This window comes from Streptomyces sp. HmicA12, assembly GCF_000373565.1.
Lineage (GTDB): Bacteria > Actinomycetota > Actinomycetes > Streptomycetales > Streptomycetaceae > Streptomyces.
The window spans coordinates 286,992-344,662 of record NZ_KB891851.1 but is presented as its reverse complement, the minus strand read 5'-3'; the positions used below and the strand labels follow the sequence as shown (position 1 = coordinate 344,662).

Annotated in this window: 46 protein-coding genes (2 of these 46 cut by a window edge); 22 read left to right on the top strand and 24 right to left on the bottom strand. The window is 72.1% G+C overall.

Features of this window, described 5'->3' with window-relative positions; all coding sequences use genetic code 11:
• Nucleotides 1-2,849, bottom strand: partial view of a hypothetical protein gene (locus tag B072_RS0140525; protein ID WP_158689299.1) — the 5' portion only. The gene continues 166 nt to the left of window position 1, outside the view; the window shows 2,849 of its 3,015 coding nt (coding positions 1-2,849); its start codon is at nt 2,847-2,849; its stop codon lies beyond the left edge, outside the window.
• A gap of 142 nt (nt 2,850-2,991) precedes the next feature.
• Entirely contained in the window at nt 2,992-3,750 is a 759-nt protein-coding gene (locus B072_RS0140520; RefSeq protein ID WP_051127406.1) for a dimethylmenaquinone methyltransferase, read from the bottom strand.
• A gap of 212 nt (nt 3,751-3,962) precedes the next feature.
• Here B072_RS0140520 and B072_RS0140515 point away from each other — a divergent pair, with 212 nt between their 5' ends.
• The 5 genes from B072_RS0140515 to B072_RS0140495 all read left to right on the top strand — a co-directional run bounded on the left by B072_RS0140515 (nt 3,963) and on the right by B072_RS0140495 (nt 10,683).
• Complete coding sequence (locus tag B072_RS0140515; RefSeq protein ID WP_018535727.1) at nt 3,963-5,252, top strand: alpha-L-fucosidase; 1,290 nt, start codon at nt 3,963-3,965, stop codon at nt 5,250-5,252.
• A gap of 368 nt (nt 5,253-5,620) precedes the next feature.
• Nucleotides 5,621-6,829, top strand: coding sequence for an ABC transporter substrate-binding protein (locus B072_RS0140510; protein ID WP_158689298.1), 1,209 nt, complete (start codon nt 5,621-5,623; stop codon nt 6,827-6,829).
• The gene (locus B072_RS0140505) at nt 6,811-7,737 is read left to right on the top strand and encodes a carbohydrate ABC transporter permease (protein ID WP_234019023.1); all 927 of its coding nucleotides are present in this window, start codon (nt 6,811-6,813) and stop codon (nt 7,735-7,737) included. The genes B072_RS0140510 and B072_RS0140505 overlap by 19 nt, the downstream gene beginning before the upstream one ends.
• Before the next feature lie 10 nt (nt 7,738-7,747).
• Complete coding sequence (locus B072_RS0140500; RefSeq protein ID WP_018535724.1) at nt 7,748-8,680, top strand: carbohydrate ABC transporter permease; 933 nt, start codon at nt 7,748-7,750, stop codon at nt 8,678-8,680.
• Between the two features lie 29 nt (nt 8,681-8,709).
• Nucleotides 8,710-10,683, top strand: coding sequence for a right-handed parallel beta-helix repeat-containing protein (locus tag B072_RS0140495; protein ID WP_199791145.1), 1,974 nt, complete (start codon nt 8,710-8,712; stop codon nt 10,681-10,683).
• Nucleotides 10,684-10,746: 63 nt separating this feature from the next.
• Here B072_RS0140495 and B072_RS45145 read toward each other — a convergent pair whose 3' ends face one another.
• The 3 genes from B072_RS45145 to B072_RS45850 all read right to left on the bottom strand — a co-directional run bounded on the left by B072_RS45145 (nt 10,747) and on the right by B072_RS45850 (nt 13,512).
• On the bottom strand, nt 10,747-11,529 hold the full coding sequence (locus tag B072_RS45145; protein WP_018535722.1) for a GntR family transcriptional regulator: 783 nt from the start codon (nt 11,527-11,529) through the stop codon (nt 10,747-10,749).
• A 77-nt stretch (nt 11,530-11,606) separates the two neighbouring features.
• Nucleotides 11,607-12,593, bottom strand: a complete 987-nt coding sequence (locus B072_RS0140485) for an acetylxylan esterase (protein WP_018535721.1) — start codon at nt 12,591-12,593, stop codon at nt 11,607-11,609.
• A gap of 91 nt (nt 12,594-12,684) precedes the next feature.
• Nucleotides 12,685-13,512 (bottom strand): amidohydrolase family protein, encoded by an 828-nt coding sequence (locus B072_RS45850; RefSeq protein WP_018535720.1) that lies wholly within the window; start codon nt 13,510-13,512, stop codon nt 12,685-12,687.
• 185 nt (nt 13,513-13,697) lie between these two features.
• On the opposite strand from B072_RS45850, the gene B072_RS0140475 reads away from it, so the two are divergent.
• The gene (locus tag B072_RS0140475) at nt 13,698-15,563 is read left to right on the top strand and encodes a hypothetical protein (RefSeq protein WP_234019022.1); all 1,866 of its coding nucleotides are present in this window, start codon (nt 13,698-13,700) and stop codon (nt 15,561-15,563) included.
• Nucleotides 15,560-16,492, top strand: coding sequence for an aldo/keto reductase (locus B072_RS0140470; protein WP_018535718.1), 933 nt, complete (start codon nt 15,560-15,562; stop codon nt 16,490-16,492). Before B072_RS0140475 ends, B072_RS0140470 begins: the two co-directional genes overlap by 4 nt.
• Here the strand turns inward: B072_RS0140470 and B072_RS0140465 are convergent.
• On the bottom strand, nt 16,482-17,039 hold the full coding sequence (locus B072_RS0140465; protein WP_026246846.1) for a DoxX family protein: 558 nt from the start codon (nt 17,037-17,039) through the stop codon (nt 16,482-16,484). The two genes, B072_RS0140470 and B072_RS0140465, sit on opposite strands and share 11 nt — an antisense overlap.
• Before the next feature lie 86 nt (nt 17,040-17,125).
• Between B072_RS0140465 and B072_RS0140460 the strand changes: the two genes are divergently transcribed.
• Nucleotides 17,126-17,857, top strand: a complete 732-nt coding sequence (locus B072_RS0140460) for a DUF4097 family beta strand repeat-containing protein (protein WP_018535716.1) — start codon at nt 17,126-17,128, stop codon at nt 17,855-17,857.
• 108 nt (nt 17,858-17,965) lie between these two features.
• Nucleotides 17,966-19,081, top strand: coding sequence for a hypothetical protein (locus B072_RS0140455; RefSeq protein WP_018535715.1), 1,116 nt, complete (start codon nt 17,966-17,968; stop codon nt 19,079-19,081).
• A gap of 6 nt (nt 19,082-19,087) precedes the next feature.
• Here B072_RS0140455 and B072_RS0140450 read toward each other — a convergent pair whose 3' ends face one another.
• Nucleotides 19,088-20,314 (bottom strand): beta-ketoacyl-[acyl-carrier-protein] synthase family protein, encoded by a 1,227-nt coding sequence (locus tag B072_RS0140450; protein ID WP_018535714.1) that lies wholly within the window; start codon nt 20,312-20,314, stop codon nt 19,088-19,090.
• Nucleotides 20,311-20,577 carry an acyl carrier protein gene (locus B072_RS45135; RefSeq protein ID WP_078506747.1) on the bottom strand — a complete coding sequence of 89 codons (267 nt, stop codon included), beginning with the start codon at nt 20,575-20,577 and terminating at the stop codon, nt 20,311-20,313. The genes B072_RS0140450 and B072_RS45135 overlap by 4 nt, the downstream gene beginning before the upstream one ends.
• A gap of 70 nt (nt 20,578-20,647) precedes the next feature.
• Between B072_RS45135 and B072_RS45130 the strand changes: the two genes are divergently transcribed.
• On the top strand, nt 20,648-21,388 hold the full coding sequence (locus B072_RS45130) for a lysophospholipid acyltransferase family protein (RefSeq protein ID WP_018535712.1): 741 nt from the start codon (nt 20,648-20,650) through the stop codon (nt 21,386-21,388).
• Nucleotides 21,389-21,410: 22 nt separating this feature from the next.
• Here the strand turns inward: B072_RS45130 and B072_RS48480 are convergent, their stop codons facing one another.
• Together B072_RS48480 and B072_RS45125 are read right to left on the bottom strand one after the other, a co-directional pair.
• Complete coding sequence (locus tag B072_RS48480) at nt 21,411-22,799, bottom strand: hypothetical protein (RefSeq protein ID WP_018535711.1); 1,389 nt, start codon at nt 22,797-22,799, stop codon at nt 21,411-21,413.
• A 70-nt stretch (nt 22,800-22,869) separates the two neighbouring features.
• Complete coding sequence (locus tag B072_RS45125; RefSeq protein WP_158689297.1) at nt 22,870-24,270, bottom strand: lipase family protein; 1,401 nt, start codon at nt 24,268-24,270, stop codon at nt 22,870-22,872.
• A gap of 175 nt (nt 24,271-24,445) precedes the next feature.
• On the opposite strand from B072_RS45125, the gene B072_RS45845 reads away from it, so the two are divergent.
• Entirely contained in the window at nt 24,446-25,828 is a 1,383-nt protein-coding gene (locus tag B072_RS45845) for a hypothetical protein (protein ID WP_158689296.1), read from the top strand.
• Between the two features lie 47 nt (nt 25,829-25,875).
• The gene (locus B072_RS0140420; protein ID WP_018535709.1) at nt 25,876-26,625 is read left to right on the top strand and encodes a DUF4239 domain-containing protein; all 750 of its coding nucleotides are present in this window, start codon (nt 25,876-25,878) and stop codon (nt 26,623-26,625) included.
• A gap of 13 nt (nt 26,626-26,638) precedes the next feature.
• Here B072_RS0140420 and crcB (B072_RS0140415) read toward each other — a convergent pair whose 3' ends face one another.
• The 4 genes from crcB (B072_RS0140415) to B072_RS49730 form a co-directional block, all read right to left on the bottom strand.
• Complete coding sequence (crcB, locus tag B072_RS0140415) at nt 26,639-27,016, bottom strand: fluoride efflux transporter CrcB (RefSeq protein ID WP_018535708.1); 378 nt, start codon at nt 27,014-27,016, stop codon at nt 26,639-26,641.
• Complete coding sequence (crcB, locus tag B072_RS0140410) at nt 27,013-27,486, bottom strand: fluoride efflux transporter CrcB (RefSeq protein ID WP_026246844.1); 474 nt, start codon at nt 27,484-27,486, stop codon at nt 27,013-27,015. The genes crcB (B072_RS0140415) and crcB (B072_RS0140410) overlap by 4 nt, the downstream gene beginning before the upstream one ends.
• A 416-nt stretch (nt 27,487-27,902) precedes the next feature.
• Nucleotides 27,903-28,595 (bottom strand): TetR/AcrR family transcriptional regulator, encoded by a 693-nt coding sequence (locus B072_RS45840; RefSeq protein ID WP_018535706.1) that lies wholly within the window; start codon nt 28,593-28,595, stop codon nt 27,903-27,905.
• Nucleotides 28,596-28,757: 162 nt separating this feature from the next.
• Nucleotides 28,758-30,560: a hypothetical protein gene (locus B072_RS49730; RefSeq protein ID WP_199791144.1), complete on the bottom strand. Its 1,803-nt coding sequence runs from the start codon at nt 30,558-30,560 to the stop codon at nt 28,758-28,760.
• Nucleotides 30,561-30,772: 212 nt separating this feature from the next.
• Here B072_RS49730 and B072_RS0140395 point away from each other — a divergent pair, with 212 nt between their 5' ends.
• From B072_RS0140395 to B072_RS0140380, 4 genes are all read left to right on the top strand, one after another.
• Nucleotides 30,773-33,829, top strand: coding sequence for a glycoside hydrolase family 3 protein (locus B072_RS0140395; RefSeq protein ID WP_018535704.1), 3,057 nt, complete (start codon nt 30,773-30,775; stop codon nt 33,827-33,829).
• Between the two features lie 124 nt (nt 33,830-33,953).
• Complete coding sequence (locus B072_RS0140390) at nt 33,954-34,739, top strand: polysaccharide deacetylase family protein (RefSeq protein ID WP_018535703.1); 786 nt, start codon at nt 33,954-33,956, stop codon at nt 34,737-34,739.
• A 49-nt stretch (nt 34,740-34,788) separates the two neighbouring features.
• Nucleotides 34,789-35,223 (top strand): SRPBCC family protein, encoded by a 435-nt coding sequence (locus B072_RS0140385; protein WP_018535702.1) that lies wholly within the window; start codon nt 34,789-34,791, stop codon nt 35,221-35,223.
• Nucleotides 35,224-35,310: 87 nt separating this feature from the next.
• Nucleotides 35,311-36,354 (top strand): saccharopine dehydrogenase NADP-binding domain-containing protein, encoded by a 1,044-nt coding sequence (locus B072_RS0140380; RefSeq protein ID WP_199791143.1) that lies wholly within the window; start codon nt 35,311-35,313, stop codon nt 36,352-36,354.
• A gap of 13 nt (nt 36,355-36,367) precedes the next feature.
• Here B072_RS0140380 and B072_RS0140375 read toward each other — a convergent pair whose 3' ends face one another.
• Complete coding sequence (locus B072_RS0140375) at nt 36,368-37,603, bottom strand: glycoside hydrolase family 6 protein (RefSeq protein WP_018535700.1); 1,236 nt, start codon at nt 37,601-37,603, stop codon at nt 36,368-36,370.
• A 234-nt stretch (nt 37,604-37,837) separates the two neighbouring features.
• Here B072_RS0140375 and B072_RS48475 point away from each other — a divergent pair, with 234 nt between their 5' ends.
• Nucleotides 37,838-38,065 carry a hypothetical protein gene (locus B072_RS48475; RefSeq protein ID WP_158689295.1) on the top strand — a complete coding sequence of 76 codons (228 nt, stop codon included), beginning with the start codon at nt 37,838-37,840 and terminating at the stop codon, nt 38,063-38,065.
• A 306-nt stretch (nt 38,066-38,371) separates the two neighbouring features.
• Here B072_RS48475 and B072_RS0140365 read toward each other — a convergent pair whose 3' ends face one another.
• From B072_RS0140365 to B072_RS0140345, 5 genes are all read right to left on the bottom strand, one after another.
• Nucleotides 38,372-39,520, bottom strand: a complete 1,149-nt coding sequence (locus B072_RS0140365) for an XdhC family protein (RefSeq protein ID WP_018535698.1) — start codon at nt 39,518-39,520, stop codon at nt 38,372-38,374.
• Between the two features lie 69 nt (nt 39,521-39,589).
• Nucleotides 39,590-41,041, bottom strand: coding sequence for an NCS2 family permease (locus B072_RS0140360; RefSeq protein WP_018535697.1), 1,452 nt, complete (start codon nt 41,039-41,041; stop codon nt 39,590-39,592).
• Nucleotides 41,042-41,249: 208 nt separating this feature from the next.
• Nucleotides 41,250-43,649, bottom strand: coding sequence for a xanthine dehydrogenase family protein molybdopterin-binding subunit (locus tag B072_RS0140355; protein WP_018535696.1), 2,400 nt, complete (start codon nt 43,647-43,649; stop codon nt 41,250-41,252).
• 4 nt (nt 43,650-43,653) lie between these two features.
• Nucleotides 43,654-44,241 (bottom strand): (2Fe-2S)-binding protein, encoded by a 588-nt coding sequence (locus B072_RS0140350; RefSeq protein ID WP_018535695.1) that lies wholly within the window; start codon nt 44,239-44,241, stop codon nt 43,654-43,656.
• Entirely contained in the window at nt 44,241-45,137 is an 897-nt protein-coding gene (locus B072_RS0140345; protein ID WP_018535694.1) for an FAD binding domain-containing protein, read from the bottom strand. The genes B072_RS0140350 and B072_RS0140345 overlap by 1 nt, the downstream gene beginning before the upstream one ends.
• Before the next feature lie 333 nt (nt 45,138-45,470).
• Here B072_RS0140345 and B072_RS0140340 point away from each other — a divergent pair, with 333 nt between their 5' ends.
• Both B072_RS0140340 and B072_RS0140335 read left to right on the top strand, forming a co-directional pair.
• Nucleotides 45,471-47,150, top strand: a complete 1,680-nt coding sequence (locus B072_RS0140340) for a PucR family transcriptional regulator (protein WP_018535693.1) — start codon at nt 45,471-45,473, stop codon at nt 47,148-47,150.
• Nucleotides 47,151-47,280: 130 nt separating this feature from the next.
• Nucleotides 47,281-48,042, top strand: coding sequence for a hypothetical protein (locus B072_RS0140335; protein WP_199791142.1), 762 nt, complete (start codon nt 47,281-47,283; stop codon nt 48,040-48,042).
• 141 nt (nt 48,043-48,183) lie between these two features.
• On the opposite strand, the gene B072_RS0140330 is transcribed toward B072_RS0140335, so the two are convergent.
• The gene (locus B072_RS0140330) at nt 48,184-48,942 is read right to left on the bottom strand and encodes a GntR family transcriptional regulator (protein WP_018535691.1); all 759 of its coding nucleotides are present in this window, start codon (nt 48,940-48,942) and stop codon (nt 48,184-48,186) included.
• Nucleotides 48,943-49,082: 140 nt separating this feature from the next.
• Here B072_RS0140330 and B072_RS0140325 point away from each other — a divergent pair, with 140 nt between their 5' ends.
• Nucleotides 49,083-49,937 (top strand): (2Fe-2S)-binding protein, encoded by an 855-nt coding sequence (locus B072_RS0140325; protein ID WP_018535690.1) that lies wholly within the window; start codon nt 49,083-49,085, stop codon nt 49,935-49,937.
• Between the two features lie 186 nt (nt 49,938-50,123).
• Nucleotides 50,124-51,206, top strand: a complete 1,083-nt coding sequence (locus B072_RS0140320; RefSeq protein WP_026246840.1) for a DUF2637 domain-containing protein — start codon at nt 50,124-50,126, stop codon at nt 51,204-51,206.
• A 48-nt stretch (nt 51,207-51,254) separates the two neighbouring features.
• Here B072_RS0140320 and B072_RS0140315 read toward each other — a convergent pair whose 3' ends face one another.
• Nucleotides 51,255-51,692, bottom strand: coding sequence for an ATP-binding protein (locus B072_RS0140315; protein WP_026246839.1), 438 nt, complete (start codon nt 51,690-51,692; stop codon nt 51,255-51,257).
• A 246-nt stretch (nt 51,693-51,938) separates the two neighbouring features.
• Between B072_RS0140315 and B072_RS0140310 the strand changes: the two genes are divergently transcribed.
• Nucleotides 51,939-55,004 (top strand): alpha-mannosidase, encoded by a 3,066-nt coding sequence (locus B072_RS0140310; RefSeq protein WP_018535687.1) that lies wholly within the window; start codon nt 51,939-51,941, stop codon nt 55,002-55,004.
• 45 nt (nt 55,005-55,049) lie between these two features.
• On the opposite strand, the gene B072_RS0140305 is transcribed toward B072_RS0140310, so the two are convergent.
• Both B072_RS0140305 and B072_RS0140300 read right to left on the bottom strand, forming a co-directional pair.
• On the bottom strand, nt 55,050-56,795 hold the full coding sequence (locus B072_RS0140305; protein WP_018535686.1) for a pyruvate dehydrogenase: 1,746 nt from the start codon (nt 56,793-56,795) through the stop codon (nt 55,050-55,052).
• Between the two features lie 88 nt (nt 56,796-56,883).
• On the bottom strand, nt 56,884-57,671 hold the final stretch of the coding sequence (locus B072_RS0140300; RefSeq protein ID WP_026246838.1) for a protein phosphatase 2C domain-containing protein. 934 nt of this gene lie beyond the right edge of the window; only the last 788 of its 1,722 coding nucleotides appear in the window; its start codon lies beyond the right edge, outside the window; the stop codon is at nt 56,884-56,886.

Genomic DNA, 57,671 nt, shown 5'->3' with positions numbered 1-57,671 from the left:
TCGTTCCAGGTGCTCAACGACGTCTCCGCGCCGACCGTCCAGGCGACCGCGCCGCCCACCGCGAGCGGGACGCCCACGGCCGCCGCGACCCAGCCGGTGGCCCGCCGTCGGCGATGGCCGTGGCCGTGGCGCAGGGCCCACCAGGCCGCCGCGAACACCCACAGGAGGAGCGCCCAGGCCACGGTGACGTACGCGAATCTGCCGTACGTGGACGTCCAGAAACCGGACCAGTAGTCCCCGGGGCCGCGCACCGCCAGGACCGCGAGCAAAGGCAGGGTGCGCAGCAGCGCCGCTCCGCCGACCGCCGCCGCGAGCCGGTGGCCGGAGCGGCCCGTCGCGCAGCGCAGGACGCCCGCGAACAGCAGCCAGGCGCCGAGGGTCAGCGCCAGGTGGAGCGGGGCGAGGAACCAGGTGTGCACGGCGCGGCTCGCCACCAGGGCCACGGCGGGCAGCAGCCACACCACGGCGCGGTCGGCGCGGCCCGGCGGGTCGGGGAGCGCGTGGACCCGCCAGGGTCGCGCCGCCCCGGTCAGCAGCGCCCGTACTCCGGCGGCTCCGGGCAGGCCGCGCGCGGTCAGGGCGGTCACGGTGAGCGCCAGGAGTGCGAGCAGGAGTGCGCGTGCCCACCAGGCCATCGCCGGGTCCCGGTCGGCACGCCGCAGGCCGAGGTCGGCGGCGGTGAAGTTGTAGGCGGGGAGATCGAGTTGGTGCCCGTAGCGGTGTTCGTGGGCTGCCGCCGCCGCGCGGTAACGGCGTTCGGCCGCCCTCCAGTGGGTGGCCGCCCGCGCCGAGCCGGTGTCGAGCCAGTTCTGGTGCCAGAGGACAGTGGCCCGGTACTCACCGAGGACCGTGTACAGGTCCGTCTGGTAGGCGAGTGCCGCCGAGAACCGCTTGCGCAGGTCCGGGTCGCGCCAGGTGTCCGGTGCGGTGGAGTCCAGCAACTGCTGCTGACGGCGGGCGACTTGCAGGGCCTGGCGGCCTTCGGCGAGCGCCTCGGGCAGGTGGGTGCGGGCGGCGGCGTAGATGCTGGAGAGCGCGGCGCTGTCGCCGGTCGCGATGTCCCACTCGAAGATCCACATCATGGGCGGGGGTTCGAGGCCGAGCGCCTTGGCGGAGGTGTCGGCGTACGGGCCGATGTAGAGGCCCTTGGTGATGGCCTCGCGGGACAGGGCCAGGACGCGGGCGATGGCGGAGACGGTCGCCGGGTCGGTGGAGAACGTGCGACGGATCCATGCCGCACGCGCCGCCGCCACGTCGGTGTCGGGGTCCTGGGCGAGGCGGGCCGTCAGATGGACGTTGACGTCCCACAGCTGCCAGAAGCCGGTGCGCAGGTACAGGGAGCGCGGGCCCGCGTAGAGCGGCCCTCCGGTCTGCGTCCAGTTCCAGACGCCCTCGATGCGCGGGTTCGCCGCGAGGAACGTCTTCAGCGCCGTCTGTTCGAGCTCGCCCAGATCGTCGGGGAGCGCCCCCTGTCCCTCGAACTCGCGGCGCGACTGGAACTCCACGATGCGGCGCTGCGAGCCGCTCAACAGGGTGGGGTTCAGCGGCAGATGGGAGTAGAAGTCGCCCTGCGTGTACTTGGTCGAGACGATGAGGTGCGGGTCGTCGAACCCGCCGAGGACCGCCTTGTACGAGGCGGGGTTGGTGTGCAGGTCGCCGACCGCGCCCACCCCCACGCTCCAGGTGCGGAAGACGACGTCCCGGCCGCCGCCCGCGTCGAGCAGGGCCCGCAGCATCGCCCGTACCGACTTCACCGTGGTGACCTCGATCGCCGAGGTGTAGTCCCAGCCCGGCAGCCGGTACACGGATCCGCCCTCGCCGGTACGGATCATCACCCCGGACGCGAACGGCATCGCGTGGAACAGTTCGCGCAGTCCGGCCGCGTAGACCGACCACAGTTTCGGGTCCTCGGTGCGCAGTCCGCCGAACTCCCGCTCCAGGTAACGCCGCAGGGGCGGGGAGAGCGCGAGCATGTCGGTCTGGAAGTAGACGCGCAGGCCCGCCTCGTGCGCGTAACCCCACACCGGCGCGAACGCCTTCACCATGGCGCGGGCCCGGGCCACGTGGGCGTCGCCCGGCGGGTAGACGTCGTGTCCGTCGCCGACGCCGGAGAAGGTGACGTACTCCAGGAAGCCGGGCACCACGACGCCGTTGTAGCCGTCGGCGAGGGAGCGGCGCACGAGCGTGCGGAACTGTCCGGCGATCCCCGCCACCTTGCCGGTGTCGACCCACGGCGCCCTCGGCAGCAGCGCGGTGCCCACGACGTCGGAGTTCAGGGAGTAGTCCGTGCCGCCGGCGAACCGGTCCCGGTCCGCGTCCAGGCCCACCGCTCCGGTGTCGACCAGGCGCAGGCCGAGCTTCGGGGCGACGGTGCGGCCCCGGTCGGCGAGGACGTCCTCGCCGCCGCGGATCCGGTCGGCGAACCGGTACAGGCCCGCCGCGGCTCCCGCGGCGGACGCCGCGTCCAGGACGTAGCCCCGGCCCGCCGGGCGGGTGAGCCGGTACCGCTCGGCGGAACCGTGCCCTTTCAACGCGCCTATGCGTACGGCCAGTTCGCCCTTGGCAGCGGACCCGGTGCCGCCCGCCCGCACCGTCACCTCCGCCGCCCGGCCGCGCGCTTCGAGGGCCTCACCGACCGCCTGTGCGGCGAGCCGCAGCCGGGTTCCGGAGACTCCGGTGACCGTGCGCACGGCGGGTGCCGCGTGGACGGAGCCCGCCGCCCCGGCCGGTGCCGTACGGACACGCTCGGCCGGAACGGTCTTCGCCGAGAACGACAGGCCGAGGGCGCCGTCGAGCGCCCACGCCACCATCGCGCCGGACAGCAGCAGCACGAGCGCCGTCACGGCCACGGACACCCCTGGTCCCCGGCGTCCCGCCGGTCCCCCACGCAGCATCGCGCCATCGTAGGATCACGCGGCCACGCGGCAACAGCCCTGGCAGGCGGCGCACATGGCCGGACCTGCGCGGAGCGGTCGGGCGACCGTACGCGGATCAGTTGGCCGTACGGCTCGCCAGATACTCCGTGTACTCCGCCATCCCCTCGCCGGTGAGCGGGTAGTAGTCGGAGAGCCGCCCGCCCTCGTCGAGACGGCGGCGCGCGAACGCCTCCCGGTCCTGATGCAGCAGCGAGTCCTCGGCCAGCGGGACCGCTTTGTCCTGCGGGACGACGACGGCGCCGTCCTCGTCGGCGACGATCAGATCGCCGGGTGTCACCAGCGAACCGCCCACGCCCACCGGCACGTTGAACGCGGAGGGGAAGAGTTCCGTCTGCGACGCGTAGTGCGGGGTGACGCCCGTGCACCAGACGGGCACGCCGAGCGCGCGGATCCGGGCCGCGTCCCGCACCCGCCCGTCCACCACGATACCGGCGCCGCCGCGCAGCTTGAAGTAGCGCACGAGCATGTCGCCGAGGCAGCCGGTGAAGTGGCTGCCGTGCGCGGAGACGACGAGCACGTCGCCGGGCCGGATCGATTCGAGGACGCCCCACAGCGGGGTCTTGCGCTCGATGTCCTCCTGCTCCGCGCCGTTGAACACGTCTTCGCGCTGCGGCAGGAACTGCAGCGTCACCGCGCCGCCGGTCACCTTGACGTCCGGCTCGCGGTGCAGCGGCACCGGGCCGTCGATGAACGTCCGGGTGATGCCCATCTGATGCAGCTTCGCGCAGGCGGTGGCCGCGCTCACGTCGCGCAGCGCCTCCACCATGCGCGGGGTGGGCCGGGTGTACGCCGTGGTGTGCACCGGCGCTCGCATCGACTCGTAGCCACGGGGCACCCCCGTCGGTGGCGCTTGCTGATCCCCAATCGGGTGCATGCACGTGCCTCTCCGCGTGCTCGTCTCGCACGCAACGCCAGTGACATCATCGCCTATCGATGGTAGATAACAGCCAATCGATTAACGCTGTCAATGCTCTCTCCGCCAGTACTGTCAGCGCCGTACGTACCGTTCGCGCGTCAGGAGTCACCGTGTCCGCAGTCGTCCCCGAGCCCGCTCAACTCTCCGCCCGGACCGCCTGGTTCGAGGACGCGAGGTTCGGACTGTTCGTCCACTTCGGCCTGTACAGCATGGCGGCGCGGCACGAGTGGGTGCGCAGCCGGGAGGCCATGTCGCAGGAGGCGTACGACCGTTACCTGCACCGTTTCGACCCGGACCTCTTCGACGCCCGCCAACTGGCACGCACCGCACGCGAGTCGGGGATGCGGTACGCCGTCCTGACCACCAAGCACCACGACGGTTTCTGTCTGTTCGACTCGGCGCTGACCGCCTACACCTCGGTCCGGGCGACCGGCCGTGACCTGGTGCGCGAGTTCGTCGACGCGATGCGCGCCGAGGGCCTGCGGGTCGGCCTCTACTACTCCCTGCTCGACTGGCACCACCCCGACTTCACGGTCGACGAGCACCACCCGCTGCGCGGCACGGACGCCGAGAAGGAGCCGCGGGACATGGCGCGCTACCGCGCGTACATGGAGGGGCAGATACGGGAGCTCCTCACCGGGTACGGCGACATCGACCTGCTCTTCTTCGACTTCACGTACCCGGAGAAGGGCCCCGAGGAGTGGGGCGCCGAACAACTGCTCTCCGTCGTACGGGAACTGCAGCCGAACATCCTCGTCAACGACCGGCTCGGCATCGGGGGCGACTACATGACGCCCGAGCAGTACCAGCCCGACCGGCCGCTGGAGCGAGGCGGCGAGCGGGTGGTGTGGGAGGCCTGCCACACCCTCAACGGCTCGTGGGGCTACGACCGCGACAACCACGACTACAAGGACCCGGCGCTCCTGGTGCGCATGCTGGTGGAGTCCGTGGCCCGCGGCGGGAATCTGCTCCTGAACGTCGGCCCGACCGGGCGGGGCGCTCTCGACCCGCGTGCCCGCGCCACGCTGCGGGCCATCGCCGAGTGGAGCGGGCCGCACGCGCGGTCCGTGCACGGCGCGGGGCCGAGCGCGTTCACCGCGCCCGCGAACGCGCTGTACACACAGCGCGGCCGCCACCTGTATCTGCACCTGCTCGCCTGGCCGCTGAAGCACCTGCATCTGCCGGGGCTCGCCGGGCGGGTGCGGTACGCGCAGTTCCTGCACGACGGTTCGGAGATCCGCTTCCAGGAGCTGGACCAGGCGCCGCCGGAGCACAACAACCTGGCCCCGCAGAGCCAGCCGGCGGGAACCCTGACGCTCACCCTGCCCGTCGCCCGCCCGGACGTGCCGCTGCCGGTGATCGAGCTGGAGCTGGACGGGGACGGGGACGGGGAGGAATGAACCCGCGCCGCGAACGGCCGGGGCCGGCCTGAGTATCGGACGCGGAACACCCCGTCGAACTGGGCGCATGTGGCGCCGAGTTGACCGCCGCGCCCGGTGCCGCCCCAACGGGGCGTCACCGCGCGGCGGTTGGTTGCTGCAGGACTCTTGAACAAGCGAAGTGCCGCCCATAGCATCAGCAATCGATAGACGATAGTCGCCGAGGCGCGGGCATCGCCCTGCCGCCCCGCCTCCTCTCACTCTCAGCCCCGTCCCACCGCTGCTCCACCGGGAACCCCACGGCTGAACACCACCTATCGATTATTCACGACTACGCAACGGAGCGTGTCCCGATGAGAACAATGTGGCGCCGTGCCTGCGGAATCGCCGTGGCTCCCCTGGTGATGGCGTCGGCCGTCGCCTGTGGTGGCGGGTCCGACCAGGCCGCGGAGGGCACCACCCTCCGCGTCATCGTGAACATCACGCCGAACCTGACGGAGAAGTACTGGAACGACCTGTTCGCCACGTACGAGAAGGCGCACCCGGGCGTCACGGTCAAGCTCGAACTGACCGGCACCATCTCGGCGGACGCCAAGCTGCGGCAGGACCTGGCGGCGGGCGACCCGCCGGACGTGGCGCAGCAGATCTCGCCGACCGCCGACACCGCGCAGCTCTTCGCCGACCTGTCCGACCAGCCGTGGACGGCCAAGACGCCGCTCGCGGACCAGTACGCCATCGGCGGCAAGCGCTACGTGGTCGGGGTGGGCGAGCAGATCCAGTCCCTGGTCTTCTACAACAAGGCGGCGTTCAAGAAGGCGGGCCTGGACGCGTCGAAGATCCGCACGATGGACGAATTCACCGCCGCCATGGGCGCGTTGAAGGGCAAGGGCTACAAGCCGCTGCAGACCGCCGGGCAGTGGGTCACCGGCTCCCAGTTCTCGATGATGGCCGACGCCGGTGTGCTGACCGACGACCCCAAGTGGACGGCGAAGCGGAACGACGGCAAGGTCTCCTTCGCCGACAGCGGGTACGGGCCCTACCTCCAGACGTACAAGTCCTGGATCGACAAGGGCTACTTGGAGAAGAGCGCGCTCGGTCTGACCTACGCGGACGGCCAGACGGCGTTCCTGAACGGCAAGTCGGCGATGTACATCATGGGTTCGTTCTTCGTGCCCGCCGCGGACGCCGCGAAGAAGAGCGACGAGATCGGCGTGTTCTCCATGCCGACCGACGGGGCGTACCCGTCCGGCCAGTTCGGCAACATCTCCAACCCGTACGTCGTGGTCGACAAGTCGCCGCACAAGGCCGAGGCGATCAAGTTCGTGAAGTGGGCGACCACCGACCCCGAGGCCATCAAGAGCCAGCTCGCCTCCGACGGCAACCTGCGCGAGGGCTTCACGTACCCGATGTCGAGCCTCGGCACGTCCGTGCAGAAGGTCCTCGACAAGACGCCGTCGGTGCTCGTGAAGTCCGGGGCGAACCAGCCGATCGCCGGCTTCAGCGACGAGCTCAACAAGCAGATCCAGTCCCTGTACACGGGCGGCTCCCCCGCGGGCGTCGCCGAAGGATTGGACAAGTGGTGGAACTCGCAGCAGTAAGGACGGAGTTGAGGCCGCGGGGCCGTCGTGCGGCGCGGCTGCGGGAGGGGGCGGTCTCGTTCGCGATGATGGGCCCGGCCGTCCTCCTCTACACGGTGATGACGGTCGTCCCGGTCGGCGTCGCCGTGTACCTCAGCCTCACGGACTGGGACGGTTTCTCCACGGCCGCGTTCATCGGGCTCGACAACTACAAGCACCTCTTCGACGACCCGAGTTCGTCGGACGCCTGGTACGTGACCGCGGTGATCGCCGTGGTCGGCACCGTCCTCATGGTGGGCCTGGGTCTCGTGTACGCGCTCGCTCTCAAGGCGAAGTCGCGCTCGAACTCCTTCTTCCGGGCGGTCGCCTACTTCCCGCACGTGATCAGCGCGCTGATCCTCGGCTATCTGTGGGCGGCGATCCTCGGCACCAACGGCGCCATCAACAACACCCTCGCCAAGTTCGGCATCGAGCCGGTCGGGTTCCTCTTCGACGAGCAGTTCGCCCTGATCTCGCTGATCGCGGTCATCGTCTGGGCGGGGTTCGGATTCAACGTGGTGCTGTTCGTGGCGGCGCTGCAGACCGTGCCGGCCGAGCTCTTGGAGGCCGCCGCGATCGACGGCGCCAGCAAGCGGCAGATCAATCTGCGGGTCGTGATCCCCATGATCGCCCCCGTGGTGACCGTCGCGACGGTGCTGAACCTGGTGGGCCTCATCCGGGCCTACGACATCGTGGTCGGCCTCACCGGCGGCGGTCCCGCCGGGTCGACGCAGACCTTCACGTATCTCATTCTCGCCCGGTCCTTCGAGGGCACCAAGGTCGGTTACGCGACCGCGCAGGCGGTGTTCCTGATGGTGGTGTCCGCCGTGCTCGCCCTCTTCGTGACGGCGCTGCGCAATCGGCAGGACCAAGCGGCGACAGGTCGGTGAGGAGCCGGTGGTGGTGGTTCTAGAAGCGGACAAGGCGGCGGCGGAGGTTCGCCCCGGGCCGAAGAAGTCCGTATCGGCCCCGAGCCGCGACGACGGTCCGCGCGCGGACCGCGAGGGATCGCGCTCGCCCGTGCGCCTGGCCCTGCTCGGCGTGCTGTTCGTCGTCATGATCGTGCCGGTCTATCTGCTCGTCGTGAACGCGTTCAAGTCGCAGCAGGAGATCCTCGACAACCCGTTCTCGATCCCGCTCGGCGGGCTGACCTTCGAGCACATGTCGGCGGCGATCAACAGCCCGCAGTTCAACGTGATCGGCGGGTACGGCTTCACGCTGTTCCTCGTCGTGCTCGTCGACGTGCTGTGCATCGTGCTGGCGGGTCCGGCCGCGTACGCGATCGCGCGGAGCCTCAAGCGGCGTACGCAGCTGGTGCTCCTCTACTTCCTCGCGGGCACGTTCATCCCGGGCGCCGCCGTGATCATCCCCGTGATCTACGTGCTGCGGGAGATCGGCCTGGCGAACACGGTGACGGGTCTGGTCGCGCACGACGTGGCGTCCACGCTGCCGGTGAGCATCTTCCTGTTCGTCGGGTTCATCCGCACGATCCCGGTGGACATCGACCACGCGGCGACGATCGACGGCGCGGGCCGCTACCGCACGTTCTGGACCATCATCTTCCCGCTGATGCGCCCGGCCGTGGTGACGGTCCTGATCCTCAACTCCATAGGGATCTGGAACGACTTCGTGTCCCCGCAGATCCTGCTCAGCCCGTCCTCCGGGCACTACACGGTGACGACGGCGATCTACGCCGGCATCAGCCAGTACTCGACGGACCTGACGAAGGTGTTCCCGAACCTGCTGCTGGCCGTCGCGCCCGTCGTCATCTTCTTCATCTACATGCAGCGCCACATCATCAGCGGACTCACGGTCGGTGCCGTGAAGGGCTGACGACCGGCTTCAGCAGAAAGGATCACGGAGTGCCCAGGAGATGGAGACATCTGTCGGCGGCCGCCCTGCTCACTGCCCTGACGGTGGTCGCGGCCGGTCATCCGGCAGCGGCCCACCCCGCCACGTCCCAGGCGGGCAAGACCTACTACGTCGGTCCGTACGGCGACGACAGCGCCGCGGGGACGAACGCGACGTACCCGTTCCGGCACATCCAGAAGTGCGCGGACGTGATGGTGCCGGGCGACACGTGCGAGATCGTGTCGGGCTCGTACGAGGAGACGGTCGTCCCCGCCCGGTCCGGCACCGCCGAGCTGCCGATCACGTACAAGGCGGCGGTCGGCGCGAAGGTGACGGTGAGCGGCGCCTCGCGGCTCACCGGCTTCGACCCGGTCACCGCCGCGGACGTCACCGAGATCGCGAGGACCGATCCGTTCGCGGCCGGTTCGCAGTTCAGTGAGGCGGTGGCGGCGGGGCACATCTACAGCACGGACGTCGACCTCGGCTCGGACGTGTCCACCGTGCAGGTGTTCACCGACAGGAAGATGGACGTCGAGGCCCAATGGCCCTATCCAGGACTGGACTTGCTCGGTCCCTCGCTCCAGTACGCCGGTGCGGGCAGCGCGGACGCCACGATCGCCGACGCGGACCTGACCCGCCCGGCGGGCTACTGGGACGGCGCGCGGGCCCTCACCGGCTACTGGTACGTCTCCGCGACCGGCACGGTGAAGAGTTCGGCGGTCGGCTCGGTCACCCTCGACGTGGCCCCGCCGTGCGTCCACAAGGTCGTACCGAAGGAGACGCGGTACGCGCTGTCCGGGAAGATCGGTGAACTCGCCCACCCCGGCGAGTGGTTCTACGACCCGACGGCCAAGCGCCTGTACGTGTACGGGGACGACGACCCGGACGGCCACACGGTCGAGGCCAAGCGGCGCACCCTGGGCTTCGACCTGACGAACGCGAGCCACACCACGGTCAAGGGCATCAACCTGTTCGCCACGACCGTGGCGACCGGCGCGTCCAGTACGGGCGTCACGCTGGACGGCATCAACGGCACGTACCTGTCGCACTACACCGACATCACGCGCGGTGCGACGGACTGCGGCTCCACGGTGACGCGCGGCGTCGGTGACACCGGCATCATCCTGGACGGCACGTACAACAAGATCGTGAACAGCGATCTGTCGCTGAGCGCGGGCAACGGCATCGCGCTGCGCGGCCAGAACAACACCGCCACCGACAACGTCATCCACGACGTCGACTACATGGGCACCTACGCGGCCGGTGTCGCCGTCCAGGGCAACAGCCAGACGGTCACCCACAACACGATCTCGCGGGTCGGCCGCAGCGGCATCAACCTGCAGTGGAACACCGTGGACGGGCTCGACCCGGGCAAGGACGTCATCGCGTACAACGACATCTCCGGGTACGCGCGGCTCAGCCTCGACGTCGCCGCGGTGTACACCTGCTGCAGCGCGTACATGATGGGCTCCTCCATCGACCACAACGTGCTGCACGACCCGGCGCCGACCACGACGTCCACGACGTTCGGCATCTCCGGGGTGTACGCCGACAACGGGCAGAGCGATCTCGTCATCGCCAACAACGTCGGCTGGGGCAACCGCGAGGGCACGGTGATGCTCAACGGTCTGGGCACCGGCTCGCACGACAACGGCGTGTACAACAACACCGGTGGGATGACGCTCTTCTACGTCAAGGAGGCGGGTCAGTCCACGGGGACGCACATCGCCAACAACATCGGTCCGATCAAGGGGCTGGACGGTGCCTCGGCCGGCGGCCTGGTGGCGGACCACAACATGCTGGAGACCGTCGACCCGCGCTTCGTGGACGCGGCCGCTCACGACTACACCCTCGCGGCCGACTCCCCCGCCCGCAACGTGGGGCTCGCGGTGGCGGGCGTCAACGACGGGTCCACGGATCCGGCGCCGAGCCTGGGCGCGTATCAGTACGGGGCACCCAAGTGGACGGCGGGCGCCCGCCGTTGACCACCGGGACCACGTGAAGTGGGCCCGGTCCGGAACTCCGGACCGGGCCCACTTCCGCTGCGCTCACCTGTTCTTGGTGACGGCCTTCTTCGCGGTGGTCTTCTTCGCGGTGGCCGTCTTCTTCGCGACGGTCCGCTTGCGCGGCTGCTTCGTCTCGCGCGCGTCCGGTACGGGACCGCGGCCCGCGGCGTGGTCGGCGAACGCCGCGGCCGCCTTGTCGCCCTCGCCGGACCTCAACAGGTCCACGAGACGGCCGTGTTCATGGGCCATCGCGCACCAGTCGCCGTCGAAGAGCGGGTCGGAGATGGCCCGCAGGGTGCGCAGGCTCGGCTCGATGACCTCCCACATCCGGGCCAGGAACGGATTGCCGGCGAACTGGCTGACCAGGGTGTGGAACTCGATGTCGGCGTCCCGGAAGCCGCTGACGTCGTTCGCGTCGACCGCCTCGTGCATCCGCTCCACCAGGGCGTCGAGCTCGGCGAGCTGCTCCTCGGTGATGTGCTCGGCGGCGAGCTGCGCGGCGAGGCGCTCCAGCGGCTCGCGCACCTGGCGGGCGTACTCGGCGTCCTGGGAGGAGATCTCGATGACGAAGTGGCCGCGGCGCGGCACATGCATCAGCAGCCCCTCGCGGGCGAGCCGCTTGACGGCTTCGCGCACCGGGGCCTGGCTCACGCCGAGCCGACGGGCGATCTCCGACTCGACCACCCGGTCGTTCGGCGCGAGGTCACCCTCGACGACGGCCTGCCGGAGCAGTTCGTAGACCTGGTCGGAGATCAGGGTCTTGCGGAACCGGTCCTTGTTGGTGGCCAGTGTGGAGACGAATCCACCCGTCGCGTTAGATGCCATGAATTCCCAATTCCGCTCTGGGGCACGTCAGTTGAGCCGTTGAACCCATGATACGTGCCCATCGTCTATCGATGGAGTCACACGGAGGTTTCCCACTGCTTGGCCAGCCAGGCCAGTTTGACGACCTCGTGGTCGGGGCCGCCGCCCTCGTGGTCGTTGAAGGGGTAGACCTCGATCCGCTTCGCGCTCTGGTCGACCTGGCGCTCGGCACCGTAGTGGTTGAACGCCGCGTACACCGTGGAGGGCGGGCAGATGTGGTCCATCAGGCCGACCGAGAACAGTGTCGGCGCGTTCGCCCGGCGGGCGAGGGTGGCGCCGTCGAAGTAGGACAGGGTGCGGGCCACCGTGGCCGCGTGCTCGCGGTGCAGCTTCACGAACTTGGTGACCTCGACGTACGGGATCGCGTCGGTGATCGTGGTGGCGCGCGGGAAGTGGCACAGGAACGGCACGTCCGGCATGACCGCGACCAGGTCGGGGACGAGCCCGGCCGCGGCGAGCGCGATGCCGCCGCCCTGACTGGTGCCGGTGACGACGGCGCGGGCCGGGTCGACGGCCGGGTGCGAGCGGGCGGCGGCGACGGCGCGCACCGCGTCGGTGTACAGGCGCCGGTAGAAGTAGCGGGCCGGGTCGAGGACGCCGCGGGTGAGGAAGCCGGGCGCGGCGATGTCGCCGGTGGCCGGGTCGGGGTCGGGGGTGTCGGCGCCCTGGCCGCGGGTGTCCATGACGAAGTGGGCGTAGCCCGCGTCGGCCCACAGCCGCTTCTCGTGCGGGGCGCCGCGCCCGCTGCCGTAGCCCAGGTACTCGACGACGACGGGCAGCGGTCCGGTGCGGGTCACCGGCAGGTGGAACCAGCCGCGCACCGGGTGTCCGCCGTAGCCGGCGAAGGTGACGTCGAAGGTGTCGATGGTGGCGAGTCCGTTGTGCACGGGCTCGAAGACCGCCGATATGTCGTGCCGCTCCTGCTCCGCGAGGGTCTCCCGCCAGAACGCGTCGAAGTCGTCCGGCTCGGGCAGGTCGGGCCGGTATCTCTCCAACTCGTCCAGGGGCAGGTCGAACTGGGCCATGGGGCATCTCCGCGGAGGTCGGGGCCGGGTCGTCGGCTTCTCATCGCCTATCGATCATCGAGGGAATCGAATCAGGGGCGTTCGAACACTGTCAACAGCTCAGCCGGTACGCGCGGACGGCGTTGGTGTGCAGCACGCGCTCGCGCTCGTCGGGGGTGAGTGCGTCAAGTCCCCCGAGGGACAGGGCCAGTGAGTCGGCCCGTGAGCCGCGCGTCAGGCAGATCGGCCAGTCGGAGCCGACGAGGCAGCGGTCCGGGCCGAGGGCGTCGACCACGTGCCGCACCAGGCGCGCGACGTGCTCCGGCGCCACCCCCTGCTGCTGGGTGAGCAGTCCCGAGATCTTGACCAGCACGTTCGGGGCGGTCGCGGCCCGCTCGACGCCTCGGTACCACTCCCCCGCGTCGCCGGTGCGCAGGTTCGGCGGGTTGCCGAGGTGGTCGACGACGACGGTGAGCCCCGGGCTCCGGTCCGCGAGCTCGGCCGCGGCCGCCAACGCACCCTGGTGCAGGTTGAGTTCGAGGACCTGGCCCTCCTCGGCCAGTACGGGGACGAGGGCGCGGGCGGCCTCGGGGGTGTCCGGCAGCGACGTACCGCCGAGCCGCATCCCGTTGGGCCGCGAGTCGCCCCATTCCTTCAGCAGGCACCGCAGCCGGTCCGGGCCCTCCTCCGCGTGGACGTGCAGGTTGGCCACGTAGCCCGCGACCAGGTCCGGACGGCGAAGACGCACGTCGCGCAGGGCTCGGGTCTCCCCGGTGTCGCCGCGCGACGCCTCGACCAGGACCGCTCCGGACAGCTCCTCGACACCGGTCCCCGAGCGCTCCAAGTCGCCCTCGCCGAAAGCCCGATGGTGGGGGCTGTCCGGCCGGATCCAGCCGAACCCCTCGGCCGGGTCCCACAGATGGGCATGGCAGTCGATCACGGTCCGCTCCCGAGTATTGACACGTCGGCTCCCCGCCGGTGAGTCTAACCATCGGCTATCGATGGGCGATTGTTCAATGCGTGCGTCATCGCGTACGTGATCTCGTGACGAGGGAGCGGGTGTTCTCCATGCTCAGGCCTGAGCGGACCGGTGGCACACGGGCAGGGGGCGCGCCACTGGGGCCCTTGCTGAGCGCGCACCGGGTTCTCGGCGACGTACCCCAATGGGCGCTTCTGGAGCGGGAGTTGTTCGCCGCGCAGGAGAAGGCGTGGCGACTGTTCGCCGACCGGTACACCGAGGACGACGGTCGGCTCGTCTTCCGGGACACCCTCGGTGAGGGGCTGGACGGCCGGGACGGCGTGGACGACTTCTACGAGCCGTTCTTCAACTGGCCGACGCTGTATCTGCTGGGCGGCAGCACCGAGTTGCTGACGGCCGCACGCCGGCACTGGCGCGGGGTGACGGCCCAGCTCACCGGAATGGGCATGCTCGTGGACGGCCTGGAGCGCGGCTACGACTGGTTCCACCAGGGCGAGGGCCTGCTGCTCTTCTACGGCCTGTGCCTCGCGGACCCGGACGATCCGGAGCTGCGCGAACTCGCCCGCCGGTTCGCCGACTTCTACCTGCCCGGCGGCCCGAACTACGACCCGGAGCACCGGGTGATCCGCGCCCCGCACAACGGCGCGGCGGGCCCCCGTTTCGGGTTCAGCGACGAGGAGGCCTACTTCCCGTGGAGCCTCGCGCTGCGCCCGTACGGGCTGCCGCTCGACGGGTTCGACGGCGTCACCTCCTTCGACGACCTGGCCGCGTCGCCCGACCTGGCCCGGGAGTACGGGCGCGCGATGTGGGAGCGGATGGGCCGCGGCGACACCCTGGCCAACCTCGGGGCCACCGGCCTCGCCACCAACGCGTACCTCCTCAGCGGTGACCAGCGGTACGCGGACTGGGTCGCCGAGTACGTCGGCGGCTGGCGGGAGCGGCTCGAAGGCCGTGACGTCGTGCCCGACAACGCGGGGCTGAACGGCGAGGTGGGCGCCTATCTGGACGGCCGCTGGTACGGCGGCCACTACGGCTGGTCCTGGCCGCACGGCCTGTCCCCGGTCGGCAGCTCGGCCATCGTCGGCGCCGCCAACGCGACGCTCCTGACCGGCGACCGCGGTTATCTGGACCTGGCCCGCAACCCGCTGGACACCGTCCTGCGCCACGCCGAGCGGCGGAGCATCGACGAGATGGGCACGCTCGGCGAGCGCTGGCAGCCGCATCTGCGGGCCATGGACGCCGAGCGCACCCTGATGGTGCCGCAGCGGCACAACGACTCCGGCTGGTTCGACTTCACCGTCATGCCGGGCCAACTCCCGCTCTCCCTGTGGCACTTCAGCCGGGAGCGGCAGGACGCCGACCGCATCGAGGAGCTGCGCGCCGGGTCCGCCTGGGACTGGAGCGCCGTGCACACCCAGCGCATCAAGGACGAGGCCGGACACGAGGAGCCCTGGTACGAGTACCTGCACGGGCGCAATCCCGACTTCCCCGAGCGGATGCTGAGGAGCGCCCTCGCGAGCAGCGCCGAGCGGGTCGCCGCCATCGAGGGCGACACCGTGGACCCGGCCGTCGGCCCCGACGCCCTGGACATCCACCACTGGCAGCACCTCAACCCCGTGGTGACGGAGGCCCTGCTGCAGCTGACCACCGGCTCCCCGCAGGTCCTCTACAACGGCGGCCTCGCCCAACTCCACGTCCGCTACCACGACATGGAGGCCCGGCGCCCCGGTCTGCCGCAGGACGTCGCCGCGCTCGTCTGCGACATCCGCCCGGAGCACACGGTGGTGGAGCTGGTGAACCTCGGCGGCGCGACACGCTCCCTTCTGGTGCAGGCGGGCTCGTTCGCCGAGCACCGGATCAGCGCCGTGCGCGCGGACGACGGTGCCGAACAGGCCGTCGACGGACCGTACTTCCGCGTCGATCTGCCGGGCCGCACCCGGCTGACCCTCACCCTGACCATGACGCTGCGCGCGGGCCGCGCGGCCTGCGCGTCCCCGTGGGAGACGGCATGACGAACCGACTGCCCTTCGCCCTGCCCCGCCTCGGCATCGGCACCGCTCCGCTCGGCGGCCTCTTCGAGGAGGTCACCGAGGAGGACGCCTCGGCCACCCTCAAGGCGGCGGCCGAGGCCGGGATCACGTACTTCGACACGGCGCCCCGCTACGGCCACGGCCAGGCCGAGGAGCGCCTGGGCCGGCTCCTCGGCCCCGCCGGGGTCACCGACCTGGTGATCTCCACGAAGACGGGGTGGCTGCTGCGTCCACGGCCGGACGGCTCACCGGGCGAGGTGATCACCGACTGGACCGAGCGCGGCATCCGCGCGTCCCTGGAGTCGAGCCTGACCCGCCTGGGCCGCGACAGCGTCGACATCCTCTATCTGCACGACCCCGACGACTATCCGGACGAGATCCGCCGCACCGCGTACCCGGCGGTCCGCGGGCTCCGCGACGAGGGGCTGATCCGCGCGATCGGCTTCGGGATGAACCACAGCGAGCAACTCGCCGCTTATGTCGAGGAGTTCGAGGTCGACGTCGTCCTGATCGCGGGCCGCTTCTCGCTCCTGGACCACGAGGCACTCACCACGCTGCTGCCGCTGTGCGAAAGGACGGGCACGGCGGTGGTGGTCGGCGGTGTCTTCAACACCGGTCTGCTGGCGGATCCGTCGCCCGAGGCCATGTTCAACTACCGGCCCGTGCCGTCCGAGGCGCTGGAGCGGGCCCGAAGGTGCCGTGCCCTGTGCGCGGAGTTCGACGTGCCGCTCACGGCGGCGGCGGTCCAGTTCCCGTACCTGCACCCGGCGGTCGACTCGGTGGTCGTGGGCTGCCGTTCGGCGGCCGAGGTGACGGCGAACGCGGCGGCCGCCCGGTTCCCGGTCCCCGACGAGCTGTGGCGGCGGCTCGCCGAGGCCGGGTTCGTACCCGGGGAACTGCTCAGCCGGTGACGGACTGCGCGGTCTGCCGGGCCCGGTCCGGCAGGGCGCGTACGGCGTCGGCCGCGCCCTGCACCGTGTGCGCGGTGTCGTGACGCATCCGGGCGGCAGACTTGCGGCCGCTCTTCGCGGCGCCGCGGGCGCGGTACGCCACGGACGGCTTGCCGTGGGTGTCCGCCGCCGCGATGAGCAGGCCGCCCATGAGCGAGACGTTCTTCAGGAAGTGGGTCCGCTGCTGGGCACGCACCTCCGGGTCCTTCTCCCGCCACCAGGCGTGCCCCGCCAGGGTCGTCGGCACGAGTGTCCCGGCGAGCGCGAGCGCGGCGAAGCGCGGTGCGATCCCGGTGGCGAGCAGCAGTCCGGCACCGATGTGCACCGCGCCGTTCAGCCGGACGAGCTGCTCGGGGTCCTCCGGCAGGCGCGGCACGCGGGACGCCACGGGTACGGCCACCGGTTCGGCGGCCGGGGCCACGCGCTCGGGGGCGCGGACCGTGGAGATCCCTCCGGCGACGAAGACGGAGGCCAGCATCGGGCGCGCGTATTTCCTCAGTACAGCCATGAGGTCCGCGTGCCCAGGGCGCGGCAGATCACTCGGGGCCGATTCCGGGCAGGCATGACAACCGCATCGCGGGGCAATCGGCCCCCATGAAGGCAGCGACCGCGTGGGGCGCCCGCGCCGTGGGACTCGTGCTGATGATGTCCGCGCTCGCGGGCTGCGGCGACGCCTCCTCCGGCGCCGGCGGCGACGCACGGCAGGCGCCCACCACGTCCGGTGGCCGGCTGGTGGTCACCACGGACAACGGGCTGCGCCTGCGCCCCGCCGACGGCGACCGCGTGACCGTGGAGCGTGGCGTCGGCCTGAACTGGTCCCACCGTGACGACACCTGGGTCCTGGACCTCAGCTGCGACGGCAGCTGCCCCCGGATGCCGCGCGTCGCCGTGCCGGACGGCACCGCGGTCACCGTCGTCGCCCGCAACGCGGGGATCGACGCGGCGGGCGTCTCCGGCGCCCTGGACCTGACCACCGTCAACGGCGATGTGACGGTGGCCGACGCGGGCAGCGGCACCGCGACGGTCCGTCTGGCCACCCGCAACGGATCCGTCCGCGCGACGCGGTTGCGGGCCGGCGCGCTGGCCGCCGAGACGGTCAACGGCGACGTCGTCCTCGGCTGCGCCACCGCGCCCCGCCGGATCACCGCCGCGACGGTCAACGGCTCCGCGTCCGCCACCCTCCCGCACGACGCCCCCGCCTACCGCACCGACGCCACCACGTACAACGGCCGCTCCTCGGTCACCGTCCCCTCCGACGGGGCCGCGGCGGACCGCACCGTGCGCCTGTCCACCGTCAACGGAGACGTTCGGGCCCATCGCGGCTGACGGGCCGCGCGACCCCGCTGTCAGTGCACTGTGCAATCATGCGCCGACGATGACGGGCCGCCCTGGGGAGAGGACGGTGCCGTTCCGGATCGGCTAGGAGCGCACAGCGTGAACTCGGGTGGGGATCAGGGTGGTTCGTCCGTCTCGGACGAGGAGTGGGAGCGGTTCGTCCGCGAGTCGGCGGAAGGCGTGCGCGACGCGCCCAAGGAGCCGTCGGCACGGGCGCGGATGGTGACCCGGCGGCTGCGGGAGCAGCCCGAACCGCCCGCGGGCTGGCGGGAGCACCGGCCGCCGCGGCAGAAGCGGCGGTACCGGTACGTGATCGGCTGGCTGGCCGCGCTGGCGCTGCTGATCGTGGCGCTGCGGCCGAGCCTGGTGACGGACCTGTTCGACGGCGGCGACGGCACCGACGCCGCGCCCCTGGCCGCGGAGTCCGTCCGGCCGACCGGCCCGCCGCCGACCGATGACGCCCAAGGGCCCACCCTGGACGAGCCGTTCCGGGGTTCGCCCGCCGCGCGCTGGGCGGACGGCGCGGACGGCATCTCGGTGCCCGAGGCGAAGGCGACCGGCTGGATGAGCCGGGCGCAGGTGCGGCAGGCGCTGGGGCAGACGCGTGACTTCCTCGAGCGGTCCAGCATCGACGCCGACGTGCTGCGCGGCGAGCGGCCGCGGAAGGCGATCGCGTACATCAATCCGCACCAGGAGGACATGCGGCGCTTCCTGCGGACGGCGTTCGACCACCCCGGCAAGAAGTACGATCCGACGCTGCTGTTCAGCCGTTTCGACCCGCGTGAGGCGCGGCTGGTCGGCGACGTGGTCAAGACCCGCGGCCGGATGACGTACGAGGTGGGCGAGCGCGACGCGCTGAAGGTGAGCACCGACGTCACGTACGTGTACCCGGTGGTCGGGACGGACGAGGACGGGGCGGACGGCACCGAGGTGAAGCGCGTCATCGTGCGGCGCTCCGTGGTGGTCTCCTGGGACAACCCCGCGACGGTGGTGACGGAGCCGGGCACCTTCGGTCTCGTCTCGTTCAAGACGACCACCAGCAACGCCGGCTGCGACAACACCGGCGGCTACCTCACGCCGTACACCGACGACACCGACGGGACCGCGCAACCGCACGACGGTTCCACCGTGGACCCGTTCGACCGGAGCCGCTCGCTCGAGGAGCAACTGCGCGCGGACGGCGACAAGGGGTGCGGCACGGCGACCCGGTCCTGATCCCGGTCAGGGCCTGGCGAGCACCACCACCGCGTTGTGCCCGCCGAATCCGAACGAGGTGCTGACGGCCACCGCCGAGGAATGCGCCCGGGCCGTGCCCGTGACGGCGTCGATGTCGAGGGCCGGGTCGAGGTCGGTGAGGCCGGCGACGGGCGGTACGACGTCGTCGCGCAGGGCCAGGACCGTCAGGGCCGCCTCGATGGTGCCGGCGGCGCCGAGGGTGTGGCCGAGCGTGCCCTTGGCGGAGGTGACGGGCGGCCGGTGCGGCAGGACGCGGGCGAGCAGCCCCGCCTCCATCGCGTCGCCGCGCGGCGTGGACGTGCCGTGCGCGTTGACGTGGTCCACGTCGTACGGGGTCAGGCCGGCCTCGGCGAGAGCGGTGCGCAGCGCCCGCTCGGCCTCGCGCCCCTCGGGGTGCGGGGCGACGAGGTGGTGGGCGTCGCTGCTGCTGCCGTAGCCGACGAGATGGGCGAGGCGGGGCGCGGAGCGGGCGGCCGCGTGCTCCGCGCGTTCCAGGATCAGCGCGCCGGCGCCCTCGGAGATGACGAACCCGTCGCGGGCCCGGTCGAAGGGCCGGGACGCCGTGTCGGACAGGGCGCCGAGCTGCGCGAATCCCGTGACGATGAGCGGGGTCACGGCGGCCTCGGCGGAGCAGACCACGGCGATGTCGCACTGCCCCGACGTGAGCAGATCGCGGGCGACGCCGATGGCGGTGCCGCCGGACGCGCAGGCCGTGCCGACGGCGAAGGTGGGCCCGGTGACCCCCAGGTGCAGCGCGACGGTCGCGCACACCATGTTGGGCAGGAAGCCGGTGAGGAAGTACGGGGAGACGGAGCCGGGCCCGTCGGCGGCGAGCCGGGCGGACGCGGTGTGCTGGGACTGCATGCCGCCGGTTCCGGCACCGGCGACGACGGCGACGCGGGAGCCGTCCCACTCCGCCGGGTCGAGCTTGGCCCGGTCGAGGGCCTCCGTGACGGCGGCGAGGCCCATCCGCGCGCTCGGGTCGAGGTGGCTCACGCCCCGCTGCCGCAGCGGGAGTTCGGCCGCCCCGTCGACGCGGCAGCTCAGCGTGACGGGCAGGCCGTGCAGCGCCGGGTCGGGGGCGGCGCACGCGCGGCCCGCGCGGACGGCGGCCCAGGTGCTGTCCGCGTCCCGGCCCGCCGGGGTGACCAGACCGAGGCCGGTGACGGTGACCGGGTTCGTGGCGGTCGGCGCCCCGGGCCGGGGCGTCACCCGGCCCGCCGGGCGTCGACGCGGGAGGCGAATTCGGCGAAGCCGAGCTCCCGCAGCTCGTCCTCGGTGACGGTGACGCCGAGGTCGTCCTTCAGGGAGATCGCCATCTCGACGACCATCAGCGAGTCGACGAGCAGCTCCGTCATCCGGGCGTCGTCCCGTACGGCGGCCGGGTCGACCTCGAACTTGTCGACGAGCAGGCCGGTGATGAGTTCCGCGGTGGGCGGCACGGAGGAACCAGAGGCGGTGGCAGAGATGGTCATACTGTAAGAAACCACCCCAACGGTGTCTTTAGCCTTGCGGCCGCCCATTTTCAGCTGAAAGTGGGATTCCGTGACTGAAACACATTCGGGGTCCCTCGACGAGGCCGCCACCGACCTGGTGGACACCGCGCTCGGCTGGCTGGCCGACGACTACTTCCGCGTGGAGGTGTCGGGGATCGAGAACATCCCGGCATCGGGACCCGCCCTGCTCGTGGCCAATCACTCCGGCGCCTGGGGCTTCGACGGGTTCGTCCTGCACAAGGTCCTGCTGAGGGAGTTGCGGCGGCCGGTGCGCCTGTACGCGTCCGAGCTGATCCTGCGGCTGCCGATGCTCGCCGCGTACGCCCGCCGCCACGGCATGCTGACCGACGACCCGACGCTGGGCCGCGACCAGCTGGCGGCGGGCGAGCTGGTCGCGCTGTTCCCCGAGGGCTTCGACGGCGTCGGCAAGCCGTTCTCCGAGCGCTACCGGCTGCGGCCGTTCGGCCCCGGGTTCGCGAGCGCCGCGGTGCTGACCGGGGCGCCGGTCGTGCCGGTGTCCATCGTGGGCGCCGAGGAGACGTATCCGAAGCTCGGTGAGATCGGGGCGCTGGCCCGCCGGTTCGCGCTGCCGTACTTTCCCGTCACCACGCCGCTGCCGCTGCCCGCGAAGTGGCTCATCACGGTCGGGGAGCCGATCCCGGCACCGGCCCGCGCCCCGTCGTTCGCCGAGCGGTCCGCCGCGACGCGGCGGCTGTGCGACGAGGTGTGGTTCACGGTGCAGGGCATGGTCGACCGGGACCGGAGCCGCCGTACGACCCCGTTCTGGTGAGCCGACCGCCTCGCGGGGGTGGTCAGTTGGTGAGCCAGTCGGCCGCCTTGCGGGCGTCGCCCGCCGCGCGGGCGCACCGTTCGGCGTGGGCGAGCAGCGTCATCCGGCAGCGCTCGCCGAAGGCGTCGTGGTTGAAGCCGGGTCGCCGGGCGAACTCGGCGAGCCTGCGCGCGTGTTCGTCCAGGCGTCGCGCGGAGGCGGCGGTGAGCCCGGCGTAGTGGGCGGCGCTCTGCCCGGCCGGCGGCGCGTCCTGCACGTTCGTGTCGGCCGGCACGTGCGGGTCGGCGCCGGAGTTGGTGAGCGCGAGCCGCAGGGACGCCGCGGGAAGCACGACGGGCAGCGCGTCGGGGTCGAGGCGCGGGGCGAGCACCACGGGCACGGTGTCACGGGCCAGGGCGCGGACGAGAGCGACGGCCGCGAGGACGGCGAGTTCGGCGACGGCGCAGGACCCGGGCGCGGCGCACAGGGCCGTCACCGGGTCCGCGTCGGCGTACGGATCGGGATCGTCCAGGTCCCTCAACCAGGCGGTGGCGCACAGGATCTCGGTCCCGGCGTCGATGCTCATGCCGTCCCATCCGTCCCAGTGGAACGGCGCGTCGACCCGGTGCACGGTGGCGGCCAGCGGCGGATAGCGGCGCAGCGCGTCGGCCACCGCGTCCTTCGGGCCCTGCCCGATCGTGGTCAGCGCCAGGGCCTGCGCGGCCGTGTCGGTGAGCGCGCGGGTGAGGGTCTCCAGGGCGTGCACGACCACCGGCTCGTCGACCGGCAGGGCCGCGACGTACGGGGCGATGCGACGGCTCAACGCGGCTCCCCGCGCGTCGAGTTCGGCGTCGTCGGCGGCGCGGGCGGTGGCGTCGAGGATGTCGCCGACGAGGGTGTCGTCGGCGGCCGCGTCGCCCAGTGCGATGCGCCGGGCGATCCGGCGGGCGGCGGCGGTCCAGTCGTCCCGGCCGAGCGTGGCATCACCCTGCCGGGTCGCGAGGAGCCCGCGCGCCTCGGCGTCGACGACCTTGCGCACCCGGTCGCGCAACGCGTCGACGCTCAGGGGCAGCGGCGCGTGCGGCGCGAGGCGCACCCGGCGGCCCTCGTCGGTGAGGGCGGTGACGGCGCCGCGCGCGCCGGCCGCGTCGGCGGCGGCGACCAGGCTCGTGGCGTCGGCGGAGTCCAGCGGCATGAGGAACGTGCCGAAGGCGGTGCGCAGCCGGGTCGGCCGTCCGGACGCGGTGCGCCGCAGCTGCTCGATGATCTGCCGGGTCAGCTCGGGCCGGGTGAACGGCTTCAGCCCGAGGGCGCGCGCCGGCGCGTCGATCCAGGTGACGCGCTGGGCGGCCAGGGCCGCGCTGACGAGGGCGTTCTCCAGGGGCCAGGCGGTGGCGGGCCCGGTGGTCGTGGTCGTGTCGCTGCCGTTCATCGCCGCACTCCGTGTGTCGGTGGGTCCGTGGGTCGGTAGGCCGGTCCGTGCAACTCGCGCTGGGGGAAGGTCACTTGTCGCGCAGCAGATAGGGCTGGTTGCCGAGGATCTCGCCGTCGTAGGCCCTGATGAGCTCGTTCACCCGCTCGCGGTAGGCCGTCAGGCTGTCGCCGAGGGTGTCGGCGTAGGCCTGCGGGGCGTGCGAGAGCGGGTAGTCGTACGTCTCGTCGGTCCAGGCCAGCTCGATCCAGCTGTCGGGGATGTCGCTGGCGGACGCGGGACCGCGCCCGTCGAGTCCGGGGATGACGTCGTGCTCGTTGACGAGGCTGACGACCCGGGTCGTGGGGTCGGCGGGGCGTTTGTTGTCGATGGGCGAGCCGACGGTGACCACGTGGGTGAGCCGGTACGTCGACACGAAGTCCAGGTCGCAGGCGAGGTTGATGGCGGTGATGCCGCCGAGGCTGTGCCCGACGATCATCAGTTCCGCGCCCTCGGGCACGCCCGCGCGCAGCAGCATCTGCTTCACGGACCGGGTGTACGTGGTGTCGGTGCGCAGCACTCCGTCGAACGCGCCGACGAGGTCCTGCGGGGTGCTGTTGCTCAGCCGCCCGAAGCTGGTGCCGGGCAGCAGCACGACGTGCCGCTCGGTGCCGTCCTCGCAGGCGATGCGGCGCAGCAGGGCGAGGCCGTGGTTGCCGAGGGCGGAGATGTCGTCGATGTAGCTCACGATGTCGTTGCCGGAGCGGGCCAGTACGCGCTCCAGGAGCGGGTCGGGCTCGGCGCGCTCGGCGCGGCCCGGGCCCGGGTTGAGGTGCCGGATGAGCCCGGCGGGCAGCCCGAGGATCGGGTCGGTCGTCGGGATCCCGCCGGCCAGGGTGACCCAGGAGAAGCGGTCGTTGGTGGGGTTCTCGTCGAGGAGCCCGTTCAGCGCCAGCAGCTCCATGATGACGGGACTGATGGTGGTGAGGGTCCGGGTGACGCCGAGCAGGTCGGTCAGCTCCCGTGCGGCGCGCACCGCTTCGATCCTGCGGCCCGCGACGATCGCGTCGGTGAGCCGCTTGGCGAGCGGGCCCGCGAGGTTGGGGTGTTCGCGGGCCGCGGCCTCGATGCGCAGCGCGAAGGCGTCCACCGCCATCGCCACGGCGGCCGGCCTGCGCCGGGCCATGGCGCCCACCGAGCGGACGGTCTCGCCGACCAGGCCGCCGTTGACGGCGATGCCGAGCCCGGCCGGGTTCGACAGGGCGCGGGCCGCCGCCAGTGTGGTGCCGAGCGCCCAGCCGGGCCGCCGCACGGCCTGCAGGCCCACCCGCCAGCTGGACCAGGCGGCGGTCAGCTCCGCCCCGGTCCTGCGGGCCGCGAGCGCCGCGTCCGCGAGCAGCACGGAGGCCTCGATGAGCAGTGCTGGGTCGGTCTGTTCCGGTGCCGCGGGCGTTGTCGCCGCGATGACCGCTTCGGCTGTCCGGGCTGCCATGAAGGCCACCTCGTCCCTGTCCGTGCGTGTACGTGTCTGGGGCGCCCCGCCGCCCCCAGCAGTAGATCCGGGCCCGCGCGGCGCGGCAGGGCCAGGGCGGCCGGTCGGGTGAATCACGCACCGTATGCGCGCGCCAGGGCGGCGGCCTCACCGGGCCGCGACCAGCATCTCCGGAGTGATCATCGGACGACCGGCCCGCGCCCGCAGCGTCCCGCCACCTGCCCGGGGGGCGGATCCCGCGGCGCCCTGCCGGGCGCGCCGAACGGGCCGGGCCCTGGCGCGCGGACTTCTGGTCGGGCTGCTGCTCGGCGCGGTCTGCTGGACGGCGGTCGGTCCCGCGGGGGCCGACGGTGCGGGGACGAAAGGGCTCGCGCTGGAGGTCACCGTGAACACCCGGCCGGGGCTCGGCGCGCTGCGTCCCGGTATCCGTACCGGCGCGGCCGTCGTGAAGACGTACCGGCTGACCAACCGGAGCGGCGCCGACCTGTACGCGATCCGGGTCGTGGACCCCGCGCTGCCGGGGGCCCTGATCCGCTGCCCGGGCGGCCGCGACCGGGTGGCCCGGCTGACCGGGCTGCGTTCGGTCCGGTGCACGGCCACGGGCCGCGCCCGCCCGGGCACCTGGGTCGGCGACGCGGTGGCCGCCGGGCGGCAGCCGTATCTGCGGGCCACGGTCCGGGCACGCGCGCGTTCCGGGTACGCGGGGGTGGGCGCCGGGCTCGCCCTCGCGCAGACGGCGCGGGTGACGGGGCCCGGGCGGGCTGAGGTCCGCTACACCGTGACCAACACCGGCAACCGGCCGGTCCACCGGGTCCGGGTCGCCGATCCGGCGCTCGCCCCCGCCCGCGTCGTCTGCGCGGGCGGCGGGCCGGTCGTGGCCGGGATCGCGCCCGGGGCGACGGCCGTGTGCCGCGCCGACGTGCGGCGCGCGCCCGGCACGTACGTCGGCCGGGGCCGGGCCGACGGCACCGACGGGCTGCGCACGCTCGGCCCCGGCGGCGCGGCGGTGGCGCCCCCGCGGCTGGCGGCGCAGGCGTCGGCGCGCTTCACGCTGCCCGGGGCGCAGAGCCACACTCCGCCACCGCCCCGCTCCTCCTCCGCCGCGGTTCCGCCGGTGGGGCGCGACCGGGACCAGGCGGGTCTGTTGCCGCCCGGCGCCTTCGACGTACCGCCGGAGGTGCTGGACGTACCGCCGGGCGACCCGGGCCTTGCGCCGGGCGTCGCCGCTGTGCCGCCGGGCCCCGTCGACGTGCCTCCCGGAGCCGCGCCGGTGCCGCCCGCCGCCGCCCTGCTCGCGGCCGTACCGCCTCCGCCGGGCATCGCGGCGCCGGGTGTCGTACCGCCCGGGGCCGCCCGACCGCCCGGGGCCCGGCAGCCGCAGGCCCTGCCGGAGCCGCGACCGCAGGCCCGCCCGCGGGCGACACCGCGGCGTCCGTTGCTGAGCCGCTTCGTCCGGGAGGACCACACGCCCACCGGCCTGGGAATGCTGACCGCGCTGTTCCTCGTCCTGTTGCCCGCGGCCGTCGCGGCCGCCGTGCTCGGCTCCCGCCGACACTGACCGCCGCACCCCAGCCACCCCGCCCCCACACCTGACCGGGACCTCCGATGATCGAAAGTTTCGCCATCGTCCTCGGCGTCGCGCTGCTCGCCGCCGCGATCGTCCTGCTCAAGCACCGCTTCTGGCCGCTGGGCCCGGACGACGAACCGCGGGAGGACGTCGCCGAGTACATCTCGATGATGGTCGGCGTGCTCTACGCGCTCGTGCTCGGCCTCGCCCTGGTCTCCGTGTGGGACACCCACTCGAGCGCCGAGGACCACGTGGCGACCGAGGCCAGCGCCGCCCATCAGATCCATCTGCTCGCCGCGGGTCTGCCCGCAGCGCAGGCCGACCGGATGCGCGCGGACATCGAGACGTACGTCCGGCACGTCACCGACACGGAGTGGCCGGCGATGGTCCGGGACGCCTCGTCGGACCAGGCGGGCTGGCAGATGCTCGACCGGGTGCGCGGCACGGTGCAGGTGCCCGTCGACGCGCCGCCCGCCCAGCAGGCCACGGTGCAGGAGACGCTGGCGCAGCTGAGCACGCTGGACGAGGCGCGGCGCGGCCGGGAGTCGGACTCCGGTGAGCGGCTGTCGCCGGTGATCTGGTTCGGCCTGATCGTGGGCGGGTTCCTCACGGTGGCCTTCATGTTCATGTTCGGCGTGACGCGCAGCTTCACCCATGTCGTGATGGTGATGGGGCTGTCCGCCCTGATCACCTTCACGGTGCTGCTGATCTACCAGATGGACACTCCGTTCAGCGGCCTGTTCGCGGTCGACACGGGGCCCTTCACCCGGTACTTCCCCGGGACGTGACCGCCCCCGCGGGTCAGGCCCAGAGCGCCTGGGCGAGCGCCGCCCCGACGAACGCGGCGCCGAGCCCGGCGGCCACGCTCCCGATCACGTTGACCGCCGCGTAGAAGCGGGCGCCGGTCTCCGCGAGCCGCAGGGTCTCGTACGAGAACGTCGAGTACGTCGTCAGTGCCCCGCACAGGCCGGTGCCGAGCAGGAGTTGAAGGTGCGAGGAGGCCGCGCCCGCCGCCACGGCGCCGGTGACCAGGCCGAGGACGAGCGAGCCGACGACGTTCACCGTGAACGTGCCCCAGGGGAAGACGGAGTCGTGCCGGGCCTGGACCGTGCGGTCGGTGACGTAGCGCAGCGGGGCGCCGACCATGGCGCCCGCGATCACCAGCAGCCAGTTGCTCATCGCCGCCTCCGTTCGATGACGCGGCGGGTGAGGTGTGCCGCCGTCCAGACGGCCGCGAGGGCGGCGCACACGGTCAGGGCCAGATAGCCGAGCGCGGTGCGGGCGTGGCCGACGTCGGTGAGCGTGCGGATGTCCACCGCGTACGTGGAGAAGGTGGTGAAGCCGCCGAGGACACCCGTGCCGAAGAACGGGCGGACCAGGCGGTGGGCAGCCCACACGTCCGTGATGACGACCATGAGGACGCCCATGACGGCGCAGCCGACAACGTTCACGGCGAGGGTCGTCCAGGGGAAGGCGCCGGGCGCGGCCGGCCACAGGAGTGCGGCGCCGTAGCGTGCGCAGGCGCCGACCGCGCCACCGAGCGAGACGGCCGCGATCACCGGGCCCTGGTCCCGCCATCGGTCCGGGCGGGACGCGGCAGGGCTGGCCGCCGCGTCGGGGGTCGTGGCGTCTACGGGGTCGTTCAGCATGCGCGGGCGGGCCTTCTTCACGATCAGGGGCCGCCCGAGCCTATCCCGGCCCGCGTCCGCCCGCCGGGGCGGTCCTGGGGCGTGTGTCGCCGTCGTCCGTGTCCGTGTCGTCGGGCGGCGGCGCGGCCTTGTCGGCCTGTCGCGTTCCCTTGCGGCGGGGCGGCCTGGGCCGCCGGTCGGGGTGCCGCCAGCCCCGTCCGATGCCGCGCGCGCCGGGTCCGGCCCCGCCGGGCACCCCGCGTCCCACGCTTCCGCCGCCCCAGCGCCCCATGGCCGATCACGCCCCGTTCCCCCGTGCGAAAGCCGAGACTCTATGACCGATCGTCAAAAACCGACAAGTCGTTCGGAGTTGACCGTGGAGGGCGGTAGATGAAGCCTGCATCAACGCGCTGGGACGTCACCGTACGTAGCAGCTCTCAGGGGATCAGTTCCTCCACCGCCCGCTGCACTTCGGCCAGTTCGGCCGTACCGAGGCGCGGCCAGCCGAGCCCGTGCACCAGTGACGCGGTGACGGCCGGGCGGTTGTCGCGGGCGCGGGGGTCGCCCCACTGGAAGCGGTGGGAGAGCAGATGGGTGACCGCGTACCCGAGCACGGCCGAGCGCAGAGCGTCGACCGCGACGTCGGCGGGGAGCGACGGGTGCGCGAACTCGTGCTCTCGCACGGTGCGTTCGACGACGGAGAGGACGATCCGCGTGATCTGCCGGTCGGCCTGGAAGCGCCGCTCCAGGCGCTCCTGACGTGCGGCTCCGGCGACGGCGTCGGTCAGCGCCGTGACGCTGGACTCGAAGAGCGCGGGCCCGGTCTCGGCGTGCCGCATCGTCGCGAACGCAAGCCCGTACAGGGCGCGTACTCCGTTCCAGGGCAGATCGGCGACGGCCTGGAAGGAGCGGGACTGGAGGCGCGCGCTCTCCGTGGCCAGTTCGACGAGGAGGTCCTCGCGGCACGTGAAGTGGTTGTAGACGGTGCCCTTGGAGTAGCCGGCCTCCTGCGCGAGCCGCCCGAGGGTGAGCTGGTGCAGGCCGTCCCGGGCGATCACGTCGAGGGCGGTCCGCAGCAGGCGCCGCTCACGCTCCGCCACCTCGTAGGCCTTCCGCTGCGCGGTCCGCATGGCGTCACGTCGCCTGACGAGTGGTCAAAGTACGACCTCCTGTCGGCAGTTGAGTGGCCCGATATGATGCCGCCGGTGTTCCGTGCCGCGCACGGGGCGCCGCCCGGCACTGCCGTCCCGCGCCGGCGGCCGCTTTCGGCCGTTCTCGCGTGCGGCCCGCCGTCACAGATTCTCCCCGAGGCCGCCGCCCACCACGTAACTGCACTGCGTGTACGTGTATCCGGGCTGGATGCTGCCGCCCGCGGCACGGCTGCTCGCCGCCGCGGCCGAGCCGCCGGGCTTGTGCAGGAAGTGGTAGGAGCCGGCGGGCAGCCGCAGCGTCCTCTTCGGGTAGTTCTTGCCGCTCGCCTTGCAGGCCTTGCTGCGGCCCGCCGCCTCGCTGGGGTACGTCGTGCAGGAGGCGCAGCCGCCGATGGTGATGCGTCCGGTGACCGGTCCGGTGTAGAGGACCTCGACGGGGTCGGGACCGTCGTTGCTGATGACGAGCTCCATGCGGGAGCCGCCGGGGGCCTTCCTGGGCGGCAGGTGGGCGCCGGCCGACGGGCGTTCCTCGGCGATCTCGGCGGCGATGGCGACCTGCTGGGCGCGGTCGCGCCGCTTGTCGCTCTTGTAGGTGCCGGCGAACTTCTTCAGCGTCTGGTGCGCCTCGCCGAACTTCTTGTCCTTGAACTGGTCCATGCCGCAGGCGTACGTGCCGTCCTCCACGGCTCCCTCGACGTCGCCCCGCAGATGGGCGGGGGCGGGTGAGGGCAGCTCCCTCGCGGTGTCGCCGATGCGGCGCAGTTCGTCGGTGGCGCGGCAGGGTTCGGCGCCGTCGAGGGCGCCGGAGCGCTTGTCGACGGCGTCGCGCACGGCGGGCTCGACCTTGGCCGCCTGCTCCGACTTCGGGAACGTACGCAGGAGTTGGCCGAGCTCGCCGCCCTGTCCGTCGCCTTCGCCGGTGCCGAGCCTGCCCGTGCCGCAGGCGAGGAGAGAGGTGGCGAGGCGCCGGTCGGGCCAGCTCGCCAGGTCGCCGAGGACGTCACGGTCGATGCTCTTGGGCACGTCCCGCAGGTAGGCGAGGGGGGCGACGGCCCCGCAGTGGTCGCGCTCGGCGTACGGCGCGGCGACGGTCCTGTAGTACGCGTCGAGGCTGTCGTGCACGCGGCCCGCGGCCCGGGAGCCGGGGTGGTCCTCGGTGAGGTCGTGGTAGCGGGCGAGGGCGGTGCGGTACTCGGTCCTGGCCTGCGCGAAGTCCTTGCCGGACGCCTCCTTGACGAGGGCGTCGGTCCTGTCCAGGCGGTCGAGCAGCATCTCCTCGACGGCGTCGTCGCGCAGTGCGTCGTACCCGACCACTCCCCCGGCGGGCACGGCGAGCAGGACGACGCCGAGTACGGCGGCCACAACCGGCTTGACGCGTACGGCCGTTGCCGGGGCCCGCAGTCCGCGGCGTGCTCCGTCGGCCGCGGCGACGAGCAACAGGACCGGGTAGCCGACGACCGCCCAGCCGGGCACCCCGTCCGGGTCGGCGGGCAGCGCGACGGCCAACAGCCCGGCCGTGACGGCGAGGCACACCAGGGCGAGCCCCCAGCGCCGCAGATACGCGTAGCCGAGACCGAGCCCGGAGAGGTTGAGCACTGCGGCGGCCAGCGCGCGTACCGGATCGGCCGGGCCCGGGGGCGCCGCGGGCGGAGGCGGCGGCCCGAACACCACGGTCCGGGGCTCCCCGTAGACCGGAGGCTGCGCGGGCGGCGGTCCGTAGACCGGAGGCTGCCCGTAGGCCGGGGGCTGCCCGAAAGCCGGGGGCTGCCCGGGAGGTGGTGTCTGCGGCATCCGCGGCGGCTCGGACGGCATCCGCGGAGGCGGGCCGAACCCACCGCCGCCGTCGCTCGCCGCGCCCTCCCGCCCCGCACTGCCCGCACTGCCCGCACCGTCGGACGCGTCCCCCGGCCACCCCATCGCGGTCCCCCAACCGTCAGGTGTCACAGTCCCGATGACACGATCCGGTGCGATACGGGACCTGTCAATCGGTCATGACCCGCTGAGCGCGCCCAACTCCCTTTACGTTCCGAAGTCTTGACGCTCTCCCCCCACCCCCTTTAACTCAACTCTTGAATTTAGACGCTCGGGCACAAAGCGACGCACTAGACGCACAAGACGCACCACCAGCACCCGTATCGGGACCTCGGGAGGGAACCTTGCGTCACGTCACACCCCTGCACAGAAACGGCCGGAGAAGACGGGCCGCCCTGTTCACCGTCTCCGCGCTCGCCGCGGGACTACTGCCCCTGACCGTCGCGGGACCGGCCGCGTCCGCCGACGACCCGGACCCCGTACCGGTGGACCGCTTCGAGGGCGAGGTGCCGTTCGCCAACCAGCCCGCCGAGGGCATCTTCACCTGGGGCAGCGACGCCGACGACAACCCCAGGCTCGAACTGAAGGAGCGCGCGGACGCGCCCGAGGGCGCCAAGGTCCTCGAAGGGTCGTACGACATCAGCGGCTACGGCGGCTTCAGCCACGACTACGCCGCCGACCAGCCCGCCCACGACTGGACGGCGCACAAGGGCATCCGCTTCTGGTGGTACGGCGACGCCTCCGGCCGCGAGCTCACCTTCGAGATCAAGGACGGCGGCGCGCACGGCGAGGCGTCCGAGCTGTGGAACACCCGGTTCAAGGACGACTTCTCGGGGTGGAAGCAGATCGAGCTGCCGTTCACGCAGTTCGTGTACCGCACCGACTACCAGCCGGTCGGCGGCATCGACCAGGTCCTCGGCCTGGACAGGATGTGGGGGTACTCGGTCACGCTGCCGGTCGGCACGAAGTCACAGTTCGCCGTCGACGACGTCGAGTTGTACGGGAAGGCTGACCCGGCGCTGCGGGCCCGGGTGTCCACCGACGCCGTGGTGTACCCGGTGAAGGAGGGCGGCTCCGCGAAGGTGAAGCTGTCCGTGACGACCACGGGCAACGTGCCGGTCTCGGACCCCGTCACCGTCGCGTACGCCACCGAGGGCGGCTCGGCGACGTCCGGCAAGGACTACATCCCGGTCTCCGGCGAGGTCACCTTCCCGGCGGGCACCGCGTCCGGCGCGAGCAAGACCGTCACCGTCGCCACCACCAAGGACCGCGAGAAGGCGGAGAGCGCGGAGACGATCCCGCTGAAGCTCACGGTGACCGGCGCCAAGGCGCCCGCCGAGACGCCGCAGGTGGTTGTCGACGCGCACGGACTGCCCTATCTCGACGCCAAGCTCCCGATCAGGAAGCGGGTCGCCGACCTCGTCTCCCGGATGTCCCTGGAGGAGAAGGCCGGCCAGATGACGCAGGCCGAGCGCGGCGGTGTGGGCGCGGGCGGCGACGTCACCGCGTACGACCTGGGTTCGCTGCTCTCCGGCGGCGGCTCGACGCCGACGCCGAACACGGCCGAGGCCTGGGCGAAGATGATCGACGGCTTCCAACTGCGGGCGCAGGCCACCCGGTTCCAGATCCCGCTGATCTACGGCGTGGACGCGGTGCACGGTCACAACAACCTGACCGGCGCGACGATCATGCCGCACAACATCGGCATCGGCGCCACCCGCGACGCCGGACTCGCCGAGAAGGCGGGCGCGGTGACCGCGTCCGAGGTGCGCGCGAGCGGTGTCCCCTGGGACTTCGCGCCCTGCCTGTGCGTCTCGCGCGACGAGCGCTGGGGCCGCTCCTACGAGTCGTTCGGCGAGGACCCGGCGCTCGTGAAGAAGATGGAGACGATGATCCAGGGCTTCCAGGGCCGCGCCGACGGCGGCGACCTGGACCGCGACGACAAGGTCCTGGCCACCGCCAAGCACTTCGTCGGCGACGGCGGCACCGCCTACGGCTCGTCGACGACCGGCTCGTACACCATCGACCAGGGCGTCACGACGGTGACGAAGCAGGAGCTGGAGGCGGTGCACCTCGCGCCGTTCGGTGACGCGGTCGAGCGCGGTGTCGGCACGGTGATGCCGTCGTACTCGTCGCTCGACGTCATCGGCGACGGCGAGGGCCCGGTCAAGATGCACGCCGACGCCAAGATGATCAACGGCGAGCTGAAGGAGAAGCTCGGCTTCGAGGGCTTCGTCATCAGCGACTACAACGGCATCGACCAGATCCCGGGCGACTACAAGAGCGACGTCCGTACGTCCGTCAACGCGGGCATCGACATGGTCATGGCGCCGTACTCGTACAAGGAGTTCCGCGACGACCTGGTCGGCGAGGTCGAGGCGGGCAACGTCACCGACCGGCGGATCGACGACGCCGTGTCCCGCATCCTCACCCAGAAGTTCAAGCTGGGGCTCTTCGAGAAGCCGTACGCGGACACCTCGAACATCGACAGGATCGGCAGCGCCGCGCACCGCGCCGTCGCCCGGCAGGCCGCGGCCGAGTCGCAGGTGCTCCTGAAGAACGCCGGGAACGTGCTGCCGCTGAAGAAGTCGCAGAAGGTGTACGTCGCCGGGTCCAACGCCGACGACATCGGCAACCAGACCGGCGGCTGGACCATCACCTGGCAGGGCTCCTCCGGGAACATCACCGACGGGACGACCATCCTGCAGGCGATGAAGAAGGCCGCTCCGGGCGCGACGATCTCGTACTCGAAGGACGCCTCCGCGGCGACCGACGGCTACGACGTGGGCGTGGTCGTGGTCGGCGAGACCCCGTACGCGGAGGGCGTGGGCGATGTCGGCAACGGCAACGACCTGGAGCTGAACGCCGCCGACAAGGCCGCCGTCGACAAGGTGTGCGGCGCGATGAAGTGCGTGGTCCTCACGGTCTCCGGGCGGCCCCAGCTGATCGGCGACCGGCTCGCCGACATCGACGGCCTGGTCGCCTCCTGGCTGCCCGGCACCGAGGGCGACGGCGTCGCCGACGTGCTCTACGGCAGGAAGCCGTTCACCGGTCAGCTGCCGGTCACCTGGCCGAAGTCGGAGTCCCAGCTGCCGATCAACGTGGGCGACACCTCGTACGATCCGCAGTTCCCCTACGGCTACGGGCTCACCACGCTCACCAAGGTGCCGGCCGGCGGCGAGCACACGCTCAGGCTCCTCGCGCTCGCGGCGAAGCACGTGCACGACGCGAAGGCCGGTCAGGCACTCGTCGGCACGGCGCGGCTGATCGTCCAGGACAAGGCCGGGGCGGAGGTGTCGGCGGCGTGGACCAAACCGTTCGCGGACGCCGACCATCTCGCCCTCACCGGCGACTACGCGGGCGCCGTCGCGAAGCTGATCACCGCGTTCGGGGAGGCGTAGGACGACAGCTCAGATGAAGCCTCTTTGACAGGCAGACTGACAGTAAAACCGCAGCTCAAACAGCTATACACTCAGTGTACAGGCCATGTGTATAGTGCGCGGCATGTCTGTCGCACATGAGAAGATGACGAAAACGCGCAAGGGGTTCCGAGCGGTCGCGGCACTGGCGGCCGCCGGAGCCCTTTCGCTCGGCCTGAGTGGCTGCACGAAGTACGACACGACCAAGCCGAGCGCCGCCCGCAAGGCCTCCGCCGGCGACGCCAGGTCGGGCGCCCGCACGGTGGCCCGGTTCGGCACGGTCGACTGCCGCCGGGTCAAGTGCGTCGCCCTCACCTTCGACGCGGGCCCGAGCGAGAACAGCCCCCGGCTGCTCGACATCCTGAAGGAGAAGCAGGTCCCCGCGACCTTCTTCCTGCTCGGCAGAGGCCACATAGCGAAACACCCGGACCTCGTCAGACGGATGGCCCGCGAGGGGCACGAGCTCGCCAGCCACACCTGGGACCACCGGATCCTCACCGACATCAGTGACGCCGACATCCGCGACGAGTTCAAGCGCACGGACGACGCCGTGGAGAAGCTCACCGGCAAGCGCCCCACCCTGATGCGCCCGCCGCAGGGCCGCACGAACGACCACGTGAGCGAGCTCGCCAAGAAGGAGGGGCTCGCGCAGATCCTCTGGGACGTGACCACGAAGGACTACACGCTCCCGCCGTCGAGCACGATCGTGGACCGCGCCGTCTCGCAGACGCACCGCGACTCGATCATCCTGCTGCACGACATCTACAAGAACACCGTGCCCGCCGTGCCCGACATCATCGACCAGCTCAAGGCCAAGGGCTATGTCTTCGTGACGGTGCCGCAGCTGCTGGCACCGGGGAAGGCCGAGCCGGGCAAGATCTACAAGCCCTGAGCGGCGGGCGCGGCGGCGTCCCGGCCGGTTTCCCGCCTAGCATCGCGACATGGCAGCCCAGATCAGGATCTTTCGTGAGACGGCACTGAGTCCCGCCGAGGCGTGGCGCCGCCTCACCACGTGGGAGCGGCACGGTGACGTCGTGCCGTTGACCCGCGTCACGGTGACCACCCCGCCGCCGACGGCCGCGGGCACGGTGTTCGTGGCCCGCACCGGCGTGGGCCGGCGGCTCGGGTTCGACGACCCGATGGAGGTCGTGGCGTGGCGGCCGCCGCACCACTGCCGCCTGGAGAAGCGGGGGCGACTGGTCCGCGGCTGGGCCGAGTTCGAGGTGCACCCGCACGAGGGCGGCGGGGCGCGGGTGGAGTGGCGCGAGGAGCTGCGGGTGCGCGGGCTGCCCTCGGTGGCCGATCCACTGCTCGCGGCGGCCGGGCGGTGGATGTTCGGGCGGGCGGTCGACGGCCTGCTGCGGCACGGTGGTTGACGGAGACACGAAGGCTGTCCGGACAACTCGCCCGCAACACGGATGAGTTGTAACTTGTCCCACCCGGTCACACTCCTCCGTACGGAAGTGAGCCGCCTCATGGCCATAGCCGTCTACGGCGCCACGGGACACACCGGGCGCCTCGTCACCGCCGAACTGCTCGCCCGCGGCCAGCAGGTGATCCTCGCCGGGCGCGGCGAGGAACGCCTGCGCGCCCTGGCCGCCGAACTCGCCGCGCCCGACCGCGTCGGCGTGCTCACGGCCCCGATCGACGACGCCGCCGCGCTGCGCAGGCTCTGCGAGCAGGCCGACGCGCTGAACCACTGCGCGGGCCCCTTCACCACCACCGGTGCCCCGGTCGCCGCCGCGGCGGCCGAGGCCGGGATCCCGTACGTCGACCACGCCATCGAGCCGCACCCGGTGAAGTACCTCTTCGACGCGTTCCACGCCACCGCCGAGCGGACGGGCGCCGTGCTGATCCCGCAGATGAGCTTCTACGGCGGGCTCGGCGACCTGCTCGCCGCGGCGGCGGCCGAAGGGCTGCCCGACGTCGAGAAGGTCACCGTCGGCTATGCCGTCACGGGCTGGCGGATGACGCGGGGCGCGGTCAACACGGCGAACCTGCTGATCGGCGAGATCGACCGCATCTCGTACACGGACGGCGCCCAGCACATCGGCCCGGTGGAGATCCGCAACTCCGTCTTCCCGTTCCCGCCGCCGGTCGGCCCGCGCACCACGATCGTGCCGTTCCCGTCCGGCGAGGTCGTCACGGTACCCCGGCACGTGCCGACCCGCGCCGTGGAGGTCCAGCTCACCGCCTCGACGTTCGAGGAGGAGCAGATCTTCAGCAGCGTGGACGCGAGCCCCGAGGAGCGGGCCCGCACCCGGTTCACGGTCGCCGTCCAGGTCGTCCGCTCCTCGGGCGGCGGCCGCAACGCCCACCTGGTCGGGCACGACATCTGGCGGGCCGGGGCGCTGGCCTCGGTGGAGGCCGTGCTCCGGCTCACCGGCGGCGAGGGGCCGCGCAAGGCCGGGGTGTTCAGCCCGGCCGAGGCGTTCCCCGCCGTGCCCCTGCTCAACTCCCTCGCGGAGCAGGGGGCGTTCGAGGTCTCGCTGCCGGGGCCGAGCTGAACGCCGACCGGCTCTAGAGCAGTGGCGGGTTGGCGTACCGCACGAGCTCCAGCGCCTGTTGCGGGAACCAGTCGCCCGCCTTCGGGTCGACCGTGCCGCGCTCGGGGTCCTCGGGCCCGTCCGTGCCGCGCAGGCAGAGCCCGTCCGACTCGCCCGGCGTCTTGATCCACAGGCGCGCGTCCTGCAGCGGGTCGCCCGTGCGCAGGGTCGGGCGGGCACCGAGGCCGCGGTTCGGCGGGTTGCACCAGTCCTGCGGGTCGGTGTACTTGCCGGCGGGCGGGGTCCACGGGCCCTGCCCGTTCCGGCTGGAGTCGGTCACGAAGTGCGTCATCCGGGAGGCGGGCACATGGACGTGCTCGTCGATCCAGGCCTGCGCGTCGGCCCGCGGCCACCCCTGGTGCGGGCACGCGGCGACGTCCCCGCCCCCTTCGACGTACGCGATGCACGACGAGATCAGCTTGCCGTACCAGGAGTCGGCGTCGTCGGTGTTGTAGTTCGAGGCGTTGGTGTAGAAGCCGGAGGCGTGGGTGACGCCGCCCTTGATGAGGCGCGGCACGATCGAGTCGACGGTGTGCCAGCCCGGGTGTCCGGTGTCGAGGTAGACGCGGGTGCCGCGAAGAGGCTCCAACTCGTCGACGGCGTAGTTCACTTCGGCGTACCGCGCTGCGGTCTTCGTGCCCTCGGCGTCGTCCTGGCCGCAGTCGGCGGGCAGCAGGGCGAGCGCGTCGGGTTCGAGGATCACCAGGGCGTCGCGCGTTCCGATGCCGCGCGCCACGGCGTCGATCCACGCCTGGTACTCGGCGGTGTTCGCGGCGCCGCCCGCCGAGTAGTTGGCGCAGTCCCGGCCGGGGATGTTGTAGAGCGCGAGGACGGGGGTCGCGTCGGCGCGGGAGGCGTCCTCGACCACGTCGCGGGCGAGCCTCTCGACCTGCGCCGGGCTCTGGTCCCCGAACCACACGGCCTGCGGGGTGGCGACCATCGCCGCGATGCCGGCGGCGTCCTTGTACCGCCCGGCCCTGACCAGGTCGACCGCCTGGCGCAGGGCGTCGGGGTTGGGCTCCGGGGTGTAGAGGCGGGGGCCGCGCTGCGCCGCGGTGGTGGCGGCGCCGGTGTCGCTCGCGGTGTCGGCGGCGACGGCGGGCGCACCGGCCAGCAGCGCGGCCAGCGCGACGGACAGGGCCGCTACGGCGGTCGAGCCGCGGCGGGCCGGGCGTCCACGGCGGACAGCGCGTCTGCGGGGTTCTCGCACGGGTTCACTCCTGGGTCCTGGCGGTCACGGAAGGACGTTCGGGGGACTTGCGGGAGCGCTCCCACACGAGGGTCGTCGGCGTGCCGCGCGGCGTCAAGTACGGTGCACGAGGCGTCTGTTGCCGCTCACCACCCACACGCCACGCCCTGCGGCGACCACGGCCTCCCGGGCGGACCGGAGCGGGCCGCGTGTGCGTCGGCCGGGGCACCGGCCGGCTCGATGGGGCGTGGGCACATGACCGCGAAGGGCCGGCACGCTCTGGTGGAGGGGCCTCGGGGGCGGATCACGGCCGGAGCCACGGCCAAGGAGCGGTACGGACGGGCAGGAGACACCGAGGGCGGGCGCCGGATCACGCCGCTGATCGCGACCGACGGCTACGACGCCCCTGGGCTCAACCGGCTGCGTGCGGCGCCGCCAATCTACTGCCGCAGGACCCGGCGATCGCCCGCGACGACCACGTAGGCACGCTCCCGAACCGGCCGAAGGCGGAGATCGAGGCGGAGATCGAGGCCGCCGTCGAGGAGTCGCTCACGGACCGGTCGCCGGACGATCAGGTCCCGCTGCCCCAGCCGGCCTGTCACGCCGTCCGCGCCGCGATGGGCCGGTCGCGCGTCGGGCTCCCCCACGAGCCGCTCCTACAGAAGGTGCGGGAGCCGGCCACCCCCCGGGCGCCGCACTCGACTCGGTCGAACCCGTCCGCACCCCTCCCGGCCGCGACACCCTGGTCTCCCCCGTCAGCCGGCCGGCCTACGAACCCCCCGAGCCCCCTCAGGCCACCGACCCGATCCGTGCGGTCGCCCCCGCCTCGTGGTGGATCGGCGTGTGCGCCCCGGCCAGCGAGACCCCGCTTCCGCCCCTGCGATGCGCGACGATCTCCGAGGCGATGGACACCGCCACCTCCTCCGGCGTACGCGCCCCCAGGTCGAGCCCGATGGGTGACCGCAGCCGCGCCAACTCCATTTCGGTGACGCCGACTTCGCGCAGTCGCTCATTGCGGTCCAGGTGCGTGCGGCGCGATCCCATCGCCCCCACGTACGCGACCGGCAGCCGCAGCGCCAGGTGCAGCAGGGGTACATCGAACTTGGCGTCGTGCGTGAGCACGCACAGCACCGTGCGGCCGTCGACCTCGGTCCGCTCCAGATACTTGTGCGGCCATTCGACGACGATCTCGTCCGCGTCCGGGAAGCGCGTGGCCGTCGCGAAGACGGGCCGCGCGTCGCACACGGTGACGCGGTAGCCGAGGAACTTGCCCATGCGCACGAGCGCCGACGCGAAGTCGATCGCGCCGAACACGATCATGCGCGGGGCGGGGACCGACGACTCGACGAGCAAGGTGAGCGGCGCTCCGCAACGGGAGCCCTGCTCACCGATCTCCAGGGTGGCCGTGCGACCGGCGTCGAGATACGCGGCCGCCTCCTCCCGCACGGTGCGGTCCAGCTCCGGGTGGGCGCCGAATCCGCCCTCGTACGAGCCGTCGGGCCGGACGAGCAGCGCGCGGCCCATCAGCTCGGCGGGTCCCGACACGATCCGCGCGAGCGCCGCCGCCTTCCCCTGCGTGGCGGCGGCGAGCGCGGACCGCAGCACGTCGCGCACGGCCTCGTCCGAGGCGCGTACCGGCGTGACGAGTATGTCGATGATGCCGCCGCAGGTGAGCCCCACGGCGAACGCGTCGTCGTCGCTGTACCCGAACCGTTCGAGGACCGACTCGCCGTCCTCCAGGGCCTGTCGGCACAGTTCGTAGACGGCGCCCTCGACGCATCCGCCGGAGACCGAGCCGATCGCGGTGCCCTCGCCGTCGACGGCGAGGGCCGCGCCCGGCTGCCGGGGCGCGCTGCCGCCGACGGCCACCACGGTGGCCACGGCGAAGTCGCGTCCCTGCTCGACCCACCGGTGCAGCTCTTCGGCGATGTCCAGCATGTGTCGGTCTCCTCACGGATAGCGGATGCGTTCAAGGGCCACGTCGGGCCGTGTCCCTCACGGGTACTGCTACTTGACGCCCAGCCAGCTCTCGATCGGGTGCAGGCCGAAGTAGACGAGGAAGACGAGCGTCAGCACCCACATGAAGGCGCCGATCTCGCGGAACTTCCCCTGCGCCGCCTTGATCGCCGTGTAGGCGATGACGCCGGCCCCGACACCCGCGGTGATCGAGTACGTGAACGGCATCAGGACGACGGTCAGGAACACCGGCACCGCGACCGCCCGGTCGGACCAGTCCACGTGCCGGGCGTTCTGCATCATCATCGCGCCGATGACGACGAGCGCGGCGGCGGCCACCTGCCCCGGCACGATCTGCGCCAGCGGGGTGAAGAAGAGGCCGAGCGCGAAGAACAGGCCGGTGACGACGGAGGACAGGCCCGTGCGGGCACCCTCGCCGACGCCGGTGGCCGACTCGATGAAGACGGTCTGCCCGGAAGCGCCCGCCACACCGCCGATCGCGCCGCCCGCACCGTCGATGAACAGCGCCTTGGACAGGCCCGGCATGCGGCCCTTGTCGTCGGCGAGCTTGGCCTCGGTGCCGACGCCGATGATGGTGGCCATCGCGTCGAAGAAGCCGGCGAGCACGAGCGTGAAGACGATCATGCCGACGGTCATGCCGCCGATGGAGCCCCAGCCGCCGAACTCGACGTGACCGAAGAGGCCGAAGTCGGGCATGGAGACGGCGCTGCCGGACAGCTCGGGCGGGCTGCCGCCCCAGACCTTCGGGTTGAGGTCGAAGACCGCGTTGACGATGACGGCGAGGATCGTGCCGACGACGATGCCGATCAGGATCGCGCCCGGGATGTTGCGCGCCTGGAGCATGAAGATGAGCAGCAGGGTGACGCTGAAGAGCAGCACGGGCCAGCCGGAGAGCTGACCGCCGGTGCCGAGGGTGACCGGGTTGCCCTTGCCGACGAAGCCGGCGTTGACGAGCCCGATCAGGGCGATGAACATGCCGATGCCGATGGTGATGCCGTGCTTCAGGGCCAGCGGGATCGCGTTCATGATGATCTCGCGCAGACCGGTCACGACCAGCAGCACGATCACGATGCCGTACAGCACGCACATGCCCATGGCCTGCGGCCACGTCATGTTGGGTGCCACCTGCGTGGCGAGGACGCCGGAGACGGACAGGCCCGCGGCGAGCGCGAGCGGGACCTTGCCGACGAAGCCCATCAGCAGGGTGCACACGGCCGCGGCGAGCGCGGTGGCCGTGATCAGTCCGGCGTGGCTGAGCTTGTTCCCGTCCACGTCGGGGCCGCCGAGCAGCAGCGGGTTGAGCAGGAGGATGTAACACATCGCCATGAAGGTGGTGATGCCGCCGCGCACTTCGCGCGCGAACGTCGATCCTCGCTCCGATATGTGGAAGTAGCGGTCGAGCCAAGAGCGTCCGGCGGGCTGGCGCGTTCCCGCGCCCGCGTCCTCCGCGGCGGTCCTGGGCTCCACGGACTGCTGGGTCATGGTGCCTCGTTTCCCAAGGTTCAAAGGTGCACCCGTGAACTGCCTCGCGGAGTTCGGGATTTGGGATGGCCGCACGACCCGGGGGACGGCCCGAGACAAGTGCGCATGTGTGCTCCGGACGGTGTGGGCACGGAAGTGTGACGTTCCTGGGAGGCACACACCGTCCGGAGGGCTTGCGATGACGCGATGACGGACTCGGCGGTCGTGCTTACGCCGGAGCGGTGCCCGTCAGGTGCTCGGGCCGGACCGGGGTCCGGTTGAGCTCCAGGCCCGTCGCGTTCCGGATCGCCGCGAGGACGGCCGGGGTGGACGACAGGGTCGGTGCCTCGCCGATGCCGCGCAGCCCGTACGGGGCGTGCTCGTCGGCGAGTTCGAGCACGTCGACCGGGATGGTCGGCGTGTCGAGGATCGTGGGGAGCAGGTAGTCCGTGAAGGACGGGTTCCTGACCTTCGCGGTGACGGGATCGACGACGATCTCCTCCATCACCGCGATGCCCATGCCCTGGATGGTGCCGCCCTGGATCTGGCCGATCACGGAGAGCGGGTTGAGGGCCTTGCCGACGTCCTGGGCGCAGGCCAGCTCGATGACCTTGACCAGGCCGAGCTCGGTGTCGACCTCGACGACGGCGCGGTGGGCGGCGAACGAGTACTGGACGTGTCCGTTGCCCTGCCCGGTACGCAGGTCGAAGGCCTCGGTGGGCCGGTGGCGCCACTCCTCCTCCAGCTCGACGGCCTCGTCCTCCAGTACGTCGACCAGGTCCGCGAGGACCTCGCCGCCGTCGGTGACGACCTTGCCGCCCTCCAGGAGGAGTTCGGCGGTGGCCCACGCCGGGTGGTAGGTGCCGAGCTTGCGGCGGCCGATCTCCAGGACCTTCTCGCGCACCAGCTCGCAGGCGTTCTTGACGGCGCCGCCGGTGACGTACGTCTGACGCGACGCGGACGTCGAGCCGGCCGAGCCCACCTGGGTGTCGGCGGGGTGGATGGTCACCTGGGCGACGCCGAGCTCGGTGCGGGCGATCTGCGCGTGGACGGTGATGCCGCCCTGGCCGACCTCCGCCATCGCGGTGTGCACGGTGGCGACGGCCTCGCCGTTGATGACCTCCATGCGCACCTTGGCGGTGGAGTAGTCGTCGAAGCCCTCGGAGAAGCCGACGTTCTTGATGCCGACCGCGTAGCCGACCCCGCGGACGACGCCCTCGCCGTGCGTGGTGTTGGACAGGCCGCCCGGCAGCTGGCGCACGTCGGAGCCCTCGCTGGACTCCCACTGGCGCTCCATCGGCAGCGGCATCGCCTTGATGCGGCGCAGCAGTTCGGCGACCGGCGCCGGGGAGTCGACCGGCTGCCCGGTCGGCATGATGGTGCCCTGCTCCATGGCGTTGAGCTGCCGGAACTCGACCCGGTCCATGCCGATGCTGTCGGCGAGCTTGTCCATCTGCGCCTCGTACGCGAAGCACGCCTGGACCGCGCCGAAGCCGCGCATGGCGCCGCAGGGCGGGTTGTTGGAGTAGAGCGCGATCGCCTCGATGTCGACGTCGTCGATGACGTACGGGCCGACCGACAGGGACGAGGCGTTGCCGACCACGGCCGGGGAGGCCGAGGCGTAGGCGCCGCCGTCGAGCACGATCCGGCACTTCATGTGCGTGATCTTGCCGTCCTTGGTCACGCCGTGCTCGTAGTGGAGCTTGGCGGGGTGCCGGTGGACGTGTCCGAAGAAGGACTCGAACCGGTTGTAGACGATCTTGACGGGCTTGTTCGTGCGCAGGGCGAGCAGGCAGGCGTGGATCTGCATCGACAGGTCCTCGCGGCCGCCGAACGCGCCGCCGACGCCGGCCAGCGTCATGCGCACCTTGTCCTCGGGCAGGCCGAGCACGGGCGCGATCTGCTGGAGGTCGGAGTGCAGCCACTGGGTGGCCACGTACAGGTCGACGCCGCCGTCCTCGGACGGCACGGCGAGACCCGACTCGGGGCCGAGGAACGCCTGGTCCTGCATGCCGAAGACGTAGTCGCCCTCGACGACGAAGTCGGCGCGCTGCGCGGCCTTCTCGACGTCGCCGCGGACGATCGGCTGGCGGTGCACGATGTTCTGGTGCGGGACGTGGCCGGCGTGGTGGTCGTCGCGGCCCTCGTGGACGAGGATCGCGTCGGGCGCGGTCGCGGACGCCTCGTCCGTGATGACGGGCAGCTCGCGGTACTCGACCTTGATCTTGGCGGCGGCGCGGCGCGCGGTCTCCGGGTGGTCGGCCGCGACCAGTGCGACCGGCTCGCCGTGGTGGCGGACCTTGCCGTGCGCGAGGACCGGGGTGTCCTTGAACTCCAGGCCGTACTTCTTCACGTCGGTCGGCAGGTCGTCGTAGGTGAGGACCGCGTAGACGCCGGGGGTCGCGAGGGCCTCGCCGGTGTCGATGGAGACGATCTCGGCGTGCGCGACCGTGGAGCGCAGGATCTGGCCCCAGAGCATGTCCTCGTGCCACATGTCGGACGAGTACGCGAACTCGCCGGTGACCTTGAGGGTGCCGTCCGGGCGGAGCGTGGACTCGCCGATGCCGCCCTTGGTCTGCGCGCCCTGCGTGACGTTGAAGGGGATTCCGGTGGTGCGTGTGTCAGCCATGACCTCAGACCCCTTCAGGCGCGGACTGGCGCGCGGCCGCGAGCCGCACCGCGTCCATGATCTTCTCGTAGCCGGTGCAGCGGCACAGGTTGCCCGAGAGCGCCTCGCGGATGTCCGCGTCGGACGGGTTCGGGGTGCGCTCCAGCATCTCGTCGGCGGCGACCAGCAGACCCGGGGTGCAGAAGCCGCACTGGACCGCGCCGGCGTCGATGAACGCCTGCTGGATCGGGGCGAGTTCGGTGCCCTCGCCGGTCTGCGAGTCGGTGCCCTCGGCGGACCAGCCCTGGGCCTGCTGCAGCGTCGTACCGCAGGAGCCGCCGTCCTCGTGACCGCAGCCGCGGTTCTTGGCGAAGTCGGCGAGGCCCTCGACGGTGACGACCTCGCGGCCCTCGACCTGTCCGGCGGCGACCAGACACGAACACACCGGTACGCCGTCGAGGCGGACGGTGCAGGAACCGCACTCGCCCTGCTCGCAGGCGTTCTTGGAGCCCGGAAGCCCCATCCGCTCACGCAGCACGTACAGCAGGGACTCGCCCTCCCACACGTCGTCGGCTTCCTGCGGACGGCCGTTGACCGTGAAATTGACGCGCATTACGCGACTCCCTCCGAACGGGCGGTGCCGCGGTACGACTCCCAGGCCCAGGTGAGCGTGCGGCGGGCCATGATGCCGACCGCGTGGCGGCGGTACGAGGCGGTGCCGCGTACGTCGTCGATCGGGTTGCAGGCGGCCGAGCACAGGTCCGCGAACTGCTTGGCGACCGACGGGGTGATGATCTTGCCGTTGTCCCAGAAGCCGCCCTCGTCGAGCGCGGCGTTGAGGAACTGCTCGGCCTCCTTGGCGCGGATCGGGGTCGGCGCGGCCGAGCCGATGCCGGTGCGCACGGTCCGCGTCTCGGGGTGGACGGCGAGCCCGAAGGCGCACACGGCGATCACCATGGCGTTGCGGGTGCCGACCTTGGAGTATTGCTGCGGGCCGTCGGCCTTGGGCAGGTGCACGGCGCGGATCAGCTCGTCGGGCTCCAGCGCGTTGCGCTTGACGCCCGTGTAGAACTCGTCCAGCGGGATCATGCGGGTGCCGCGCACGGACTCGGCCTCGACCTCGCCGCCGGAGGCGAGCAGTGCCGGGTGGGCGTCGCCGGCCGGGGAGGCGGTGCCGAGGTTGCCGCCGACGCCACCGCGGTTGCGGATCTGCGGCGAGGCGACCGTGTGCGAGGCGAGCGCGAGGCCCGGCAGCTCGGTGCGCAGATTCTCCATGATCTTGGTGTACGAGACGGAGGCGCCGAGCCGGACAGTGCCCTGCGGTCCCTCGCCCACCTCCCACTCGCTCAGCTCGCCGATGCGGTTGAGGTCGAGGAGGTACTCGGGCCGCCGGTGGTCGAAGTTGATCTCGACCATCACATCGGTGCCACCCGCGATCGGCACGGCTGTGGGGTGCTCGGCCTTGGCGGCGAGCGCCTCCTCCCAGCTGGCGGGGCGAAGGAAGTCCATGAGCGGCTCTCTTCTAGTAATCGTCGTTCGGCGTCGTTCGTCGAAGAACGTTCGTGTGGAGCGTTCGGTGATCGTCCTGCGATGCGATCGAGCCAAGGGACGTGCGGACCACAGAGGCTCGTTCATGTGCTGTTCACGTGGAGTGGGCCCAGTACACCGCCCTGTGCTCCACCGGGGTCAGTCACGGAAACCATGAAGGAGTTGGCTGACCAAGAGGGGTGTCTTGTAGATTCGTATGAACGGAGGACCTCAGTAACCTCTTCGTTTCCCCCCGGAAACCCCCGAGGCACTCCACCACGCACCACTTCGAGACAGATCGGCGGCGACCAAGACATGCGGCTGCGCGCATTGCTGGACACGGACGCGCTGGGCCTCAGGCTCCTGGGCGGCGACGAGGAGCTGGACCGTACCGTCCGTGGCGTGATGACCACGGACCTGCGGGATCCCAGCCGTTATCTGTCCGGCGGCGAGCTGGTCCTCACCGGTCTGGCGTGGCGCCGGGACGCGGACGACTCGGAGCCGTTCGTACGGATCCTCAACGCGGCCGGGGTGACGGCCCTCGCGGCCGGCGAGGCGGAGCTCGGCGCCGTCCCCGAGGACCTCGTCGAGGCCTGCGCCCGGCACCGCCTGCCGCTCTTCGCGGTGAACGAGTCGGTGGCGTTCGCGACCATCACCGAGCACGTCGTGCGCCAGGTCTCCGGCGAGCGCGCGGGCGACCTGGCGGCCGTCGTGGACCGGCACCGGCGCCTGATGACGTCGGGCCCCGCGGGCGGCGGTCCGGACGTCGTCCTCGACCTCCTGGGCAGCGACCTGGACCTGAACGCCTGGGTGCTCTCGCCCGCGGGCCGCGCGATAGCCGGCTCCAGCGCGAGCGCGCCCGAGCTGTCCCCGGACATCTGCGCAGGCCTCGCCGCCGAGCACCTGTCGGCGACCCGCACCGGCCGCCGCGCACCGCACCGCGTCACCGTCGACGGCGCCACGTACTCGCTCTTCCCGATCCGCTCCGGCGCCCGGGGCACCGGCCCCACGGCCTCCCGCGACGTGCGCGAGACGGTCCTCTCGGACTGGCTGCTCGCCGTCGAGGCGGACGCCGGTGACTGGCCCGAGGAGCGGCTCGACCTGCTCCAGGGCGTCACCCAGCTGATCTCGGTGGAGCGCGACCGGCGCGACGCGGCCCGCACGGTACGCCGCAGGCTCGCCCAGGAGGTCCTCGAACTGGTCCAGTCGGGCGCGGCCCCGGCCGAGATCGCCGCGCGCCTGCGCGTCGCGGCCCCGGTGCTGCTGCCGGGCCTGGGCGCGGCCCCGCACTGGCAGGTCGTCGTGGCGAAGGTCGAGTGGGAGGGCGGCCAGATCGAGGGCGGCCCCGTCGCCCAGTCGCTCCTCGAGGAGATCCTCGTCGACCCGCTGTCCTCGGGCCCCGAGCCGTCCGACCGGATCGCGGTCGCCCACACCGGCGACGAGGCGATCGCCCTCGTCCCGCTGCCGGCGGTGCCGACCGACGACAGCGGCGCGGAGCAGGGCCTGATCGCCGACACGCTCCTGGAGGCCGTACGGGACCCGCTGTCGGCGGGGCTCGCCGACGACGGTCGCCTGACCATCGGCGTCAGCGCGGCCGTGCACTCCGCGGAGGGGCTGCGCGGCGCCCTGGAGGAGGCCCGGCACGCCCGGCGCGTGGCGGCGGCCCGCACGGGCCTGGTCTGCGCCGCCGGTCACCAGGAGCTGGCGTCCCACGTCCTGCTGCTGCCGTTCGTCCCCGACGACGTGCGCCGCGCCTTCACCGCCCGCCTCCTGGACCCGCTGCGCGACTACGACCGCAAGCACCGCGCGGAGCTGATCCCGACCCTGGAGGCGTTCCTCGACTGCGACGGCTCGTGGACCCGCTGCGCCTCGCGCCTCCACCTGCACGTCAACACCCTGCGTTACCGCGTCGGCCGGATAGAACAGCTGACGAACCGTGACCTCTCGCGCCTGGAAGACAAGTTGGACTTCTTCCTGGCTCTGCGCATGAGCTGATCCGCAAGACCATGCGTTTGTGAATTCTTTCACCCACCCCCTTGGCCGGGTGCCGTGATCCGTGCTGAGATGCCCCTCATCAACTCGGCTCGATGGCGTGCTCGGGGAGGGCAACGTGGCGCATCCCGCCATGTCTGGTACCGGAACGAACGCAGGGGACGATCCACTCCAGACCGCGGTGTGGCGGCTGCGCTCGCGCGGCTGCTGGGCCGACGCGGCGGCGCTTCTCGACCATCACGCGGCGACGGATCCCGCGGCCGCGCTGCAGCGGGCGGCGCTCCTGGTGGAGCGGTGCCTCTACACGGAGCAGGGCTGGGCGGAGGCCGAGGACGCGCTGCGCGCCGCGGAGGCGCTCGCCCACACCGACGAGGAGCGCGGTGCGGCCGCCTGCGAGCGGGGTCAACTCGCTTACGCCGCTACGTTGTTGAAGGTCCGGGACCGGGTCGACGAGGCCCGCTCCGCGCTCGGCCGGGCGGCGGCCCTGATCGCCCCCGGCGCGGCCGCCCGCGCCCTCCTCGACTTCCGTCGCGGCCTGATGGCGGAGAACCTGTCCGACGCCCCGCAGGCGGCGCGGGCCGCGTACCGCCGCGCCCATGCCGGCGCCACGGCCCACGGCGACGCGCTGCTGCTCTCCTTCACCTGGCGCCACCTCGCCGGACTCGCTCTGCGCGAGGGCGAGTTGGCGGAGGCCCGCCGAGGCTTCGCGGAGTCGCTCCGGCTCCGCGAGGAACTCGGCTACCTGGTGGGCACGGCCCCGGCCCTGGTCTCCTTGGCCGAGGCCGAACCCGAACCGGAGACGAAGGCGCGGCTGAGGGCGGAGGCGGGCCGTCTGTTCAGGTTGCTGGGCGGGGTGCCGACGTGGCTGGCGGGGGTGCTGCCGGCGGCGGCGTGACGGGGCACTCCGCCAGGGGCGCGGGGCTGTGCCGATCAGCGGCTACGCCGCGGGGCGCGGCCAGCCACGACGGCGCGGCAGCCGGGACCGAGCTGTTCGAGAGCTTGGGGAAGACAGATTGCCCAAGGCGGGGCGGCAGGGTCAGGCCGGGCCGAAGTGTTCCTGGACCAGGGCGCTGACCGCGCCCTGGTCCTGTGCCTCCAGCGCGTCCAGCAACGCCACGTGCTGCGCCGCGTCCCGCGCCAGATCGCAGCGGGACCACACGACTCGCCGCCGCAGATCGTCGGCGACCCGGACCAGCTGCTCGTTGCCGCCGAGGGACAGCACGGCCCGGTGAAAAGCGCGGTCCGCGTCCGCGTACCGCGCCAGGTCGCCGCAGGCGGCCGCGGTGACCGTCTGCTCGGCGCCGGGCCGCAGCTCGGCCCAGCGCCCCACCGGCACCGTCCGGGCGAGGCGCAGCACGACCGGCACCTCGATCAGGGCCCGCACCTCGGCGAGCTCCGCCAGCTCCCGCGCCGTCCGCTCGGTGACCCGGAACCCGCGGTTCGGCACGACCTCGACGGAACCCTCGCGGGCCAGCTGCTGCATGGCCTCGCGCACCGGCGTGGCCGAGACCCCGAACCGCTCCCCCAGGGCCGGCGCCGAGTACACCTCGCCGGGCGCGAGCTCCCCGGAGACGAGAGCGGCCCGCAGCGCGTCCAGGACCTGCCCGCGCACCGACGTCCGCTCGATGGTGACGCGCGGCGCGGGCGGCTCGCTGTGGGTGTGGTCACCCCGGCTCTGCGCGGGAACCACGGGCCCCGGGGCCCCCGCGGGCACCGACGCGGCGGCGCTCCGCTGCTCCGGCACCCCGAATGGCGCCACGCGCGGTCTGGCCTGCTCCACCCCGGTCATCCCCATCGCCGCCGTTCCCAGCCGTTCTTTGCCGTTTGTCCTGAGCTCAACGCAGAACTGTAGGCCGCTCGGCCCGCAGTTCAAACCCCGAATCCGTCGGGTAAGGTAAGGCTTACCTGCAAACGATCGTGATTCGGTGGTCCCGCATGACCCTCGTCACCCCGGCGCCTGCCACGACGGACAGCGCGGTCTCGGCCGCGTACGCCCGCCTCTCCGAGGTGTTCCCGAGCCTGCGCATCACGGAACTGGGCCCGGAGGAGCCGCTGCCGCACGGCGCCGGCTGGGTCCGCACCGAAGAGCTGGCGCGGAGCGGTCCCGCGCTCGACGCCTTTCTGGCCTGGGACAACGCCCAGGTTCTCAAGGACTACGGCCAGCAGGCCCGCCCCGACGTCATCGCCAGCTTCGGCCTGCACCGCTACGCCTGGCCCGCCTGCCTGCTGATCACGGTCCCGTGGTTCCTGCACCGCCGGGTGCCCCGTTTCCCGGCGGCCCATGTCTCCTTCCAGCGGGCGCTCGGCCGGATGGCCGTACGCGTCACCGATTTCGCCTGTCTGCCCGGCGACCCGGCGGCGAACCTGCCCGGCGCCCACGTCGTGCCGGACGAGGAGGCCCTGCGGGCCGAGGTCCGCGCGGCCGTCGCGGACCATCTGCAGCCCGTCCTGACCGGCTTCGGCCCGCGGATGCGGCGCGGCCCGCGCGCCCTGTGGGGCATGGCGACGGACGAGATCGTCGAGAGCCTCTGGTACGTCGGGCATCTCCTCGGCGAGGAGGGCCGCGCGATGACCGACCTCGAGGAGCTGCTGCCCGGCACCACGAAGCCGTACGTCGGCAAGGCCGCCTTCCGTGAACTCACCGGACCGGAGGGCGAGACCCTGCCCACCCGGGACCGCGCCAGCTGCTGCCTCTTCTACACGCTGCGCCCCGAGGACACCTGCGTGACCTGCCCGCGTACCTGCGACGCGGACCGCGTCGCGCGGCTCACGGGAACCACGGCAGCCTGAACCACTCGTACGAGTGAGGTAAATCGAACTCAACTACCTTTTCTGGGGCGGGAGTTCGAGCGTACGACCGCTTTGCACGCCCCCTTGCACTCCAATGGCGTTCTCTTGTCCCGAAACCCCCTGCGGGCTCGGAGGGCTGCGCCAATATGGCGCCCGACCGCCCTACCGCTATGCAAGGGACCCCAGATGAGATTGACCGACATATCGCTGGACTGGCTGCTTCCGGGCGCCGTGCTGCTCCTGGGCGGACTGGCGGCGGTTGCGGTGCTCGCGCGCGGCAGGCGCGCCGGGGACACCGGCAAGAAAGGCGGATCGTCGTTGGACGAGTCGTGGGAGCGCAGCGAGGAGCGCCGCAGGCGCAAGGAAGCCGTCTACGGCACCGCCTCGTATGTGCTGCTGTTCTGCTGCGCGGCCGTCGCCGCCGCGCTCTCCTTCCACGGTCTGGTCGGCTTCGGCCGGCAGAACCTGAGCCTGTCCGGGGGCTGGGAGTACCTCGTCCCGTTCGGCCTGGACGGCGCGGCGATGTTCTGCTCGGTGCTCGCGGTGCGCGAGGCCAGCCACGGTGACGCCGCACTCGGCTCCCGCATACTCGTGTGGACGTTCGCGGGTGCCGCCGCCTGGTTCAACTGGGTTCACGCGCCACGGGGGTTGGACCACGCGGGCGCCCCGCACTTCTTCGCGGGGATGTCCCTCTCGGCCGCCGTCCTCTTCGACCGTGCCCTGAAGCAGACGCGCCGCGCGGCGCTGCGCGAACAGGGCCTGGTGCCACGGCCGTTGCCGCAGATCCGGATCGTGCGGTGGCTGCGCGCGCCCCGGGAGACGTACAGCGCCTGGTCGCTGATGCTCCTGGAGAACGTACGGACGCTGGACGAGGCGGTCGACGAAGTGCGCGAGGACAAACGGGAGAAGGTCCAGAACCGGATGCGGCAGCGTGAGCACCAGAAGCTGGAGCGGGCGCAGCTGCGCGCCCTCAGCCGGGGCCACCGGGGTTTTTCCGCGCGCGGTGGCCGTCAGGTGGACGTGCCCGCCGTGGCCTCCGCGGCCGGTTCGGCGCAGGTCGGCTCGGACCCTGCCATACCCCCGGGAACCCAGCCCTCACAGGACCAGCTTCCGCTGCGCGCCCGGCCATCGCTCCAGGCCGTGAAGAACGGCTCTGATCCGTCGGCCTCCGTCACCGTCGACCTGACGGCCGAGGACGACACTCAGGCGCTGCCCCGGCTCGACACCCTCGAGCGCAAGCTCAAGGACCTCGAGCAGCAGTTCGGTTGACCACCGCTCGAGGCCCTTGGGGTCGATCCTCACCGCGGCGGCGTCGTGTCACACGGCGCCGCCGTCCAGTTCGAACCACACCACCTTCCCGGTCATTCCGGTGCCGAGCGCCGCGACGCCCCAGGCGTCCGCGAGGGACTGCACGAGAACCAGTCCCCGGCCGTGGGTGCTGTGTGTACCGTCGTCGGCGTGCGGTACCCGCAGCTTCGGCCGTCGTGTCGCGAAGTCACGCACCTCGACCCTGAGGCCCCGGGGGCCCACGGTCGCCGTGAGTTCCGCGTCGCGGTCCGTGTGCACCAGCGCGTTGGTGACCAACTCGCTGGTGAGCAGCTCGGCTATCTCCGATCTTCCCGGCCTCCCCCAGTGCCGGAGCAGCTCGCGCAGTGCGCGCCGGGTCTCCGGTACGGCCCTCAGGTCCGCCCTGCCCAGCTTCCGTTTGAGCTGTTCAGGCGGCCGGTCCCCCTTCGAGGCCGCCATGTCCTCCATGTCGTGCGCCTGCCGTTTCATGACCCCCGCCCACACGCCGATCCCCGTACCTCTCTCGCTCTGGACTCGTGTTCCTCGGCTTTCTCGGCTTTCTCGGCCTGTCTCTCGAACGTGTACACGGGCATGCATTCCCCGCTCCCATGTCCGCACTCCTGTTGATTCGTCCATCACAGGCGGGTGTCCACCGACGGCGTGGGGAAGGGAAGCGGAGGATCTCCCGCAGGACGTGTAACGGAAGGAGCCGCTGTGCACGACGACCGACAGCTCGTGGAAGGCCGACTCGATCGGGCGATGCGTCAGTTCGTCCGTCCCGCGCAGTACGCGGAACGCACCCCGCTGACCTTGAGCGTGTGGCACGCGCCGGGCGAACCCGTGCCCGTCGCCGAGGCCCTGGAGGGAAGCTACGAGCCGTTCGAGCCCGGCACCGTCTGGGGAAAACCCTGGTCGACCAGTTGGTTCCGGTTGGAGGGGCGGGTTCCCGAGGAGTGGGCCGGGCACCATGTCGAGGTCGTCGTCGATCCCGGGTTCAGCGGGCAGGGCCCCGGCTTCCAGGCCGAGGGGATGCTCTACGACGCCACGGGTGTGCCGCTGAAGGGGATCCATCCACGCAACCGGCACCTCACGGTGGCGCGACACGCGGTCGGGGGCGAACCGGTGCATCTGCTGCTGGAGGCGGCAGCCAATCCGACGGTCCTCCGGGACTTCGAACCCACGCTCCTCGGTGACGTACTGACTGCGGGGAATCGCCCCATCTACCGATTCCGCGCTGCCGACTTGACCGTACTGGACGAGGCCGTCTGGCATCTTGTGCTCGATGTCGAAGTGCTGTCCGAGCTGATGCACGAGCTGGACGCGGACCGGGGCAGGCGCCATGACGTGCTGCGCGCCCTGGAGCGGATGCTGGACACCCTCGATCTGCACGACGTGTCCGGCACGGCGGCCGCCGCCCGTGCCGAGCTCGCCGAGGTGCTGGCCCGCCCCGCGCACGCCAGCGCGCACCGCGTGTCGGCGGCCGGGCACGCGCACATCGACTCGGCGTGGCTGTGGCCGCTTCGCGAGACGGTCCGCAAGGCGTCACGGACGTTCGCGAACGTCACGGCGCTCGCCCGCGACTACCCCGAGCTGGTCTTCGCGTGCTCGCAGGCGCAGCAGTACGCGTGGGTGAAGGAGCACCAGCCGCACATCTGGGAGCGCATCAAGAAGGCGGTGGCGGACGGCAACTGGGCCCCGGTGGGCTCGATGTGGGTGGAGTCGGACGCGAACATGCCGGGCGGCGAGGCGCTGGCCCGGCAGCTGGTGCACGGCAAGCGGTTCTTCCGTGACGAGCTGGGCGTGGACACGGAGGAGGTCTGGCTGCCGGACTCCTTCGGGTACACGGCCGCCTTCCCGCAGCTGGCGAAGCTGGCGGGCGCGAAGTGGTTCCTGACGCAGAAGCTGAGCTGGAACCAGACGAACAAGATGCCGCACCACACCTTCTGGTGGGAGGGCATCGACGGCACCCGCGTGTTCACGCACTTCCCGCCGGTGGACACGTACAACGCGCAGTTCCACGCCCGTGAACTGGCCCACGCGGAGCGGAACTTCGCGGAGAAGGGCGGCGCGTCCCGCTCCCTCGTCCCGTTCGGCTGGGGCGACGGCGGGGGCGGTCCGACGCGCGAGATGCTGGAGAAGGCGCGCCGGCTGCGCTCCCTCGAAGGCTCACCGACGGTGGAGATCGAGAAGCCGTCGGCGTTCTTCGAGGCAGCGTACGAGGAGTACGGGGAGCGGGCGCCGGTCTGGTCCGGCGAGCTGTACCTGGAGATGCACCGGGCCACGTACACCACGCAGGCGAAGACGAAGCAGGGCAACCGACGCAGTGAACACGCCCTGCGGGAGGCCGAGTTGTGGTGCACGGCGGCCGCGCTGCGGGATCCTTCGTACGCGTATCCCTACGACGACCTCGACCGGATCTGGAAGACGGTGCTGCTGCACCAGTTCCACGACATCCTGCCCGGTTCGTCGATCGCCTGGGTCCACCGGGAGGCCCGGGAGACCTACGCCCGCGTCCTCACGGAGCTCGACGAGCTGACCGTCGACGCCGTGCGCAGGCTCGGCGGCGGGGAGCCCTCGGCGCTCAACGCCTCCCCCTATCCGCGCAGTGAAGTCGTGGCGCACGAAGGGCAGTTGGTGCATGTGAACGTCGACGGCCTGGGCGCCAGGTCGCTGCCCGAGGCCGCCGCGCACACCCGTGGTCCCGGCGCGCACGCGGCGGCGACCCGGGAGGCCGACGAGAAGATCGTGCTCGCCAACGAGCATCTGACGGTGTCGATCGACGCCGACGGGCTGCTCGCCTCCGTTCGGGACCTGGCGCACGGCGGCCGCGAGGTGCTCGCCCCCGGCACGCGCGGGAACCTGCTCCAGCTGCACCCCGATCACCCCACCCGGTACGACGCCTGGGACCTGGACGCCCACTACCGGCACAGCCGCACCGATCTCACCGAGGCGGAGTCGGTGGAGCTGGTCGAGGAGGGGCCGCTGCGGGTCTCGGTCAGGGTCGTCCGCTCCTTCGGGAAGTCCCGGGTCACCCAGGAGTACCGGCTCGCGGCGGGCAGCCGGCGCCTCGACGTCGTCACGGACATCGACTGGCAGGAGTCGGAGAAGGTGCTGAAGGCGGCGTTCCCGCTGGACGTGCACGCCGAACGGTCCACGTCCGAGATCCAGTTCGGGCACGTGCACCGGCCGACGCACGCCAACACCGGCTGGGACGCGGCCCGTTACGAGATCTGCGCGCACCGCTGGCTGCGCGTGGCGGAGGAGGCGTACGGCGTCGCGCTGCTCAACGACTCGACGTACGGCCATGACGTGACCCGCGCGCAGCACGACCAGGTCCTCGGCACCACGGTCCGGTTGACGCTGCTGCGGGCCCCGCACTCCCCCGACCCGGAGACCGATCTGGGCACGCACCGCTTCACGTACGCGCTGCGTCCGGGGGCGACGACGGGCGACGCGTTGGCGGAGGGGCTCGCGCTGAACCTGCCGCTGCGGATCGCCGAGGCGCCTGCGCTCACGCCCCTGGTCGCGGTCGACGACCCGGCGGTGACGGTGGAGTCGGTGAAGCTCGCCGAGGACCGCAGCGGCGATGTCGTGGTCCGGCTCTACGAGTCGCGGGGCGGACGCGCGAGCGCGACGCTCACGACCGGGTTCCCGGTGGCCGGGGCCGACGAGACGGACCTGCTGGAGCGCCCGCTGCGGCCCGCCGACACCTCGGACGCCGGACTCGCGCTGGAGCTGCGCCCCTTCCAGATCCTGACGCTGCGCCTGCGGCCCGCGTGAGCGTGCCGGTGCCCGGCCCGCTCGGGCCGGGCACCGGGCGTCACGTCAGGGCCGCGGCATGTTGCGCAGGTTGGAGCGGGCCATCTGCACCATCCGCCCCACGCCACCGTCGAGGACGATCTTCGAGGCGGAGAGCGCGAAGCCCGTCACCATGTCGGCGCTGATCTTCGGCGGGATGGACAGCGCGTTCGGGTCGGTGACGATGTCGACGAGCGCCGGGCCCTTGTGCTTGAAGGCGTCCTTCAGCGCGCCCGCGAGCTGCTTGGGCTTCTCGACGCGGACGCCGTAGGCACCGGCGGCGCGGGCCACGGCGGCGAAGTCCGGGTTCTTGTTGGTGGTCCCGTACGACGGGAGCCCGGCGACCAGCATCTCCAACTCCACCATTCCCAGGGAGGAGTTGTTGAAGAGGACGACCTTGACCGGGAGGTCGTACTGCACGAGCGTCAGGAAGTCGCCCATCAGCATCGAGAAGCCGCCGTCGCCCGACATGGAGATGACCTGCCGCTCGCGGTCGGTGAACTGGGCGCCGATCGCCATGGGCAGCGCGTTCGCCATCGAGCCGTGCGAGAAGGAGCCGATGACGCGGCGGCGGCCGTTGGGCGAGATGTAGCGCGCGGCCCAGACGTTGCACATGCCGGTGTCGACGGTGAACACGGCGTTCTCGTCCGCGAGTTCGTCGAGGACGGAGGCGACGTACTCGGGGTGGATGGGGACGTGCTTCTCGACCTTGCGGGTGTACGCCTTGACGACGCCCTCGAGCGCGTCGGCGTGCTTCTTCAGCATCTTGTCGAGGAAGCGGCGGTTGGACTTCGGCTTCACGCGCGGGGTGAGACAGCGCAGCGTCTCGCGCACGTCGCCCCACACCGCGAGGTCCAGCTTGGAGCGGCGGCCGAGGTTCTCGGGCCGGACGTCGACCTGGACGATCTTGACGTCCTTCTGCGGCAGGAAGGCGTTGTACGGGAAGTCGGTGCCGAGCAGGATCAGCAGGTCGCACTCGTGGGTGGCCTCGTAGGCGGCGCCGTAGCCGAGCAGCCCGCTCATCCCGACGTCGAAGGGGTTGTCGTACTGGATCCATTCCTTGCCGCGCAGCGCGTGTCCGACCGGCGACTTGATCTTCTCGGCGAACTCCATGACCTCGGCGTGCGCCCCGGCGGTGCCGCTGCCGCAGAAGAGGGTGACCTTGTCGGCCTCGTCGATCAGCTCGACGAGCTTCTCGATCTCCGTGTCGCCGGGGCGGATGGTCGGCCGGGACGTGACGATCGCGGTCTCGGGGCTCTTGTCCGGCGCTTCCTGGTCGGCGACGTCACCCGGCAGGGTGACGACGCTGACGCCGGAGCGGCCGACGGCGTGCTGGATGGCGGTCTGCAGGACGCGCGGCATCTGCTGCGGGCTGGAGATCATCTCGCTGTAGTGCGAGCACTCCTGGAAGAGCCGGTCGGGGTGGGTCTCCTGGAAGTAGCCGAGCCCGATCTCGCTGGACGGGATGTGCGAGGCGAGGGCGAGGACCGGGGCCATGGAGCGGTGGGCGTCGTAGAGGCCGTTGATGAGGTGGAGGTTGCCGGGCCCGCAGGATCCGGCGCAGGCGGTCACGTTCCCGGTGATCTGCGCCTCGGCCCCCGCGGCGAAGGCGGCGGTCTCCTCGTGCCGTACGTGGATCCAGTCGATGGCGCTGTTGCGGCGGATGGCGTCGACGACCGGGTTCAGGCTGTCGCCGACGACTCCGTACATGCGCCGGACGCCCGCGCGGACGAGGATGTCGACGAACTGCTCGGCGACGTTCTGCTTGGCCATGGCGTTGTGCCCCTTCGGAACCCGGTTTCGGTCTCGGTCTCGGTGCCGATCACTGCTTCCGGGTTCCATGAATTCACACGGGGCGCCGTTACGCCTCCCAAACGGCGACGGCGGTGCGGTCGTCGGCATATCCCTTGACCCGTACCTGGGTGTCCGCGAGGAACGCGGCGAGGCCCGGCGGTTCGGCGTCGGCCCAGCGGCCGGCGAGGTGCCGGGCGAGGTCGGGCTCGCCGCGCAGCGGCTCGGCCAGGCCTGCCGTGCACAGCAGCAGGGTGTCCCCCGGGCGGGCGACCGAGGCCCGGAACCGGAACGGGTCGCGGGGCGGCTGCTGCGGCGCGGGCTCGTACGGGCTGGGCGGTGTGGTGATGCCCAGGTCCATGGTGAGCCGGTCGCCCTCCGGGGTCTCGGCGGCCTGCTGGGACCCGTATCCCACGACAGGCGCCCCGGTCTGCTGCTCGGCGACGCTCGGCTCGATGTCCTGCCAGGCACCGTCCCTGAGCCGGAACAGGCCACCGCCGCCGACGCCGAAGTAGACGCGGGTGCGGCAGTCGGGGTCGGCCGGGACGAGCAGGCAGCGCAGGGTCGCGGCGTACTCCTCCGGGTCGAGCCCCTGCTCGGCCGCGGCGGCCCGCAGCTTGCCGAGGCTGCGGTCGGTGAGCCGGTGCAGTCCGGACTTGAGGTCGCCGCGGCGTCCCGCCCTGATGTCCTCGGCGAGCCGGGCGTGGCTGAGGCCGACGGCCCGTCCGATCCAGTCGCACGCCTCGGCCGCGGCGCGGTGCGCGCCCGGGGTGGCGCGGGCGCCGGTGGCCATGGCGACGAGGATCAGGGCGCCGGGCCCGCTGCCGAACCGGGCGGTCAGCAGGCTGTCGCGGCGCG

Excerpts from the sequence above, each read along its gene's own strand:
- B072_RS0140520 (WP_051127406.1), bottom strand. The coding sequence starts at position 3,750 with ATGCGAGCGCCGGTGCACACCACGGCGTACACCCGGCCCACCCCGCGC.
- B072_RS45145 (WP_018535722.1), bottom strand. The coding sequence starts at position 11,529 with ATGGCATCTAACGCGACGGGTGGATTCGTCTCCACACTGGCCACCAAC.
- B072_RS0140485 (WP_018535721.1), bottom strand. The coding sequence starts at position 12,593 with ATGGCCCAGTTCGACCTGCCCCTGGACGAGTTGGAGAGATACCGGCCC.
- B072_RS0140470 (WP_018535718.1), top strand. The coding sequence starts at position 15,560 with ATGACGAACCGACTGCCCTTCGCCCTGCCCCGCCTCGGCATCGGCACC.
- B072_RS0140465 (WP_026246846.1), bottom strand. The coding sequence starts at position 17,039 with ATGGCTGTACTGAGGAAATACGCGCGCCCGATGCTGGCCTCCGTCTTC.
- B072_RS0140460 (WP_018535716.1), top strand. The coding sequence starts at position 17,126 with ATGAAGGCAGCGACCGCGTGGGGCGCCCGCGCCGTGGGACTCGTGCTG.
- B072_RS45135 (WP_078506747.1), bottom strand. The coding sequence starts at position 20,577 with ATGACCATCTCTGCCACCGCCTCTGGTTCCTCCGTGCCGCCCACCGCG.
- B072_RS48480 (WP_018535711.1), bottom strand. The coding sequence starts at position 22,799 with ATGAACGGCAGCGACACGACCACGACCACCGGGCCCGCCACCGCCTGG.
- B072_RS45125 (WP_158689297.1), bottom strand. The coding sequence starts at position 24,270 with ATGGCAGCCCGGACAGCCGAAGCGGTCATCGCGGCGACAACGCCCGCG.
- B072_RS0140420 (WP_018535709.1), top strand. The coding sequence starts at position 25,876 with ATGATCGAAAGTTTCGCCATCGTCCTCGGCGTCGCGCTGCTCGCCGCC.
- crcB (WP_018535708.1), bottom strand. The coding sequence starts at position 27,016 with ATGAGCAACTGGCTGCTGGTGATCGCGGGCGCCATGGTCGGCGCCCCG.
- crcB (WP_026246844.1), bottom strand. The coding sequence starts at position 27,486 with ATGCTGAACGACCCCGTAGACGCCACGACCCCCGACGCGGCGGCCAGC.
- B072_RS45840 (WP_018535706.1), bottom strand. The coding sequence starts at position 28,595 with ATGCGGACCGCGCAGCGGAAGGCCTACGAGGTGGCGGAGCGTGAGCGG.
- B072_RS0140390 (WP_018535703.1), top strand. The coding sequence starts at position 33,954 with ATGACGAAAACGCGCAAGGGGTTCCGAGCGGTCGCGGCACTGGCGGCC.
- B072_RS0140385 (WP_018535702.1), top strand. The coding sequence starts at position 34,789 with ATGGCAGCCCAGATCAGGATCTTTCGTGAGACGGCACTGAGTCCCGCC.
- B072_RS48475 (WP_158689295.1), top strand. The coding sequence starts at position 37,838 with ATGACCGCGAAGGGCCGGCACGCTCTGGTGGAGGGGCCTCGGGGGCGG.
- B072_RS0140365 (WP_018535698.1), bottom strand. The coding sequence starts at position 39,520 with ATGCTGGACATCGCCGAAGAGCTGCACCGGTGGGTCGAGCAGGGACGC.
- B072_RS0140360 (WP_018535697.1), bottom strand. The coding sequence starts at position 41,041 with ATGACCCAGCAGTCCGTGGAGCCCAGGACCGCCGCGGAGGACGCGGGC.
- B072_RS0140355 (WP_018535696.1), bottom strand. The coding sequence starts at position 43,649 with ATGGCTGACACACGCACCACCGGAATCCCCTTCAACGTCACGCAGGGC.
- B072_RS0140350 (WP_018535695.1), bottom strand. The coding sequence starts at position 44,241 with ATGCGCGTCAATTTCACGGTCAACGGCCGTCCGCAGGAAGCCGACGAC.
- B072_RS0140345 (WP_018535694.1), bottom strand. The coding sequence starts at position 45,137 with ATGGACTTCCTTCGCCCCGCCAGCTGGGAGGAGGCGCTCGCCGCCAAG.
- B072_RS0140340 (WP_018535693.1), top strand. The coding sequence starts at position 45,471 with ATGCGGCTGCGCGCATTGCTGGACACGGACGCGCTGGGCCTCAGGCTC.
- B072_RS0140335 (WP_199791142.1), top strand. The coding sequence starts at position 47,281 with ATGTCTGGTACCGGAACGAACGCAGGGGACGATCCACTCCAGACCGCG.
- B072_RS0140330 (WP_018535691.1), bottom strand. The coding sequence starts at position 48,942 with ATGGGGATGACCGGGGTGGAGCAGGCCAGACCGCGCGTGGCGCCATTC.
- B072_RS0140325 (WP_018535690.1), top strand. The coding sequence starts at position 49,083 with ATGACCCTCGTCACCCCGGCGCCTGCCACGACGGACAGCGCGGTCTCG.
- B072_RS0140320 (WP_026246840.1), top strand. The coding sequence starts at position 50,124 with ATGAGATTGACCGACATATCGCTGGACTGGCTGCTTCCGGGCGCCGTG.
- B072_RS0140315 (WP_026246839.1), bottom strand. The coding sequence starts at position 51,692 with ATGGAGGACATGGCGGCCTCGAAGGGGGACCGGCCGCCTGAACAGCTC.
- B072_RS0140305 (WP_018535686.1), bottom strand. The coding sequence starts at position 56,795 with ATGGCCAAGCAGAACGTCGCCGAGCAGTTCGTCGACATCCTCGTCCGC.